The sequence below is a fragment of the Streptomyces sp. NPDC001604 genome (assembly GCF_042893475.1).
Taxonomy (GTDB): Bacteria; Actinomycetota; Actinomycetes; order Streptomycetales; family Streptomycetaceae; genus Streptomyces.
Map to the genome: position 1 here is coordinate 1 of NZ_JBIAUY010000028.1, position 56,099 is coordinate 56,099.

At 71.2% G+C, this 56,099-nt stretch carries 53 protein-coding genes and 1 riboswitch (1 of these 54 running past the window's edge); of the genes, 27 read left to right on the top strand and 26 right to left on the bottom strand.

All coding sequences use genetic code 11. The features are described 5' to 3' along the window. Positions 1-279 precede the first annotated feature (279 nt). Entirely contained in the window at positions 280-864 is a 585-nt protein-coding gene (locus tag ACFY1E_RS44560; protein WP_389087429.1) for a flavin reductase family protein, read from the bottom strand. 327 nt (positions 865-1,191) lie between these two features. Here ACFY1E_RS44560 and cdgB point away from each other — a divergent pair, with 327 nt between their 5' ends. Further along, positions 1,192-2,847: a diguanylate cyclase CdgB gene (cdgB, locus tag ACFY1E_RS44565; RefSeq protein WP_389087432.1), complete on the top strand. Its 1,656-nt coding sequence runs from the start codon at positions 1,192-1,194 to the stop codon at positions 2,845-2,847. A gap of 133 nt (positions 2,848-2,980) precedes the next feature. After that, on the top strand, positions 2,981-3,925 hold the full coding sequence (locus ACFY1E_RS44570; RefSeq protein ID WP_389087434.1) for a CBM35 domain-containing protein: 945 nt from the start codon (positions 2,981-2,983) through the stop codon (positions 3,923-3,925). A 10-nt stretch (positions 3,926-3,935) separates the two neighbouring features. Here the strand turns inward: ACFY1E_RS44570 and ACFY1E_RS44575 are convergent, their stop codons facing one another. From ACFY1E_RS44575 to ACFY1E_RS44585, 3 genes are all read right to left on the bottom strand, one after another. Further along, complete coding sequence (locus ACFY1E_RS44575; RefSeq protein ID WP_389087437.1) at positions 3,936-4,865, bottom strand: 1-phosphofructokinase family hexose kinase; 930 nt, start codon at positions 4,863-4,865, stop codon at positions 3,936-3,938. 101 nt (positions 4,866-4,966) lie between these two features. Continuing rightward, on the bottom strand, positions 4,967-6,178 hold the full coding sequence (gene nagA, locus ACFY1E_RS44580; RefSeq protein WP_389087439.1) for an N-acetylglucosamine-6-phosphate deacetylase: 1,212 nt from the start codon (positions 6,176-6,178) through the stop codon (positions 4,967-4,969). Beyond that, on the bottom strand, positions 6,178-7,119 hold the full coding sequence (locus ACFY1E_RS44585; protein WP_389087442.1) for an ROK family protein: 942 nt from the start codon (positions 7,117-7,119) through the stop codon (positions 6,178-6,180). Before ACFY1E_RS44585 ends, nagA begins: the two co-directional genes overlap by 1 nt. 161 nt (positions 7,120-7,280) lie before the next feature. On the opposite strand from ACFY1E_RS44585, the gene ACFY1E_RS44590 reads away from it, so the two are divergent. The 3 genes from ACFY1E_RS44590 to otsB are packed head-to-tail and all read left to right on the top strand — an operon-like array spanning position 7,281 to position 9,765. Beyond that, positions 7,281-8,501 carry an ABC transporter substrate-binding protein gene (locus ACFY1E_RS44590; RefSeq protein WP_389087673.1) on the top strand — a complete coding sequence of 407 codons (1,221 nt, stop codon included), beginning with the start codon at positions 7,281-7,283 and terminating at the stop codon, positions 8,499-8,501. 39 nt (positions 8,502-8,540) lie between these two features. Next, positions 8,541-8,801, top strand: a complete 261-nt coding sequence (locus ACFY1E_RS44595; protein ID WP_351480763.1) for a DUF3263 domain-containing protein — start codon at positions 8,541-8,543, stop codon at positions 8,799-8,801. 58 nt (positions 8,802-8,859) lie between these two features. Next, positions 8,860-9,765, top strand: coding sequence for a trehalose-phosphatase (gene otsB / locus ACFY1E_RS44600; RefSeq protein WP_389087444.1), 906 nt, complete (start codon positions 8,860-8,862; stop codon positions 9,763-9,765). A 42-nt stretch (positions 9,766-9,807) separates the two neighbouring features. Here otsB and ACFY1E_RS44605 read toward each other — a convergent pair whose 3' ends face one another. Together ACFY1E_RS44605 and ACFY1E_RS44610 are read right to left on the bottom strand one after the other, a co-directional pair. Further along, positions 9,808-11,199, bottom strand: a complete 1,392-nt coding sequence (locus ACFY1E_RS44605) for a trehalose-6-phosphate synthase (protein ID WP_389087447.1) — start codon at positions 11,197-11,199, stop codon at positions 9,808-9,810. A gap of 95 nt (positions 11,200-11,294) precedes the next feature. Then, on the bottom strand, positions 11,295-12,239 hold the full coding sequence (locus ACFY1E_RS44610; RefSeq protein WP_389087449.1) for a glucosyl-3-phosphoglycerate synthase: 945 nt from the start codon (positions 12,237-12,239) through the stop codon (positions 11,295-11,297). Positions 12,240-12,411: 172 nt separating this feature from the next. Further along, positions 12,412-12,568, top strand: a riboswitch (SAM riboswitch). Between the two features lie 18 nt (positions 12,569-12,586). On the opposite strand from ACFY1E_RS44610, the gene thrC reads away from it, so the two are divergent. The 7 genes from thrC (at position 12,587) to ACFY1E_RS44645 (ending at position 20,760) form a co-directional block, all read left to right on the top strand. Beyond that, complete coding sequence (thrC, locus tag ACFY1E_RS44615; protein WP_389087451.1) at positions 12,587-13,876, top strand: threonine synthase; 1,290 nt, start codon at positions 12,587-12,589, stop codon at positions 13,874-13,876. 71 nt (positions 13,877-13,947) lie between these two features. Then, entirely contained in the window at positions 13,948-14,223 is a 276-nt protein-coding gene (locus ACFY1E_RS44620; RefSeq protein ID WP_030941262.1) for a MoaD/ThiS family protein, read from the top strand. Between the two features lie 451 nt (positions 14,224-14,674). After that, positions 14,675-14,881, top strand: a complete 207-nt coding sequence (locus tag ACFY1E_RS44625) for a cold-shock protein (RefSeq protein ID WP_016436693.1) — start codon at positions 14,675-14,677, stop codon at positions 14,879-14,881. 428 nt (positions 14,882-15,309) lie between these two features. After that, positions 15,310-16,932, top strand: a complete 1,623-nt coding sequence (gene groL, locus ACFY1E_RS44630; RefSeq protein ID WP_389087455.1) for a chaperonin GroEL — start codon at positions 15,310-15,312, stop codon at positions 16,930-16,932. A 140-nt stretch (positions 16,933-17,072) separates the two neighbouring features. After that, a complete protein-coding gene (locus ACFY1E_RS44635) occupies positions 17,073-18,218 on the top strand; it encodes an NADH:flavin oxidoreductase (protein ID WP_389087457.1) in 1,146 nt (381 codons plus the stop codon). Positions 18,219-18,340: 122 nt separating this feature from the next. Continuing rightward, the gene (locus ACFY1E_RS44640) at positions 18,341-19,237 is read left to right on the top strand and encodes a metallophosphoesterase family protein (protein ID WP_389087460.1); all 897 of its coding nucleotides are present in this window, start codon (positions 18,341-18,343) and stop codon (positions 19,235-19,237) included. Positions 19,238-19,239: 2 nt separating this feature from the next. Further along, positions 19,240-20,760 (top strand): carboxylesterase/lipase family protein, encoded by a 1,521-nt coding sequence (locus ACFY1E_RS44645; protein WP_389087462.1) that lies wholly within the window; start codon positions 19,240-19,242, stop codon positions 20,758-20,760. 6 nt (positions 20,761-20,766) lie between these two features. Here ACFY1E_RS44645 and ACFY1E_RS44650 read toward each other — a convergent pair whose 3' ends face one another. Both ACFY1E_RS44650 and ACFY1E_RS44655 read right to left on the bottom strand, forming a co-directional pair. Continuing rightward, positions 20,767-21,336, bottom strand: a complete 570-nt coding sequence (locus tag ACFY1E_RS44650) for a hypothetical protein (protein WP_389087464.1) — start codon at positions 21,334-21,336, stop codon at positions 20,767-20,769. A 631-nt stretch (positions 21,337-21,967) separates the two neighbouring features. Further along, the gene (locus ACFY1E_RS44655; protein ID WP_389087466.1) at positions 21,968-22,321 is read right to left on the bottom strand and encodes a DUF397 domain-containing protein; all 354 of its coding nucleotides are present in this window, start codon (positions 22,319-22,321) and stop codon (positions 21,968-21,970) included. A 204-nt stretch (positions 22,322-22,525) separates the two neighbouring features. On the opposite strand from ACFY1E_RS44655, the gene ACFY1E_RS44660 reads away from it, so the two are divergent. Continuing rightward, the gene (locus ACFY1E_RS44660) at positions 22,526-23,029 is read left to right on the top strand and encodes a DUF1269 domain-containing protein (protein ID WP_389087469.1); all 504 of its coding nucleotides are present in this window, start codon (positions 22,526-22,528) and stop codon (positions 23,027-23,029) included. Here the strand turns inward: ACFY1E_RS44660 and ACFY1E_RS44665 are convergent. Beyond that, complete coding sequence (locus tag ACFY1E_RS44665) at positions 23,026-23,232, bottom strand: DUF397 domain-containing protein (RefSeq protein WP_389087471.1); 207 nt, start codon at positions 23,230-23,232, stop codon at positions 23,026-23,028. The two genes, ACFY1E_RS44660 and ACFY1E_RS44665, sit on opposite strands and share 4 nt — an antisense overlap. Continuing rightward, complete coding sequence (locus tag ACFY1E_RS44670) at positions 23,216-24,055, bottom strand: Scr1 family TA system antitoxin-like transcriptional regulator (RefSeq protein ID WP_389087474.1); 840 nt, start codon at positions 24,053-24,055, stop codon at positions 23,216-23,218. The genes ACFY1E_RS44665 and ACFY1E_RS44670 overlap by 17 nt, the downstream gene beginning before the upstream one ends. Positions 24,056-24,170: 115 nt before the next feature. Here ACFY1E_RS44670 and ACFY1E_RS44675 point away from each other — a divergent pair, with 115 nt between their 5' ends. Next, complete coding sequence (locus ACFY1E_RS44675) at positions 24,171-24,563, top strand: hypothetical protein (protein WP_389087476.1); 393 nt, start codon at positions 24,171-24,173, stop codon at positions 24,561-24,563. Between the two features lie 240 nt (positions 24,564-24,803). Here ACFY1E_RS44675 and murQ read toward each other — a convergent pair whose 3' ends face one another. Together murQ and ACFY1E_RS44685 are read right to left on the bottom strand one after the other, a co-directional pair. Further along, positions 24,804-25,739 (bottom strand): N-acetylmuramic acid 6-phosphate etherase, encoded by a 936-nt coding sequence (gene murQ / locus ACFY1E_RS44680; RefSeq protein WP_389087479.1) that lies wholly within the window; start codon positions 25,737-25,739, stop codon positions 24,804-24,806. A gap of 85 nt (positions 25,740-25,824) precedes the next feature. Next, on the bottom strand, positions 25,825-26,748 hold the full coding sequence (locus ACFY1E_RS44685; RefSeq protein WP_389087481.1) for a MurR/RpiR family transcriptional regulator: 924 nt from the start codon (positions 26,746-26,748) through the stop codon (positions 25,825-25,827). 55 nt (positions 26,749-26,803) lie between these two features. Between ACFY1E_RS44685 and ACFY1E_RS44690 the strand changes: the two genes are divergently transcribed. Both ACFY1E_RS44690 and ACFY1E_RS44695 read left to right on the top strand, forming a co-directional pair. Further along, positions 26,804-27,187 carry a hypothetical protein gene (locus tag ACFY1E_RS44690; protein ID WP_389087483.1) on the top strand — a complete coding sequence of 128 codons (384 nt, stop codon included), beginning with the start codon at positions 26,804-26,806 and terminating at the stop codon, positions 27,185-27,187. Beyond that, positions 27,184-27,462 (top strand): DUF4031 domain-containing protein, encoded by a 279-nt coding sequence (locus tag ACFY1E_RS44695; protein WP_389087486.1) that lies wholly within the window; start codon positions 27,184-27,186, stop codon positions 27,460-27,462. The genes ACFY1E_RS44690 and ACFY1E_RS44695 overlap by 4 nt, the downstream gene beginning before the upstream one ends. Here ACFY1E_RS44695 and ACFY1E_RS44700 read toward each other — a convergent pair. Together ACFY1E_RS44700 and ACFY1E_RS44705 are read right to left on the bottom strand one after the other, a co-directional pair. Continuing rightward, entirely contained in the window at positions 27,444-28,511 is a 1,068-nt protein-coding gene (locus ACFY1E_RS44700) for a GNAT family N-acetyltransferase (RefSeq protein WP_389087488.1), read from the bottom strand. The two genes, ACFY1E_RS44695 and ACFY1E_RS44700, sit on opposite strands and share 19 nt — an antisense overlap. 10 nt (positions 28,512-28,521) lie before the next feature. Further along, a complete protein-coding gene (locus tag ACFY1E_RS44705) occupies positions 28,522-29,199 on the bottom strand; it encodes a hypothetical protein (protein WP_389087491.1) in 678 nt (225 codons plus the stop codon). A gap of 73 nt (positions 29,200-29,272) precedes the next feature. Between ACFY1E_RS44705 and ACFY1E_RS44710 the strand changes: the two genes are divergently transcribed. Together ACFY1E_RS44710 and ACFY1E_RS44715 are read left to right on the top strand one after the other, a co-directional pair. Continuing rightward, the gene (locus ACFY1E_RS44710; protein WP_389087493.1) at positions 29,273-29,944 is read left to right on the top strand and encodes a maleylpyruvate isomerase family mycothiol-dependent enzyme; all 672 of its coding nucleotides are present in this window, start codon (positions 29,273-29,275) and stop codon (positions 29,942-29,944) included. Positions 29,945-30,264: 320 nt separating this feature from the next. Then, a complete protein-coding gene (locus ACFY1E_RS44715) occupies positions 30,265-30,966 on the top strand; it encodes a copper homeostasis protein CutC (RefSeq protein ID WP_389087496.1) in 702 nt (233 codons plus the stop codon). Here the strand turns inward: ACFY1E_RS44715 and ACFY1E_RS44720 are convergent. Together ACFY1E_RS44720 and ACFY1E_RS44725 are read right to left on the bottom strand one after the other, a co-directional pair. Continuing rightward, on the bottom strand, positions 30,963-31,613 hold the full coding sequence (locus ACFY1E_RS44720) for a hypothetical protein (RefSeq protein ID WP_389087498.1): 651 nt from the start codon (positions 31,611-31,613) through the stop codon (positions 30,963-30,965). The genes ACFY1E_RS44715 and ACFY1E_RS44720 overlap by 4 nt on opposite strands. A 296-nt stretch (positions 31,614-31,909) precedes the next feature. Next, positions 31,910-33,973, bottom strand: coding sequence for a HelD family protein (locus tag ACFY1E_RS44725; RefSeq protein ID WP_389087501.1), 2,064 nt, complete (start codon positions 33,971-33,973; stop codon positions 31,910-31,912). Between the two features lie 316 nt (positions 33,974-34,289). On the opposite strand from ACFY1E_RS44725, the gene ACFY1E_RS44730 reads away from it, so the two are divergent. Then, positions 34,290-34,475, top strand: a complete 186-nt coding sequence (locus ACFY1E_RS44730) for a hypothetical protein (RefSeq protein WP_181922421.1) — start codon at positions 34,290-34,292, stop codon at positions 34,473-34,475. A 43-nt stretch (positions 34,476-34,518) separates the two neighbouring features. On the opposite strand, the gene ACFY1E_RS44735 is transcribed toward ACFY1E_RS44730, so the two are convergent. Then, positions 34,519-36,162: a DNA repair helicase XPB gene (locus ACFY1E_RS44735; RefSeq protein ID WP_389087503.1), complete on the bottom strand. Its 1,644-nt coding sequence runs from the start codon at positions 36,160-36,162 to the stop codon at positions 34,519-34,521. Positions 36,163-36,272: 110 nt separating this feature from the next. Then, the gene (locus tag ACFY1E_RS44740) at positions 36,273-38,798 is read right to left on the bottom strand and encodes a helicase-associated domain-containing protein (RefSeq protein WP_389087506.1); all 2,526 of its coding nucleotides are present in this window, start codon (positions 38,796-38,798) and stop codon (positions 36,273-36,275) included. A gap of 271 nt (positions 38,799-39,069) precedes the next feature. Between ACFY1E_RS44740 and ACFY1E_RS44745 the strand changes: the two genes are divergently transcribed. The 3 genes from ACFY1E_RS44745 (at position 39,070) to ACFY1E_RS44755 (ending at position 42,527) form a co-directional block, all read left to right on the top strand. Continuing rightward, on the top strand, positions 39,070-40,674 hold the full coding sequence (locus ACFY1E_RS44745; RefSeq protein ID WP_389087508.1) for a PstS family phosphate ABC transporter substrate-binding protein: 1,605 nt from the start codon (positions 39,070-39,072) through the stop codon (positions 40,672-40,674). Between the two features lie 88 nt (positions 40,675-40,762). After that, positions 40,763-41,731 (top strand): hypothetical protein, encoded by a 969-nt coding sequence (locus tag ACFY1E_RS44750; RefSeq protein WP_389087510.1) that lies wholly within the window; start codon positions 40,763-40,765, stop codon positions 41,729-41,731. Positions 41,732-41,888: 157 nt separating this feature from the next. Further along, positions 41,889-42,527 (top strand): HAD family hydrolase, encoded by a 639-nt coding sequence (locus ACFY1E_RS44755; RefSeq protein ID WP_389087513.1) that lies wholly within the window; start codon positions 41,889-41,891, stop codon positions 42,525-42,527. Here ACFY1E_RS44755 and ACFY1E_RS44760 read toward each other — a convergent pair. Then, on the bottom strand, positions 42,506-42,754 hold the full coding sequence (locus tag ACFY1E_RS44760) for a hypothetical protein (protein ID WP_030941140.1): 249 nt from the start codon (positions 42,752-42,754) through the stop codon (positions 42,506-42,508). The genes ACFY1E_RS44755 and ACFY1E_RS44760 overlap by 22 nt on opposite strands. A gap of 164 nt (positions 42,755-42,918) precedes the next feature. Between ACFY1E_RS44760 and ACFY1E_RS44765 the strand changes: the two genes are divergently transcribed. After that, positions 42,919-43,302, top strand: a complete 384-nt coding sequence (locus ACFY1E_RS44765; protein WP_351478168.1) for a cold-shock protein — start codon at positions 42,919-42,921, stop codon at positions 43,300-43,302. Between the two features lie 159 nt (positions 43,303-43,461). On the opposite strand, the gene ACFY1E_RS44770 is transcribed toward ACFY1E_RS44765, so the two are convergent. The 4 genes from ACFY1E_RS44770 to ACFY1E_RS44785 all read right to left on the bottom strand — a co-directional run bounded on the left by ACFY1E_RS44770 (position 43,462) and on the right by ACFY1E_RS44785 (position 46,987). Next, complete coding sequence (locus ACFY1E_RS44770) at positions 43,462-44,325, bottom strand: 1,4-dihydroxy-6-naphthoate synthase (RefSeq protein ID WP_389087516.1); 864 nt, start codon at positions 44,323-44,325, stop codon at positions 43,462-43,464. Next, a complete protein-coding gene (locus tag ACFY1E_RS44775) occupies positions 44,315-44,983 on the bottom strand; it encodes a futalosine hydrolase (protein ID WP_389087519.1) in 669 nt (222 codons plus the stop codon). Before ACFY1E_RS44775 ends, ACFY1E_RS44770 begins: the two co-directional genes overlap by 11 nt. Before the next feature lie 29 nt (positions 44,984-45,012). Then, positions 45,013-45,501: a DUF2771 domain-containing protein gene (locus ACFY1E_RS44780; protein ID WP_389087521.1), complete on the bottom strand. Its 489-nt coding sequence runs from the start codon at positions 45,499-45,501 to the stop codon at positions 45,013-45,015. Between the two features lie 61 nt (positions 45,502-45,562). After that, positions 45,563-46,987 carry an MFS transporter gene (locus tag ACFY1E_RS44785; RefSeq protein WP_389087524.1) on the bottom strand — a complete coding sequence of 475 codons (1,425 nt, stop codon included), beginning with the start codon at positions 46,985-46,987 and terminating at the stop codon, positions 45,563-45,565. A 344-nt stretch (positions 46,988-47,331) separates the two neighbouring features. Between ACFY1E_RS44785 and ACFY1E_RS44790 the strand changes: the two genes are divergently transcribed. After that, positions 47,332-48,258: a DUF3027 domain-containing protein gene (locus ACFY1E_RS44790; protein ID WP_389087526.1), complete on the top strand. Its 927-nt coding sequence runs from the start codon at positions 47,332-47,334 to the stop codon at positions 48,256-48,258. A gap of 162 nt (positions 48,259-48,420) precedes the next feature. Then, positions 48,421-51,570 (top strand): sacsin N-terminal ATP-binding-like domain-containing protein, encoded by a 3,150-nt coding sequence (locus ACFY1E_RS44795; RefSeq protein ID WP_389087528.1) that lies wholly within the window; start codon positions 48,421-48,423, stop codon positions 51,568-51,570. Between the two features lie 13 nt (positions 51,571-51,583). On the opposite strand, the gene ACFY1E_RS44800 is transcribed toward ACFY1E_RS44795, so the two are convergent. Next, positions 51,584-51,814 carry a hypothetical protein gene (locus tag ACFY1E_RS44800; RefSeq protein ID WP_389087531.1) on the bottom strand — a complete coding sequence of 77 codons (231 nt, stop codon included), beginning with the start codon at positions 51,812-51,814 and terminating at the stop codon, positions 51,584-51,586. 181 nt (positions 51,815-51,995) lie between these two features. Between ACFY1E_RS44800 and ACFY1E_RS44805 the strand changes: the two genes are divergently transcribed. Continuing rightward, positions 51,996-52,925 carry a hypothetical protein gene (locus tag ACFY1E_RS44805; protein WP_389087533.1) on the top strand — a complete coding sequence of 310 codons (930 nt, stop codon included), beginning with the start codon at positions 51,996-51,998 and terminating at the stop codon, positions 52,923-52,925. 13 nt (positions 52,926-52,938) lie between these two features. Here ACFY1E_RS44805 and ACFY1E_RS44810 read toward each other — a convergent pair whose 3' ends face one another. Both ACFY1E_RS44810 and ACFY1E_RS44815 read right to left on the bottom strand, forming a co-directional pair. Next, positions 52,939-55,332, bottom strand: a complete 2,394-nt coding sequence (locus tag ACFY1E_RS44810) for an HAD-IC family P-type ATPase (RefSeq protein WP_389087536.1) — start codon at positions 55,330-55,332, stop codon at positions 52,939-52,941. A gap of 192 nt (positions 55,333-55,524) precedes the next feature. Further along, complete coding sequence (locus ACFY1E_RS44815) at positions 55,525-55,803, bottom strand: DUF2530 domain-containing protein (RefSeq protein WP_389087538.1); 279 nt, start codon at positions 55,801-55,803, stop codon at positions 55,525-55,527. Positions 55,804-55,920: 117 nt separating this feature from the next. Here ACFY1E_RS44815 and ACFY1E_RS44820 point away from each other — a divergent pair, with 117 nt between their 5' ends. Continuing rightward, positions 55,921-56,099, top strand: the 5' portion of a protein-coding gene (locus ACFY1E_RS44820; RefSeq protein WP_389087540.1) for an NCS2 family permease. The gene runs 1,273 nt beyond the window's last position; 179 of the gene's 1,452 nt are visible here — the first part of the coding sequence; it begins with the start codon at positions 55,921-55,923; its stop codon lies beyond the right edge, outside the window.

Here is a 56,099-nt window from a genome sequence, read left to right on the forward strand (position 1 = left end):
GCGGGGACTGCGTCCCCTGCACCCCGCTTCGGGGCTCCGCCCCGGACCCCGATCGGCCTGAACGGCCTCGTCCTCAAACGCCGGACGGGCTGAAACGTGCGGCCCGGAGCTCAGAAGTGGGCCCCTGCCTCTTCCTCGAACGCCGGACGGGCTGGAAGATGCGGCCCGGAGCTCAGAGGTGGGCCCCTGCCTCGTCCTCGAACGCCGGACGGGCTGAAAGATGCGGGCCGTGCCTCAGCCTCAAGCCGGACGGGCTGAGAATGCACGCCAAGCGCCAGCTCACCCCAACTGCCGATACCGCCCCCGGAAGTACGCCAGCGGCCCCCCGTCCGCGCTCGGGACCGCCGCTGTCAGTACCCGGCCGATCACCAGGGTGTGGTCGCCGGCCTGTACACGCTGCTCCGTGCGGCATTCCAGGGTGGCCAGGGCGCCGCCCACCAAGGGAGCGCCGGTTGCCTCTCCGCGGACGTACGGGATGTCCTCGAACAGCAGTCGGTCGCTGATGCGGCCCTTCATCGCGAAGCGGCCCGCGATGTGGCGCTGGCTCTCGGAGAGGACCGAGACCGCCCACAGGGGCTGCTCGTCGAGCAGGTCGTCCATGCGGGAGCCCTCGCGCAGGCTGACCAGGACCAGGGGCGGGTCCAGGGAGACGGACATGAACGCCGTCGCCGTCATGCCGACGTCCTCGCCGCCCGGTGCCGTCGGGTCGTCCGGGTCGAGCGGCGGCTCCTGCGCGGTCACCAGGACCACACCCGCGGCCAGCCGGGACATGGCGGCGCGGAACTCCTCGTTGCTCACCCCCTCAGCATGCCCGGAGGCGGGCGGGGCAGTGATCGGGAATGTGGCAGCGGGAGTGTTCGGCACGCCGGAGACGCTAGTGTCCGCCCCGCACGGACCGCATCGGGCCCCCGGCCGATACCGGACCTAGGACCATCGGCGGAGCCCCGACGTAACCTTGGGCGGCGCCTCCACATACCGACAAACTTTGCGTTCAGTAAACGCACAGGGAAAACGCAGAAACACCACTCAATTGTTCATCTTTAGCTGTGACTTGAGTCACAAGAGGCATGAATTGTTGACCCTGTGTACCGAGTGGGCAGCGCATTGTGATTCAGTGGCTGGGAAGCTGCCAATGACGATACGCCGATGAGAACCCTTGATTCGCTGCGAGGTCTCGGGGGGAGGGCGAGCATGGAGACCGAGTCGGAGCCGTACGTCCGTCTTGCGACCCTGCGGCAATTGCACCAGGTCATGGCTGACATGAACACGGCCCGAAGCCTGGCGGACACACTGCAGACCGTCGCCGACGGCGTGGTCAACGGTCTCGGTTACGAGCTGGCCTGTGTCAATCTCGTACGTCCGGACGGAGACCTCGTCGTCGCCGCCTTCGCCGGGAACCCGGCGGCCGAGGCGCTCATCACCGGCCGGGTCGGCTCCCGGGAGTCCTGGGAGCGCCGGCTGAGCATGGGCGAGCACTGGGGCGACCTGGTCTTCATACCGCACACCGAGGGCTGGGTCCTCGACGACGACGACGTGCCGCAGTGGTACACCGACGGCCCCGCGCCCCGCTTCGACGACGAGTGGCATCCCTCGGACCGGCTGTTCGCCCCCATGTTCACACCCCCCTCGCCCGGCGGCAGCTGCGGTGAGCTGATCGGCGTCCTGTCCGTGGACCGGCCCCGCAACGGTCGGCGGCCGGGCGCATGGGGTCGCGAAGCGCTCCAGATGTATGCGTTCCAGGCCGCCATCGCGATCAGCAACGCGCGTCTACGTGCGAATATGCAGCGGGCACTGGTCAGACTCGAAAGGGACCAGCAGGCCCTGCGGGCCAGTGAGGAAAGCTTCAGGCAGGCCTTCGAGTACGCCCCCTCCGGCATGGCGATCGCCGAGATGGGCGGCGACCAGCACGGCCGGATCCTGCGGACCAACGACGCGCTGTGCCGTCTGCTCGGCCGCCCCGCCTCCGCGATGCGCCGCTACGCCTTCTCCGACCTGGTCCACCCCGAGGACATCGGCACCCTGCTGCGGACGTCGGCCGAGGGCGGCCGGGCGGAGCTCCGGCTCGGTCGCCGGGACGGCACGTACGTCTGGGTCAGCCTGCGCAACTCCGTCGTCGCGGACGCCGCCGACGGGCCCCGCTTCCTGCTCACCCATGTCGAGGACATAGAGGACCGCAAGCGGCGCGAGCTGCAGCTCGCCCACCGCGCCTCCCACGACTCGCTCACCGGCCTGCCGAACTCCGCCGAGCTGCGCTCCCGCCTCTCCTCCCGCCTCTGTCAGCGCGCTGAACACCCCGGCGCCCTGGAGTCCCTGGACGCGGCGTACGGCCATCCCGTCTACGACGCGGGCGGCCACGGCTTCGACTTCCGGCCCGGCGGCGTCGAGGTGTACGACGGCTTCGACCACCATGTGCACACCGCCGCCCCGCAGAGCGATCACGACGACGGCACCAAGGGGCTCGCGGTCCTCTTCTGCGACCTCGACGGCTTCAAGTCGATCAACGACCGGTTCGGGCACAACGCGGGTGACGCAGTTCTCATCGAGGTCGCCCGGCGGCTGTCGCGGGCCGTGCGCGACGGTGACACGGTCGCGCGGCTCGGCGGCGACGAGTTCGTGATCCTGGCGGACGGGCTCGGCCGGGCCGACGCCCAGGACCTGGCCGTACGCCTGCGCAACGAGATCATCCAGCCGATCCGCGCCGAGGGGCGGGCCGTGCGCGTGGGCGCCAGCTTCGGCATCGGGTGGGCGCACTGCGGCATGACCGCGGACGAAGTGTTGAAGTCTGCCGACGAGCGGATGTACGTAGAGAAACGATCTCGTCCCAAACAGCACAGACGCGCGGGCTGATCTCCAGGTCAGGGGCCAGGTCTGCGGAACGATGCGATCCGAGTCACCCGTTTGGGGCAGCCGGAGCGGGTAGGCTCGCCATTCTGACCCCACGTATCGCGTTCGACCCGCACCGCTGAGGAGTACCACGGAGATGACGTCCGGCAACAACGGCGCCAGCACGCCCGAGGACGACGACCCGTTCGGCTACCTCTACGCCGACGGGCAGGCCAACGGCGCGCAGCCCCCGTCCGGTGGCGGCGGCTACGGCTACCCGGGCTCCGTCAACCGGAACCGCGCGGTCGGCCAGCGCCAGTACGGCCAGCCGGCCCAGGTCCAGCAGACGGCCGCCTACGGCCAGGTCCCGCAGCAGCAGGGCGTGTACGGCCAGCCGAACGCCCACTACGCGGCGCCGGAGACGCTCCCTGGCGGCAGCGCTCCCACGGCCCCGCAGCAGCCGGCGTACAGCGGCGGCGGTCGCCGCGGCCCCAACACCAAGGGTCTGCTGATCGGCGCGATCGCGGTGGTCGCCGCGGTGGTGATCGGCATTGGCGTGGCGATGATGAACGGCGACTCCAAGGACGACAAGGCGGGCGGCTCCTCCAGCACGCCGTCCACCTCGCAGAGCTCCGAGCCGAGCCCGTCGGCGAGCAGCAGTGCGTCGGCTGAGCTGCCGAAGACCGATGCCAAGGATCTTCAGCTCGGCGGTACGGCCGCCAAGGCGTCGGATGTCCAGGGTGCCAAGGCGGCGGACGGCACATATGTGGGCAATCTCAACAACGTCGGGTCCTCGGTGACCTGGACCATCGACAACATTGCCGAGGCCGGCGACTACACGGTCTTCGCGACCTACAGCGTCCCCGGCCAGGACCAGTCGATGACGCTCCTCGTCAACGGCACGCCGTCGGGCCGGAAGTTCAACCTGAGCAACTTCGCGCATGGCCCGGACGGCGACTTCACCAAGGGCTGGACCAAGACCTTCGCCTGGACCACCCTCAAGAAGGGCCCGAACACGCTCACCCTGACCTGCCAGGCGGGCGACAAGTGCAACGTCCTGCTGGACCAGTTGTGGGTGAAGAAGGGTCAGGTCAAGAACTAGGGGCCCGGTTTCAAGCCGCGCTGACCTCCCCGGTCACCGCGACCCGCCCCAGCAGTTCCTCGTAGGCCCCCCGGTCGAACTCCCCCGCCACCGGCGCCAGCACGGTCGCTGCCGACAGGGCCACCGCCCGGGCCAGCCGTTGCGGCCATGGGAGTTGCTCCGTCAGTCCCGACAGCAGGCCCGCGGCGGCCGAGTCGCCCGCGCCTGTCGGGTTGCCGTGGAGGCGGGCCGGTGGGGTGGCGTGCCAGCGGCCTTCCGGGGTGACCGCCAGCAGGCCGTTCGTGCCAAGGGAGGCGACCACCGACCGGGCGCCCCGGCGGCGGGCGTCCTGGGCGCCGCGCAGGGGGTCGTGGGAGCCGGTGAGTTCGGCCAGTTCTTCGGTGTTGGGTTTGACGAGGTCCGGGCGGGCTGCCACACCGCGGCGCAGGGGTTCGCCACTTGTGTCGAGGAGTACGGGGACGCCGGCCGCCTTCGCGAGCCGTATCAGGCCCGCGTACGCGCCCACCGGCACCCCGGGCGGCAGGCTGCCGCACAGGGCTACCGCGGACGCCGGTGCGAGCAGGTCCTCGTAGGCCTCCTGGAAGGCGGACCACTCGGCGGGGGTGATGGTGGGGCCCGGTTCGTTGAGCTGCGTGGTGTCGCCGGTCCGGTCGTCCACCAGCGCGATCGTGCGCCTTGTCGGACCCGCGACCGGGACGAGGGCGTCCACCAGGCCGGGGGTGGCGGTCAGCAGGTCCTGGACCGTGCGGCCCGTGGCGCCGCCCGTGAAGCCGGTGACCGTCACCTCGTGGCCGAGGGCCGCGAGCACGCGCGCCACGTTCACGCCCTTGCCGCCGGGCCGTTCGGTCACCTCGGTGATCCTGTGCGAGGCGTGCGGTGTGAGCGCCGGTACGCGGTACGTGAGGTCGAGAGCGGTGTTCAGCGTGACCGTGAGGATCACCTGGGCCGACCTCCCCCGAAGACGCATGCCGAACGCACGCCGAACGGACGGCGGCCCTCCCATTTTCGCAGGACGACCGCCGTCCTCAACAGCCGGACAGATCAGCCCAGTTGGGGATCGACCACCCATTCACCGCGCCGCATCACGCCCTTGAGGGCGAATTGATGGTCAAGAACGACCAGGTCGGCGTCCTTTCCGGGCTCCAGGGAGCCGATCCGGTCATACAGGCCGAGCAGTTTGGCGGGATTGGCCGAGATGGCGGTGACGACGTCCTCCACCGGCAGCCCGTCCACGGTCACCGCCCGCTGGAACGCCCGGTCCAGCGTGAGCGTCGACCCCGCGATCGAGCCGCCCTCCACCAGACGGGCCACGCCGTCCGTGACCTCCACCTCCAAGGGGCCCAGGAGATAGCGGCCGTCGCCGAAACCGGCCGCGTCCATCGCATCCGTGATGAGGGCCACCCGGTCCGCGCCGGCGTGATGGAAGGCGAGCTGGAGGGCGGCCGGGTGCAGATGCGTGCCGTCGTCGATGAGCTCGACGGTGACGCGTTCGTCCTCCAGCAGGGCGGTGATCGGGCCGGGGGCCCGGTGGCCGATCTGCGGCATCGCGTTGAACAGGTGCGTCGCGACCGTCGCGCCTGCGTCGATCGCCGCCACCGTCTGCTCGTACGTCGCGTCGGTGTGCCCGATCGCCGCGATGACGCCGAGTTCGGCGAGGAGGCGTACGGAGTCGAGGCCGCCGGGGAGTTCGGCGGCGAGCGTGACCATCTTGGCCCTGCCCCGGGCCGCGTCGATCAGTTTGCGCACCGCCGCCGGGTCCGGGTCGCGCAGCAGCTTCTCGGAGTGGGCGCCCTTGCGGCACGGGGAGATGAACGGGCCCTCGAAGTGGATGCCGGCGATGTCGCCCTGCTCGGCGAGCTCGCTCAGCAGGCCCGCCCGCTGGGCGAGGAGATCCATGTCGTCGGTGACCGTCGAGGCGACCAGGGTGGTCGTGCCGTGCACGCGATGGGTGTGGATGCCGGTGAGGACGTCCTCGACGGTGCCCGAGGTGAAGGAGGCTCCGCCGCCGCCGTGGTTGTGGAGGTCCACGAAGCCGGGCACCACGTGGTGGCCGGTGAGGTCGATCACCTGGGCGTCAGGTGATGCCGTACCGGCGATGCGAGTGCCCTCGACGAACACCCTGCCGTTCTCGACGGTTCCGGTGGGGAGGACCACGTGGGCGCCGGAGAGCACCAGGGGGGTGCCGGTCGCTGCGGGCTGCGGGTGGTGTGTGGCTGGTCGCGCAGTTCCCCGCGCCCCTGAGGGGGGTGTCATCAGGGCGTTACCTCCGTGCGGTCAGTCGTGGCTAGGAGATCCCAGGCCATGAGCCCTGCGCCCAGGCATCCGGCGCTGTCGCCCAGCGCCGCGGGGACGATCGTCGGCAGTTTCTGGAACGTGACCCGCCGCCGGACGGCCTCCCGGAGCGGTGTGAACAAGGTGTCGCCCGCCTCCGCGAGGCCGCCGCCGATGATCAGGGTGCGGGGGTCCAGCAGGGTGAGGGCGGTGACCAGGCCGTCGGCCAGGGCGTCGACCGCGTGCTGCCAGACTCGTACGGCGTTCGGGTCGCCGGACGCGACGGCCTTCGCGCAGTCGGCGGCGTCCGCATCCGGATCTCCGCAGGCCTGCGCCCAGGCCTCGCTGACCGCCGCCGCGGAGGCGTAGCGCTCCAGACAGCCCCGCTGGCCGCAGGGACAGGGGCTGCCCCCGGGCCGTACGACGATGTGGCCGATCTCGCCCGCGAATCCGTGTGCGCCCGCCTCCACCCGACCCGCAATGCCGATCGCACCCGCGATGCCGGTGCCGAGGGGGACGAAGAGGAAGCGGTCGGCGCCCTGACCGGCGCCGATGCGGCCCTCCGCGAGACCACCGGTGCGTACGTCGTGGCCGAGGGCGACCGGGATGCCGAGTCGCTTCGCGAGCAGATCGCGCAGGGGTACGTCGCGCCAGCCGAGGTTGGCCGCGTAGGAGGCGATGCCCCGGTCGGCGTCGACGATGCCGGGGACGGCGACGCCGGCGGCGGACGCGGGCTCGCCGAAGTGCTCGACGCCGTGCGCGCTGAGCTCGGCGGCGAAGTCGAGGATGCCCTCGACGACCGCTTCCGGCCCCCGCTCGCGGCCGGTCGCCCGGCGCGCCTGGTGGAGGAGGCCGCCGTCCTGCGCGACCAGCGCGGCCTTCATCCCGGTGCCGCCCACATCCAGGGCGATGACATGTCTCACGGGGGACAGTGTGGCCCGAGGACCCGCAAGAGGTCTAGTCCACTTACGTGGTGTAGACCTATCGTGTCCACATGTTGAACAGCGAGACAGTAGGGTTGGGGTCAACAGCAGTGCAGCGGCGGGGTAGGACAGGAACGATCGCGGCGGTGTCCGCACTGGGCATGACGGCGGTCCTCGGCGGCTGCGGCCTGACCGGCGGCGGCTCGGGGGACGTCACTCTGAAGCTGATCGCCGCGGACTACGGAGACTCCGCCGCCAACAGCTCCCAGAAGTACTGGGACGGGCTGGTCAGGGAGTACGAGAGCAAGCACTCCGGTGTGAAGATCGACGTCACCGTGTACTCCTGGAACGACGTGGACCGCAAGGTCAAGGAGCTGGTCGACGCGGGCGAGGCGCCCGACATGGCGCAGATAGGCGCGTACGCCGACTACGCCGACAAGGGCCTGCTCTACTCGGCCGACGACATGCTCTCCATCAGCACCCAGGCCGACTTCGCCTCCCAGCTGGCCACCGCCGGACAGGTGAAGGGCGTGCAGTACGGGCTGCCGTTCGCGGCCTCCACGCGGCTGCTCTTCTACAACAAGACCCTCTTCAAGAACGCCGGGCTCACCCCGCCGAAGACCTGGAACGAGCTCGCCGCCGACGCCAAGGTGCTCAAGGCGCGCGGGGTGAAATACCCCTACGCCCTGCCGCTCGGCCCGGAGGAGGCGCAGGCCGAGACGATGCAGTGGCTGCTGAGCGGCGGCGGCGGTTACACCGACACCGTCGGCACCTACGGCATCGACTCCGCGCAGAACATCGACACCTTCAACTGGCTCAAGGACGACCTGGTCGACAAGGGCCTGACCGGTCCCGTCCCGCCCGGCAGCCTCAACCGCGCCACCGCCTTCGCCGCCTTCGCCAAGGGCGAGGTCGGCATGCTCAACGGGCACCCCTCGCTGATGAAGATCGCCGCGCAGAAGGGCGTGAAGTTCGGCATGGTGCCGATGCCCGGCAAGGACGGCGCGAGCAAGAACGCCATGGGTGTCGCCGACTGGATGATGGCCTTCAAGAAGAACGGCCACGCCGAGCAGGTCGGCAAGTTCCTCGACTTCGTCTACAGCGAGAAGAACGTGCTCGCCTTCTCCCGCGAGTACGACCTGCTGCCGGTCACCACCTCCGCCTCCGACGTGATGAGCACGGGCAGGCAGGACGCCGCCCTGGCGCCGTTCCTCAAGCAGCTGCCGCTGTCCGAGCTCTACCCGGTCGACAAGACCTCCTGGGCCTCGGTCGCCGTGGCCGTCAAGAAGCACATAGGCAACGCGGTGGCCCCCGGCGGCAACCCGGCGGCCACCCTCGCGCAGCTGGAGTCGACGGCGTCCATGGCGGAGAACGCGCACTAGGCGCGGGCGCTGTCAGCGGCGGGGGTTACGGTTCAGGACATGGACCAGGAGCAGTCGGCAGGCCGCGAGCCGCGTGAGCCTCTGGGCGAGCGCGAGCAGGCCGTCCTCGCGCTCGAACGCCGGGGCTTTCCGGGCCCCGGCGCCAAGGAGCGCGCCATACGCGAGGAGCTGGGCCTGGCCCCCGTCCGCTACTACCAGCTGCTCAACGCCCTGCTGGACGACGAGCGGGCCCTCGCCCACGACCCGGTGACGGTGAACAGGTTGCGCAGGGTGCGCGAGACCCGCCGAGCGGAGCGCTGACGGCCGGCGCTCCCCTGAGCCATGGGTGCGCCCTGCCCTGCGCGGTTATGGTCACCGTATGGGCACCCATACGGACACGGACTCGACGCACTCCATGGACCCCCTGCCGACGCCCGCCACACAGGCGGGCCGGGACGGGCTCGCCGCGATCCTCGCGAACCCCGCGAAAGCGGTGGTCGGCCTGGACTTCGACGGCACCCTCGCCCCGATCGTCGCGGACCCCGAGCAGGCCCGCGCCCACCCGGAGGCGCTGCCCGCGCTGGCCGCCCTCGCCCCGCGGATCGCCTCCGTCGCGGTGGTCACCGGCCGCCCGGCCGGCGTCGCCGTGCGGAACGGCGGCTTCGGGGGCGTCCCCGGCCTGGAGCACCTGGTCGTCCTCGGCCACTACGGCGCCGAACGCTGGGACGCGGTCAGCGGCAACGTCAGCGCACCCGCCCCCCACCCCGGCGTCGCCGCGGTCCGCGCCGAACTCCCCGGCTTCCTCGACCGCATCGGCGCCTGGCAGGGCACCTGGATCGAGGAGAAGGGCCGCGCCGTAGCGGTCCACACCCGCCGCGCCTCGGACCCCCAGGCCGCCTTCGAGGCCCTGCGCGCCCCCCTCACCGACCTCGCCACCCGCCACGGCCTGATCGTCGAACCCGGCCGCCTGGTCCTCGAACTGCGCCCGCCGGGCGTGGACAAGGGAGTGGCCCTCCTGGAGTACGTCCGCGAGATCGACGCCTCGGCGGTCCTCTACGCAGGCGACGACCTCGGCGACCTCCCCGCCTTCGCCGCCGTCGAGAAACTCCGCTCCGACGGCACCCCCGGCCTCCTCGTCTGCAGCGGCAGCGACGAGGTGACGGAACTGCGCGAGCGCGCGGACCTGGTGGTGGACGGCCCAGAGGGCGTCGTACGCCTGCTGCGAGCCCTGGCGGCGCAGCTCGGCCTTTCAGCCCGTCCGGCGTCTGAGGACAAGGCCCCTTAAGGGCCGAGAAGGCGGGGGTCTGGGGGCGGCAGCCCCCAGACCTCACCCCCGCAAAGCCTCCAGCTGCTCAAGAAACCACTGCGCCGGCGGCAACGCCGTGGCTGCTGCGGCGAGCCGCTTGCTGCGCTCCGCCCGCTCAGCCGCCGACAGGCACAACGCGGCGTGCAGCGCCTGCGCCGTCCCGATCACGTCGTACGGGTTCACCGTGATCGCGTCCTCGCCCAGCTCGGCGTGCGCGCCCGCCTCGCGCGACAGCACCAGCGCGCAGCCCTCGTCGGAGACGACCGGCACCTCCTTCGCGACCAGGTTCATGCCGTCCCGGATCGGGTTGACGAGGGCCACGTCGGCCAGCCGGTAGGCGGCCAGCGAACGCGCGAAGTCGTCCTTGACGTGCAGCACGACCGGCGTCCAACCGGGCGTCCCGAAGTGGGAGTTGATCTCCTGAGCCACCCGCTGCACCTCGGCCGTGTAGTCGCGGTACACGGCGAGGTCCTGCCGGGAGGGATAGGCGAACGCCACGTGCACGACCCGCTCACGCCACTCGGGGTGGTCCTCCAGCAGCTGCCGGTACGCCAGCAGCCCGCGCACGATGTTCTTCGACAGCTCGGTGCGGTCGACCCGCACGACGGTCCTGCGCCCGGCGCCGATCTCCTCCTTCAGCGCGGCCATCCGCTCGGCCACATCGGCCTCGTGCGAGCGCTTGCGCAGGAAGTCCGCGTCGGCGCCCAGGCCGTGCACGCCGATCTCCGTGCCCCCGAGGCCGCCCACCACCGCCGTGGCGCACGCCGTGAACGCGTCCGCCCAGCGCCGGGTCAGAAAGCCCAGCCGGTCGGCGCCCAGCATGCCGTGCAGAAGCTGCTCGGCGATGTCGTCCGGCAGCATCCGGAAGTAGTCCACCGGCGCCCACGGCGTGTGCGAGAAGTGCCCGATCCTGAGGTCCGGCCGCAGCTCCCGCAGCATCCCCGGCACCAGGCACAGGTGGTAGTCCTGCACCAGCACCGCCGCGCCCTCGGCCGCCTCCTGGGCCAGCGCCTCGGCGAAGGCCCGGTTGTAGGTCTCGTAGGACGCCCACTGCCGCCGGAACTCCGCGTCGAAGTCCGGCTCCAGGGGCGTCTGGTACAGCATGTGGTGCACGAACCACAGCACCGAGTTCGCGATGCCGTTGTACGCGTCGGCGTGCACGTCGGCCGGGATGGCCAGCATCCTCACCCCGTCCTCGCCGACCCCGCGCCGTACCGCCTCGCGGTCGCCGTCGGACAGTGCCGAGCACACCCACAGGGCGTCCGCGTCGGGCCCGATCGCGGAGAGGCCGGAGACCAGCCCGCCGCCGCCGCGCCTGGCGGCCAGCGAGCCGTCCTCCTGTACTTCGTACGAGACCGGGCCGCGGTTGGACGCGACCAGCACCTGATGACCAGCGCCGTTCGTGGAAGCCATACGCCTCAACCTAGCCCGGCCCGTAAACGCTCAAACGTATGTCTGGGCTCTGCGGGTGGACCGTATACACCGCCCAGGCCGCGTAACGCGCCGCCTCAGGCGACCTTGCGCGACGCGTACTCCGCGATCTCCACCATCGGCGGCCGCTCCTCCGTGTCCACGGAGTAGGTGCGCGGCTCGAAGCCGTCCTCGCCCCGTTCGAACTGGGTGAGGGAGGGACGGATGAGGTGGCCGCGGGCCAGCCTCAGCTGTGCCGTGCGGTAGATCGCGGCGGACATCCGGCCCAGCGCCTGCCCGTCCTGGTGACGGTGCTTGCGCACCCCGACGTCCACCTGGGCGAGCGCGTCGAGGCCCACCAGGTGCAGGGCGTCCACCAGCATGCCCAGCTCGACGCCGTACCCGACGGGGAACGGCAGCTGTTCCAGCAGGCTGCGGCGGGCCGCGTACTCGCCGCCGAGCGGCTGCACGAAGCCCGCCAGCTGCGGCCAGTGCATGTTCAGCAGCGGACGCGCCATCAGCTCGGTGACCCGGCCGCCCTGGCCCTGGGCGCCGGCCAGCGGACGGTCGTACATGCCCTTGACCAGGTCGACCCCCGGCTCGGTGAGCAGCGGGCCGACGATCCCGGAGACGAAGTCGGAGGAGAACTCCTTCAGGTCGGCGTCGATGAAGCAGACGATGTCCCCGCTCGTGACCAGGAGCGAGCGCCACAGCACCTCGCCCTTGCCGGGGACGGTCGGGATGCTGGGCAGGATGTCGTCACGGTGGACGACCCTGGCCCCGGCCGCCGCGGCGACCTCGGACGTGCGGTCGGTGGACCCGGAGTCGACGACGACGATCTCGTCGACGAGCGGGACCTGCTGCATCAGGTCGTGACGGATGATCGCGACGATGTCGCCAACCGTCTCCTCCTCGTTGAGCGCGGGCAGCACGACGCTGACCGACTGCCCGGTGCGCTGCTTGGCGGCCAGGATCTGGTGGAGAGGGCGATCGGTCAGGGACCAGGAGCGGGTGCTCAGCCAGCGCTCGACTTCTTCCAGCACGTAGGCGGCTCCTCTGCGTTCTCTCGGCGAAAGCCGGATCATCATGTGATCCATCTCGCGGTTCGGACGACTATCTCAACTGTCCTGGCCTTCGGTTACAGTCTTGAACAACGCTGGTGACCATCGCATGTCGGGGGTCGTCCAGCGTTGAACGAGTTGAACAACCGAATACCGCTCATCCAGAGGGGCAGAGGGATACGGCCCGATGAAGCCCCGGCAACCCTCCAGCCGGTCTCGTACCGATCGATGCCGATCGTTCCGCGAGGCTCCCGGCTAGGGAAGGTGCCAAATCCGTCTCACGGCGAGATGCGTCGTGAGGAAGATGAGGAGAAAGGGCCTCGCCTCACATGGCTGCGCAGACTGTTGCAAGCACCACCGACTCCACGACCGTCGACCTCGGTCCCGCCGCGGCGCTTTCCTGCCGCGAGTGCGGTCACCAGGTGCCTCTCGGCCCGGTCTTCGCCTGCGAGGAGTGTTTCGGCCCGCTCGAGATCGCGTACGACTTCTCGGCCTACGACGCCGAGGAACTCCGCAAGCAGATCGAGGCGGGTCCCGCGAACATCTGGCGTTATGCGCCCCTGCTGCCCGTCCCGGCGGACGTGGCGGACAAGCCCAACATCAACCCCGGTTGGACCAAGCTCGTCCAGGCCGACAACCTCGCCCGCGAACTGGGCGTCGACGCCGGCAAGCTGTTCGTGAAGGACGATTCCGGCAACCCGACGCACTCCTTCAAGGACCGGGTCGTCGCCCAGGCCATCGAGGCCGCGCGCGCCTTCGACTTCACCACCCTGTCCTGCTCGTCCACCGGCAACCTGGCCGGTGCGGTGGGTGCCGCGGCCGCCCGCGCCGGCTTCCGTTCCTGCGTGTTCATCCCGCACGACCTGGAGCAGGGCAAGGTCGTCATGGCCGCGGTCTACGGCGGCGAGCTCGTCGGCATCGAGGGCAACTACGACGACGTGAACCGCTTCTGCTCCGAGCTGATCGGCGACCCGGCCGGCGAGGGCTGGGGCTTCGTCAACGTCAACCTGCGGCCGTACTACGCCGAGGGCTCCAAGACCCTGGCGTACGAGATCTGCGAGCAGCTCGGCTGGCGGCTGCCGGACCAGCTGGTCGTGCCGATCGCCTCCGGCTCGCAGCTCACGAAGATCGACAAGGGGCTGCAGGAGCTGATCAAGCTCGGGCTCGTCGAGGACAGGCCGTACAAGATCTTCGGGGCGCAGGCCGAGGGGTGCAGCCCTGTCTCCGTCGCGTACAAGGCGGGGCACGACGTCGTGAGGCCGCAGAAGCCGAACACGATCGCCAAGTCGCTGGCCATCGGCAACCCGGCGGACGGTCCCTATGTGCTGGACATCGCCCGCCGTACCGGTGGGGCGGTGGAGGACGTGAACGACGAGCAGATCGTGGACGCGATTCGGCTGCTCGCCCGGACCGAGGGGATCTTCGCGGAGACCGCCGGTGGGGTGACCGTGGGCGTGACGCGCAAGCTCATCGAGAACGGCGTGCTCGACCCGACCCTGACGACGGTCGTCCTCAACACCGGTGATGGTCTGAAGACGCTGGATGCGGTGGCCGACACCGGGCTCACCGCGACGATTCGGCCGAGCCTCGAGTCGTTCCGCGAGGCTGGACTCGCGTAGTCGCGCCCCGCGGCGGAGCCGCAATCGGACACAGCCCCGCGCGCCCCTAAATCCCTGACCGGAGGTTCATCGTGAGCGTCAACGTTCGTATCCCCACCATCCTGCGTACCTACACCGGCGGGCAGGCCGAGGTCACCGCCGAAGGCGGCACCCTCGGCGAGGTCATCGCCGATCTCGAGAAGAACCACACCGGGATCGCCGCTCGCGTTCTCGACGACCAGGGCAAGCTGCGCCGCTTCGTCAACGTCTACGTGAACGACGACGACGTGCGGTTCGAGCAGGGGCTGGAGACGGCGACTCCGGACGGGGCGGGCGTCTCGATCATTCCGGCCGTCGCCGGAGGCTGACCGGAAACAGGTCGAACGACCGATTATTACCGTAGGTAACGTCGGTTACGAAGTGTTCATCGAATTGCCCCCTCCGTGAGAGAAGCGGAGGGGGCAATTCTGCATGGTTGAGCACGGTACAGTTGGGGAACCGCTCGACTCCGCTTGCCGCATGCATATGAGTTCTCGCTTCTCGGGCAGCGAGAAGTAGCCAAAGTGTGCAGGTTTTTTGCGTCTTATGCTCCATTTATGGGGCCCGACTTGCCCTGAATCCGGGTGAATTCTCCCTAAAGTCCCGACCGGTCGTGCCCGGAATTCTCGTCCGATTGACCTGTTGCAGACGGCAGTTGGACAGATACATTCAGCCGCGGTCGACGCGTTCCGGCGCACGCCCCCAACCGTGGGGGGTGAGGTCTGACCCGGATCCGCGAAGTGTGGATCTGTGCAAGGGCCAGTAATAGGGGAGTTAGGCATGGCTCAGGGCACCGTCAAGTGGTTCAACGCGGAGAAGGGGTACGGCTTCATCGCGGTCGACGGTGGTGCGGATGTTTTCGTCCACTACAGTGCGATTCAGATGGACGGCTACCGCACCCTGGAAGAGGGTCAGCGGGTCGATTTCGAGATCTCGCAGGGCCAGAAGGGGCCGCAGGCGGACATGGTCCGTCTGGCGGCCGGCTGAAGCACGCGCCGGGTTAATCGCAGCGACGTTCTTCTGTTCTTGATCGAAGGGTCCGCACCTCACGGGGCGGGCCCTTCGGCATGTCCGGGACGGGGCGGGCGCGGCCCAGCCTCCGAGAGCCGCTTGCGCCCGCCCGTCGCCCGACCACCACCCCTCAACGAGCCCGCTCCGCGGGCGCACCTTGCGCCCACCCGTCGCCCGACCACCACCCCTCAACGAGCCCGCTCCGCGGGCGCACCTTGCACTCGGTGGGGTCGAGTGCTAATCATTGGCGTTAGCACTCTGAAGGTGAGAGTGACAAAGATGGACCGGGTCGGTGAGGCCCGCAGGCCGGGTGGGGCAAGGAACCCACGGGTCGGCGAGCCGTCCGTCGCGGGCGCGGGCGCGGTCCGAAGGAATCACCCCCAGTCCTGGAGGGACCACTTCACATGGCCAAGATCATCGCGTTCGACGAGGAGGCGCGGCGCGGCCTCGAGCGCGGCATGAACCAGCTCGCGGACGCCGTGAAGGTGACGCTCGGCCCCAAGGGCCGCAACGTCGTCCTCGAGAAGAAGTGGGGCGCCCCCACGATCACCAACGATGGTGTCTCCATCGCCAAGGAGATCGAACTCGAGGACCCGTACGAGAAGATCGGCGCCGAGCTGGTCAAGGAAGTCGCCAAGAAGACGGACGACGTCGCCGGTGACGGTACGACCACCGCGACCGTCCTCGCCCAGGCGCTCGTCAAGGAAGGCCTGCGCAACGTAGCCGCCGGCGCCAACCCGATGGCCCTCAAGCGCGGTATCGAGAAGGCCGTCGAGGCCGTCTCCGGTGCCCTCCTCGAGCAGGCCAAGGATGTCGAGACCAAGGAGCAGATCGCTTCCACGGCCTCCATCTCCGCCGCCGACACCCAGATCGGCGAGCTCATCGCCGAGGCCATGGACAAGGTCGGCAAGGAAGGCGTCATCACCGTCGAGGAGTCCCAGACCTTCGGTCTGGAGCTGGAGCTCACCGAGGGTATGCGCTTCGACAAGGGCTACATCTCGGCGTACTTCGCCACCGACATGGAGCGGATGGAGGCGTCGCTCGACGACCCGTACATCCTGATCGCCAACTCCAAGATCAGCTCCGTCAAGGACCTGCTCCCGCTCCTGGAGAAGGTCATGCAGTCGGGCAAGCCGCTGCTGATCATCGCCGAGGACGTCGAGGGCGAGGCCCTGTCGACCCTGGTCGTCAACAAGATCCGCGGCACCTTCAAGTCCGTCGCGGTCAAGGCCCCCGGCTTCGGTGACCGCCGCAAGGCGATGCTGAACGACATCGCCATCCTCACGGGCGGCGAGGTCATCTCCGAGGAGGTCGGTCTCAAGCTCGAGAACACCTCCCTCGACCTGCTGGGCCGCGCCCGCAAGGTGGTCATCACCAAGGACGAGACCACCATCGTCGACGGCGCCGGCTCCACGGAGCAGGTGCAGGGCCGGGTCAACCAGATCCGCGCCGAGATCGAGAACAGCGACTCGGACTACGACCGCGAGAAGCTGCAGGAGCGCCTGGCGAAGCTCGCCGGCGGTGTCGCGGTCATCAAGGCCGGTGCCGCCACCGAGGTGGAGCTCAAGGAGCGCAAGCACCGCATCGAGGACGCCGTCCGCAACGCGAAGGCCGCCGTCGAGGAGGGCATCGTCGCCGGTGGTGGCGTCGCGCTCATCCAGGCGTCCACCGTCTTCGAGAAGCTGGACCTGGAGGGTGACGAGGCGACCGGCGCCCAGGCCGTGAAGCTCGCGCTCGAGGCCCCGCTGAAGCAGATCGCCGTCAACGCCGGCCTCGAGGGCGGTGTCGTGGTGGAGAAGGTGCGCAACCTGACCCCGGGCCACGGCCTGAACGCCGCGACCGGCGAGTACGTCGACCTGGTCAAGGAAGGCATCATCGACCCGGCGAAGGTCACGCGCTCTGCCCTGCAGAACGCCGCCTCCATCGCCGCGCTCTTCCTCACCACCGAGGCCGTCATCGCCGACAAGCCGGAGAAGGCCGCCGCGCCCGCCGGTGGCGGTATGCCGGGCGGTGACATGGACTTCTGATCGGCCTCCGGCTGATCCGGGTTCCCACCGAGGGCGGCACTCCCTGGAAACAGGGGGTGCCGCCCTCGGGCGTGTCAGAGGTCATAGGAGAATTGCTTCAGCGGGTGCAACAATGCGTGTGCACATACCAGTCTGGGTCAATGCAGCCATCGCACGAGGAGCCCACCCACGTGACCACCGCCCCCTCCCGCGCCGCCGAGGTCCTCTCCCGGCCCACCGCGATCAACGGCCTGACCGTCCCCAACCGCATCGTCATGGCACCCATGACGCGCATGTTCTCCCCGGGCGGCATCCCCGGTGAGGACGTGGTGTCGTACTACGCCCGCCGGGCCGCCGCCGGCGTCGGGCTGATCGTCACCGAGGGCACCTACGTCGGCCACGAGTCGGCCGGCAACAGCGACCGCGTCCCCCGGTTCCACGGCGAGGAGCAGCTCGCCGGCTGGCAGAAGGTCGCCGAGGCGGTGCATGCGGCGGGCGGCACGATCGTTCCGCAGCTGTGGCACATCGGCACGGTCCGCAACCAGGGCGACGCTCCCTACCCGGACGCCCCCTCGCACGGCCCCTCCGGTCTGCGCGTCACCGGCGTCGAGGACGCGACGCCCATGACGCAGGCCGACATCGACGCCGTCATCGGTGCGTTCGTCGAGTCCGCGGTCGCCGCCGAGCGCATCGGCTTCGACGGCATAGAACTGCATGGCGCGCACGGCTACCTCCTCGACCAGTTCCTGTGGGCCGGCACCAACCGTCGTACGGACGCGTACGGCGGCGACCCCGTGGCCCGTACGAAGTTCGCGGCGGAGATCGTGGCGGCCGTACGGGAGGCCGTGTCGCCGGAGTTCCCGATTCTGTTCCGGTACTCGCAGTGGAAGCAGGAGGCGTACGACGCCCGTCTTGCCGAGACGCCGGAGGAGCTGGAGGCGATCCTCGCGCCGTTGGCCGCGGCCGGTGTGGATGCGTTCCACGCCTCCACGCGGCGGTACTGGCTGCCGGAGTTCGAGGGCTCCGACCTCAACCTCGCGGGCTGGACGAAGAAGCTGACGGGGCGGCCGACCATCACCGTCGGGTCGGTCGGGCTCGACGGGGACTTCATCCGCGGGTTCGCCGGGGAGGGGTCGCCCGTCCGGGGGATCGACGACCTTCTGGACCGGCTGGAGCGGGAGGAGTACGACTTCGTCGCTGTCGGGCGGGCGTTGCTGCAGGATCCCGAGTGGGCGGCGAAGGTGCTGGCCGGGCGGAGCGACGAGCTTGAGCCGTACTCGGCCGGTGCGCTGAAGACGCTGAGCTGAACTGAGCAGTGCGGGTCGGTGGGGGTGCGCGGCCCTGGGGGCTGCGCCCCCGGACCCCCATCGGCCTTCGGCCTCGTCGACGTTCTGGTTGCCGAGGTCAACTACGGCTAGCGTTCGGGGGCATGAGGATCCTGCACCTCTCCGACACTCACATCGAGCGTGCCGACGCCCCCAACAGGCACGGCGTCAACGCCACCGACTCCCTCCGTCTCATGCTCGCCGAACTGCGCCACCAGCGGGGCGTGGACGCGATCGTCGTCACCGGTGACCTCGCCGACGACGGGGCAGTGGAGGCGTACACGATCGTACGAGAGCTGGTGACCGGGTTCGCGCTGCCGCTGAACGCGCCCGTGTTCTGCACGACGGGCAACCACGACGAGCGCCGGGCCTTCGGGAAGGTGCTGGGCAGCGGGCATCTGGCTGCGGACGGGACCGAGCGGGCCGAGACCGTTCTCGAGTCCGCGGCGGGGGAGCGGGCGGCGGTCAGTGCGGTGGACGGGTGGCGTTTCGTCACCCTGGACTCGCTCGTGCCGGGCAAGGTGCACGGGTGGGTCGGTGCGGAGCAACTTGCCTGGCTACGGGATGTCTTGGCCACGCCCGCGCCCCATGGGACCGTCCTCGCGCTGCATCACCCGCCGATCGCCTTGGACATCGAGACCCAGCGCGTCTTCGGGCTGCGCAATCCTTCGGCCCTGGCGGAGGCGATTCGTGGCACCGACGTCCGGGTCGTGCTCACCGGGCACTTCCACCTCCAGCTCTTCGGGCTGCTCGCGGCGATCCCGGTGTGGGTCACACCGGGCGTGGTCAACCGCATCGACCTGACGACACCTCCCGGCACCGAACGCGCGGTGCGCGGGGCGTCGGCCTCGTTGGTGGAGCTGGGCGACGGTGCATCGGGCCCGATGTTCCACACCTTCCACGCGCGTGATCCGCGGGCCCACGAGACCGTGTACGAGATCGACGAGCAGCAGACGCGCGCATTGATCGAACGGCTCGGCAAGTTCCCAACCAGGAGTTGATGATGACGACCACTGTCGTGCGTACCGTCGGCGGAGCGGTGCGTGGGCGCCGTGAGGACGGGCTGACGGTGTTCCGCGGCATTCCGTTCGCCGAACCGCCCGTCGGGAAGGAGCGGTTCGGGGCGCCCCGGCCGGTGCGGGCCTGGGAGGGGACCCGGGAGGCGTACGAGTTCGGGCCGCCGCCTCCGCAGGAGTCCGGCTTCCAGGGGCGCAGGGCCGTGCTGAACGTTCCCGAGGGCGACGACTGGCTGACCGTCAATGTCTGGACCCCGGAGGCGGATCCGGGCGGTCTTCGGCCGGTGATGGTGTGGATCTACGGCGGCGCCTACAAGCTCGGGCACTCCGGCAGTCCCGGTTACGACGCCCAGCGCATCGCCCGTGACGGTGACGTGGTCGTCGTGACGCTCAACTACCGGGTGGGGATCGAGGGCTTCGCGCTCATCGAGGGGGCGCCTGCCAATCGGGGGCTGCTCGACCAGGTGGCTGCGCTGGAGTGGGTGCGGGACAACATTGAAGGGTTCGGCGGGGATCCCGGGCAGGTGACCGTCTTCGGTGAGTCCGCGGGGGCCGGGTCGGTGGCCTCGTTGCTGGCGATGCCGAGCGCGCGGGGGCTGTTCCGGCGGGCCGTCGCGCAGAGTGTGCCGGGGACCTACTTCTCCGGCGAGCTGGCCCGTGACATCGCTTCCGCCATCGCGGAGGAGACGGGCCTGCGGCCGACGGCGGCCGATCTCGCCACCGTCGATCCCCGGCAACTGACCTCGGTGGGCGAGGCGTTGAGCGCGCGGATGATGTCGTACGCGGACCGGTGGGGGCAGGTGGCCCCGACGGCGACCCCCTTCTCGCCGGTGGTCGACGGCGAGGTGCTGCCGTGCACGCCCTGGCAGGCGCTGAGGGCGGGTGCGGGGAAGGACGTCGACCTGCTCGTCGGGCACAACCGGGACGAGTTCCGGCTGTTCCTCGCCCTCGGAGGGATGCTGGGCAAGATCGGGGAGGAGCAGGCGGGCTGGGCGCTGCGGACGTTCGGGCCGGGCCCGGACGGGGAGCGGGCGTACCGCGCGGCCTTCCCGGAGGCCACGCCGGGTGAGCTGTTCGAGCGCGTGCAGACGGACTGGTTGTTCAACATGCCCTCCCTGCACCTGGCCGAGGCACAGCTCACGGGCGGCGGGCGTGCCCATGTCTACGAGCTGACCTGGGCGGCTCCCGGCGGCGGGGGCGGCCTCGGCGCCTGCCACGGGCTGGACATCCCGCTGCTGTTCGGCACGTTCCAGGCGGACCTGGGGCAACTGCTGTTCGCGGGTACGGGGGCCACCGCGGAGGGGGAGGCGCTGTCGTCGCGTTTCCGGGAGTCCTGGACGGCGTTCGCGCGGACGGGGGATCCGGGCTGGCCGGCGTTCGAGGCGGGGGAGCGCCTGGTCCAGGTGCTGGACGCCGGGCCGAAGGCGCAGGTCGGGCCGTATCCGGAGGAGATCTCGCGGCGGCTGTGGGAGGGGTACGAGTTCGCACCGCTCCCGCTGCTCAAGTAGGCGGCGCTAGAGGTTTCCGAGCGGCTCGATGTCGACCTTCACCGGTGTGCCCCAGACGCGCAGCACCTCGTAGTCGGTGAACTCGTGCACCAGCCGGTACGCCATTGCGGGGCGCGGGCCGCGGCGTTGAGCAGCGAGGTACAGCTCGGTCTCGCGGCGGTCCCGCCTCGGCGTGCCGCACAGGTGCCAGGTCTGGCCGTTCCACGCCTCCGCCAGCCAGCGCTGCTGGGGCTGCGGGCGGTCGGCGCTGACGCCGTATCGGGAAGGGACGGTCTCGGTGGTGTGCGCGGGTACGGGGCCGCCGTTGAACTCGGCGCGGCGGGCCGCCCGGCGCCGGGTCTCGCAGAGCAGGCAGAGGTCGTGGGCGTTCTCGTCGACCGGGCCGTTCGGGTGCTCGCGGCAGCGGGTGGCGGGCGCGGCGGACGTGACGCTCTCGTCCAGCAGGTCCAGGGCGCGGCGGAGGTCGGCCTTGACCTCGTGGAGCCTGGAGTCGGGGGTGTCGGCGGTGAGGGCCTCGCCGTGCTCGCCGAGGAGGCGGAGGGCGCGGCCCAGGGCGGTCAGTTGGGCGTGGTTCATGGTCGGTCGGCCCGGTCCTTCCGTTGCTCGGGGGCTCAGGGTGGGCAACATGCCTCAAGAACACGGGGAGGCGTCATGGGCAAGGGTAAGCGGGAGCGTGACAGAGCGCTGGCCATGGGGGCGGACGCCGGCTACGGCCGCTATGTGCGGTTCGCCTGCCCCGCCTATTCGCATGCTTGGATCTTCTTCGGGCCCTTTACCGTGGCCTCCGGATGGGCCACCGCACTCGATCTGGTGCACATCGTCAGAGGAGAGGGCGGCATGTTGCACGGCTGGTTCGTTCCCCTCGGTGTGACGGGGACCCTGCTCATGGGCTACGGCCTCTTCACGGACGTCATCGAGCGGCGCGTGGGTGGCCCCACCCCCCGGCTGTACTGCTTCCAGCACGGTGTCGTGGTGGCCACCCGAGGTGTCCTGCGGGCCTATCGCTGGACCGAGCTCACCATTGACCACCAGAAATGGTGGAGGGGGACCGGGGACGGCCTCGACACGGGAACCAGAAGCACCGTGAAGGCACAGGACGGACGCGTGGTCGTCGTGTTCGAAGGCAACGAGCCGGGGCGCGCCGGCGGCTGGGAGATGGAACAGCTTCACAAGGCAGCGACGCGCGGACGCGGTACCCCCGCGCCGGTCACGTCATCGACGCCACACCCTCGACGAACGCCGCCCAGGCCGCCGTACCGAAAGCCAGCTTCGGGCCGTCAGGGTTCTTTGAATCGCGCGCGGGCACGACGCCGGCGTAAGCGTCGGTGACGGACAGGCAGTCGTTGCCGCCTTGGCTGTAGCCCGACTTGTGGGCGGATGCCACGAGGCCCCTCGAAGTGGACCAGCGGAGGGTGTCGGGTGGTCGAGCACGCGGGTCCGCTCCATACGGCCTTCCACCCAGGCGTCGATGGTTTCCTCCGGCGCCCCACCTCTCCGTATCGGCACCCGCGGCGAGGCGCCCCGCCATGTCCTCGTGGTCCCGCCAGCCCCGGTAGTGCATTCCCGCCCGGTCGCCACACCCTCGCAGGCGCCTGACGACGGGCGGTGCACGGCTCGGCAACTCTTCTCAGTAATTCGACTTTGTCACTTGACTAAGACGATCGACAAACTCCAGGATGGGGTCATCGCAAGGCGCTGTGGATCGAGGGCCGGGAACACTCTCAAGGCCGTCGGCCGGCGTCCCGTCGTACCAGGAGGAATTCCGATGACCGACATGATCGCCGTCGCGTACCCCAGTGAGACCGTCGCCGAGCAGGCGCTCACGGAACTGCGCGCCCTGCACACCGAACACACCGTGCATGTGGCCGACGCGGTACTGCTCATCCGTGACCACGACGGTGAGGTGAAGATCCCCGGCAGGCCCCACCCCGCCGCCTCCGGCGCCCTGGGCGGTGCACTGTGGGGAGGTCTGATCGGGCTGCTGCTCCTTCAGCCGCTGCTCGGCGCCGCCATCGGCGCGGCCGCGGGCGGAGCGGTCGGCGCGACCGCCGAGGACGACGAACGGACCCAGTTCATCAAGAGCCTCGGCGAGCGCCTGGCACCCGGGCACGCCGCGGTGATCGCGGTGATCTACGACGCCACCGCGGACAAGGCGCTGCCGCGTATAGCCCGGTTCGGCGGCGAGGTCCTGCACACCTCGCTCAGCCAGGCGGACGAGCAGGAGATCCGCTCCGCCCTGAACGCCCACCAGGCGGCAACGGTTGCTTAGTGGGCCCGCACGTCCTCGACGAACGCGGTCCATGCCTCGGCCTGGAACACGAGCTTCGGGCCGAGGGGGTTCTTGGAGTCGCGGACGGGGACCATCGAGGGATCGCCGTCGGCTACTTCGAGGCAGTTGTTGCCGCCGCCGCCGCTGTAGCTCGACCTGCGCCAGGTGGATGTGCTCGGGTCGTAGTCAGGGGTGTTCCTCATGGGCGTAATCCTGCGCCAACGCCTCGATGAGAGCCAGGGACTTCTGCTGCGGGAGCGCAGAGGCCACGAGGAGATCGAATCTGAACCTCAGTCGGGCGACCGTGGCTGGGTCGTCTTCCAGGCGTCCGGTGCCCGGCCCCTCGTAGTAGACGAGCGGAGGGGCGTCCTCGAACTCCATCAGCTTCAGGGCACCCTCCATCGCCGTGTGTGCTCCCGCGCTGAACGGCAGCATCTGCACGATGACCCGCCTTCGCCGGGCCAGACCGGCGATGTGGCGCAGGGCTTCTGCCATCACCGCCCGGCCGCCTGTCTCCCGGCGTAGTGCCGCCTCGTCAAGTACCACCCACAACACCGGCCTTGTTGGGTGGTCGAGCAGGCGGATCCGCTCCAACCGGCCGTCCACCCACTCATCGATCGTCTCCTCCGATGCCGTCGGGTCGTATGCACGGTTCACGGCCCGTGCGTACGCGGGTGTCTGTAGCAGCCCGGGGATCAGGAGCGGCGCGTACTCTCGGATCGCCGTGGCCTGCGCCTCGGCCTCCGCCGCCTCCGCGAAATCCTCCAGGTACTTCGACTTGGCCGCCGCCCGGCAGTTCCGCGCGAAGAAGCCCCCCGTCTCCAAGACTTCGTCCAGCATCCGCGCATACTCCGGCTGCATCCGCCGCGTCCCCGCCTCCAGCTGCCCGATGAACGAGCCGCTCACAAACAGCCGTAACCCCAGTTCGTCCTGGCTCAGTCCGGCCTGCTCGCGTGCGTGCCGCAACTCCGCGCCCAGCAGAGCCCGCGGCGATGACGACGGATCGAGGTCCTTCGGTCCCGGCATGTGCAACTCCCTGTCGGACGGAGGGGGTTGTTGGAACTTTGCGTATGGCCAGGTTAGGGGTGTTGCGGCCACGCTGTGTTGCGAACAGCGAACTCAGCGTGGAGGTACGAGCGACGTGCGGTCGACCGAAGAAGTCGTCGAAAACCTGCGTGAGGCCCTCACGGGCGTCGGGGTGGCTCTGCCGTCCCTCTGCGTCGATCCCGTGACCGCGGCGAGCGAGGAGCCGTTCGCGCTCGTCGACCTCGGGCGCTGCAATGTCCGTACGGCGGAGAAGCTGGCGTCGGTACTGCGCGGGGAGCGGCCGGCGGTCGGTGCGTACGCAACCGATGTGCGGGACGGGCGGGTCGGTGAGGTCATGGGGCATGTGGGCGGCCGGGTGCAGTTGCGTCCGGTCGGCGGCGGCCGGGAGTGGGAGTGCCCGCCGGAGGCGGTGGGGGTGGCGCCGCCGGAGGCGGTGTTGCGGGCTCGGGTGCGCAGGGCCAACAACGAAGGCCGGCTGCCTTGCTGAGGGGTGATTACACCGCAGCCCTCGGTGTCAGGCAGCCGAATGTGCGATGAAAGTGACCTCCTCGGCCAGCTTCTTGTCGCGGGCCGGCCTCCAGTGGGTGTGGTGCATCGCGGGGCTCCTTCCTCGCCGCGGCTGTACGTCCTGTGAGCCGGTCCGTGCCCGTCGGCGCACACCTTACGGGTGACCGCCGCACGGGCAACCTGTGCCGCCTCGTGCATCCGGGTCTTGCAGCCCTGACGATCAGCGGGCCGCAGCCGCCAGTGCCGCCCGCAGATGCCCGTCCGAGTCCTCCAGCAGACGTGCCGCCGTGGGGCCGTCCACCTCCGCCAGGATGGTGAGGATCGCGTTCTTCACCTCGCCGTCGGTGGCCGCGAGGGCGCGTTCGATCTCGTCGTCCGAGGCGCCCGTGGCGAGGGCGACGATCCTTCGTGAGCGGGCGCGCAGCTTCTCGTTGGAGGCGCGTACGTCGACCATCAGGTTCCCGTACGTCTTGCCGAGCCGGATCATCGTGATCGTGGAGAGCATGTTGAGGACGAGCTTCTGCGCCGTGCCCGCCTTCAGGCGGGTGGAGCCGGTGAGCAGCTCCGGGCCGACCACGACCTCGATGCCGTGCTCGGCGGCCGCCGCGAGCGCGCTGTCCGCGTTGCAGGCGAGGCCGATGGTCAGCGCCCCCAGTTCGCGGGCGTGCCGCACGGCGGCGATCGCGTACGGGGTGCGGCCGGAGGCGGAGACGCCGACCACGGTGTCGGCGGCGAGCAGGCGCAGGGCGTCGAGGTCGCCGCGGGCGAGCTCCGCGGAGTCCTCGGCGCCCTCGACGGAGGTGACCATGGCGTCGGGGCCGCCCGCGATCAGGCCCACGACCTGCTCGGGGTCGGTGTTGAAGGTGGGCGGGCACTCGGAGGCGTCCAGCACGCCGAGCCGGCCGGCGGTGCCCGCACCGGCGTAGATCAGCCGCCCGCCCCGCGCCATCCGTTCGGCGACGGCGTCGATGGCGGCGGCGATGGACGGAAGCTGCCGGGCCACGGCTGCCGGCACGGTGGCGTCCTCGCCGTTCATGAGCCGGGCGATGTCGAGCGTGGGCAGCCGGTCGATCTCGGCGAGCTCGGGCCGGAAGGCCTCGGTGGTCAGCGATTCCAACTCGGCGCGGAGATCACGGGGGTTGGAGGTGGAGGTCATGGGGGCGGCTCTTTCAGATGTGCGGTCCGGTCTCGTGTCTGCGACTGCCTGCACTGCCTGCGACGTCTGCTGTGACTGCCTGTGACTACCTGCGGTGCCGGTGCGCCAGTGCCTCGTACGAAGCGGCCAGCGCGGGCGCAGCCGTCTCGTACGTCTTCTGCGCCACCCCCACGAACAGGCAGTCCACCACGAGGAGTTGACTGGTCCGGGAGGACATGGCCGCGGGCCTCAGCTCGCTCTCCCGCGCGGTCGACGTCGTCAGCACATGGTCGGCGTACTGGGCGACCGCCCCGTCCGGCCGCCCCGTGATCGCCACCGTCGTGGCCCCGCGCTCGAAGGCGACCCGCAACGGCTCGATGACGTCCCCGGTGGACCCGGAGTGCGTGATCGCGATGGCGACGTCCCCCGACCGCAACTGCACCGCGTTCGTCACGGCCAGATGCGGGTCACTGTGCGCCTGGGCTATCAGCCCTATCCGCAGCAGCTTCTGGGTGAGGTCCTGGGCGACGAGGCCGGACGCCCCGACGCCGTACACATCGATGCGCCGCGCGACCGCCGCCGCGGCGACCGCCGCCCCCAGCTGGACCGTGTCCAGCCCGGCCGCCGTGTCGGCCAGCGTCTGCTGCTCGTCGTAGGCGAGTTTCGCCACGACGTCGGCGATCGGATCGTCGACCGCGATGTCGGTGGTGATGGCGGGCGCCCGCCCGGACTGCTGCTGCGCCGCCAGGCCGGCGAGGGCGAGCCGCAGATCCCGGTATCCCGGATACCCGAGCAGCCGGGCCGTCCGTACGACCGTCGCCTCGCTGGTGCCGGTGAGCTCGGCGAGGCCGGTGACCGTGAGGGCCGCGCAGCCGGCCGGGTCGCCCGCGACGGCCTCGGCGACGCGCTGCATGGAGCGGGTCATGGAGGGCGCGAGCGTGCGCACCTTCGCGGCGAGGGCGGCGGGAGCGGGAGGCGCGCTCGCCCGGCCCGCCGAACCGGCGAAAATTTCCTTCACGTCCTGGGTCACGAGTGAAAGATATTTTCGGCTCGGCGTCCCGGTCAAGAGTGCGCACAATGGGGGCATGCACCCCATCAGCCCTCTGGAGCAGGCGCTGCACGCTGCACGCGCCCTTGTACTCGCCGATCTGGCCGCGGGCGAGGTCGCCGCGGCGGACGTGGTGTCCATGGTCGAGGAGTCCGTCGTCCAGCGGCGATGGTGGGTGGAGCAGTGGCCGGAGGGCGTCGGGTACGTCGCCGGGCTGGTCGCACAGGACGTCCAGGACGCCCTGCTGGAGAAATACGGCCGCTGGCCCCTGTGCCCGGTCTGCGGCGGCGGTGACCCGCACGCCCTCGACGTCGAGCCCGAACTCGGCCCCGACCCGCACTGGGTCTGCCACAAGGCGGGCGTGAAGGTCGCCGCGGTCGGCACGCTGGCCTCGGCCACGGGCGGGGCGTCGTCCTCGTGACGGTGTACATCGACCCACCGACCTGGCCCGGCCACGGCCGCATGTGGTCCCACCTGATCAGCGACGTCTCCTTCGACGAACTGCACGCGTTCGCCGAGAAGCTGGGCGTCCCCCCGCGTGCCTTCGAGAGGGACCACTACGACATCCCGTCGCACCGGTATGCGGAGGTGGTTGCGGCGGGCGCGGTGGAGGTCAGCAGCCGGGAGGTGGTGCGGCTGCTGACGGGGGCGGGGTTGCGGCGGGCGAAGGGCAGGCCTCAGCGCCCCAGTTCGTAGACCAGCCCCTCCTCGTCCTCGCCCGTCTTCCTGAAGCCGGCGCGGGTGACCACCGCATGGGAGGGGACGTTGTCCCGTTCGATCGTGGCGAAGAGGGTGTGGACGTCGTCCCTTGCCAGGGCCCAGTCGGACAGGGCGCGCAGGGCCTCGGTCGCGTAGCCGTGGCCGCGGGCCGGTTCGGTGAGGTCGTAGCCGATCTCGGTGCGGCCCTCCTCGTCGGGGACGCCGTGGAAGCCGATGCCGCCGATGGCGCGGCCGTCCTCACGGCGGACGAGGGCGAAGACGCCGAACTCCGGGCGGTGCGCGCCCTCTTCGTACGCCTTCAGCATGAAGCCGGCGGCCTCCCGGGTGCCCTCGAAGGGGCCGCCGTCGAGCCAGTCGAAGCCGCCGTCGCCGCCCGACGCCAGGTCGCGTGCGGCCGCGGGGGTGATGCCCTGGAGGGTGAGGCGGTCGGTGGGGAGGACGAGGTTGTTGTTCCAGCGCCACTCGGTGAGGCGAGCGCGGCCTGGGAGTTCGCCCCGGCCGGTGGCCCACAGGAAGGTGCGCCAGGGGTCGGGGCTCGGCTGGACGTGCGGGAAGATGCGGGTGAGGACGGACTCGGCCAGTGCGGCCGGAGGTTCGTACTCCAGGCCCAGGCCGCCCGCGATGTCGTACGTGTGGGCGAGGACCTCGGCGACGCCCATCGCCGCGAAGCCCTCGCGGTTGGCGCTGCGGAACGGGTACGGGTGGAAGCCGCGGGCCTCGCGCGGCGCGGTGCGGACGGCCGCGGCGAGCAGGGCGCCCATCGACTCGATCAGGTGCAGCAGGCCGGTGTTGTCGGTGCCGTCGTCGAGGGTGATCTCGAAGGGGACGTAGCCGTCCTTGGCGCCTCCGGCCAGGTTGGCGGCGTACCCGATGAGGTCCTCGGCGATGTGGAACGCCGTCTCGTGGCAGTTCCACTCCAGCCCGGAAGCCTTCACCTCCGACCAGTCCCGGTCCACCGCAGGCCGCAGCGCTGCCACGCAGCCCGCCACGGCCTCTTCCACCTGATCCCCGCCCCATGCATGCATGGGGCGCAGACTATGCGGCCGGGCCGGTCGGAAGCGACAGCATTTCCAGCTCGGAGGTGAGGTTGTACCGGGCCGTGGCCTCCCACTCCGTCCGGCCGTACGGCGTCCTGAACAGCCTCGGCAGGTCGAGGAGTTGGCGCAGGATCGCGGCGCGGCCCGTGCGGAAGGCGTCGCTCGGGACGAAGTGGTACTCCTCGCGTACGGCGGCCGTGTAGGCGGCGTACGCCGACGGGGGCGAGGCCAGGATCGCGAGGTCCGCGTCACACAGGACCTGGCCGTTCCGGTCGTCGTCGGCCGGGTCGTGGGTGACCGTGAGGCGGACCAGGCGGGCCACCTCGGCGGTCTTCGCCTCCGAGACACCCGCCTCGGGGAGGGCGCGCTCGGCGAGGCGGGCCGAGCGTTCCTCGTTCTCGGAGCGGTCGGGGAAGTAGACCGCGTCGTGGAACCAGGCGGCGAGGCGCACGACGTCCGGGTCGGCCGCGTACTTCTCCAGTACGTCGACGTGGTCGAGGACCGCCGTGAGGTGCGCGAGGGTGTGGTAGTGGCGCTGCGGTTCCTGCCAGCGGGCGATGAGGTTGTCCGCGTACGGGGCCGGGTCGGGGCCGGCGGCGGGGGCCCGGGCGCCTTCCAGGGCGCGGGTCCAGCGGGTGCGCAGGGCGTCGACATCGGGGCGGGCGTGATCGGCCATGCGCTCATTCTCCCGCCTCTCCGGCGGCTGCGGCCTCTCCCGTCGATCACCCGGTGCCCCTAGCGTGGCCCCCATGACGACAACTGACGACGTACGCGACCCCGAACTGCCCGGACGCCTCCTGACCGTCGAGCGCGACGCCCTGATCCCGCTGCTCCGCGCCCGCCCGGACGCGGACTTCGCCCTTCCGACCACCGCGTGTCCGGGGTGGACGGTGCGGGACGTGCTCGCGCACTGTTCCTCCGCCCTGCTGCGGGTGGTGGAGAGCCGTTTCGAGGAGGGTGTCTTCTCGCCCGCCTCCAACGACCGGGACATCGCCGAGCGCGCCGACTGGACGAACCAGCAGGTCGTGGACGAGCTGGAGCGCGGGATGACCGAGGCGGGACCGGCGATCGCCAAGGCGGGCGGTGTGCTGGACCGGGTCGCGCTGGGCGAGTGGGTGCACGCGGGCGACGTACGGGACGTCTGGGGTGAGCCGAACGCTTACGGAGGCCCCGGCCTCCCGGACGCCCTCGCCCTCCTCGCTCGGATCACCCGCGAGCGGGGCCGCCTGCCGCTGCACGCCGACCTCGACGACGTGGACGAGCCGCTGCTGCTGGGGGAGGCGAGCGGGGAGCGGAACCCGGCGCGGTTCATGGGCCACTCCGCAACCCTGGTACGGCTCTACGCGGGCCGTTCCGTGCCGGAGGGCACGTCGTACGAGCTGGTGGGAGCGGAGGCGGCGGAGCTGAACATGTTCGGCTGACGGGCCGCGGCTGCGGCAGGTACCGGGGCGATCTCGCCCCGGCCGACCCCTCGGCATGCGCAGGGGCGCGGGCCCCCGGTCACCGGCCGCAGGAGGTCGTTCCGAACACGCTGGGTCGCCCCCGCCGCCCCTACCCGTCCCGTACCGGGGGTGGGCCCCCGGACCCCCGCTCCTCAAACTCCCCCACTGCCTCAAGGGCGTGGGGGGACCCCCAGGGGGCTGAATTGGGGGTGATCTCGCGGGTGTCCGGTCCGTCGTCGTACCCTGAGATTGGACTAGACCTGTAGCCGCTCCAGGGGAACACCGACGGAAGGGGTCCTATGAGCATGCGTGCAGTCCTGGAGGTGATCGCCCTCGACGCCGAGGACGCGGTCGCCGCCCAGGCCGGAGGCGCGGACCGGCTGGAGCTGGTCGCCGACATGGCGGCCGACGGGCTGACCCCGCCGGTCGAGACCTTCGCCGGGATCCGTGCCGCCGTCGACATCGACCTGCGCGTGATGCTGCGGCCGGCGGACGGGTTCGCGGCGGGAGACGCCGAAGGAGTCGCGCGGCTGGTCCGGGTGGCACGGGAGATGCGGGCGGCCGGGGCCGACCAGTTCGTGCTCGGGTTCCTCGACGCGGACGGGCAGGTCGACCTGGACGCCGTGGAGCGGCTCGTGGCCGAACTCGACGGCTGCCGGTGGACCTTCCACCGCGCGATCGACCGGGCCGCGGACCGGGACGCCCTGCGCAAGCAGCTGGACGGCCTGCCGGGGCACGACACCTACCTCACGGCCGGTTCGGCCGCCGGGGTGGACGAAGGCCTCCCCACACTGCTCGCCGAGGCGGCTCGGTGCGGGGAGCCCGGCTACGAGCCGCGGATCATGGTCGGCGGCGGACTGCGGCTGGAGCATGTGCCACAGCTCAGGGCCGCCGGGATCGACGCCTTTCACATCGGCGGGGCCGCCCGGCCGGGGGGCTGGGACGGGCCCGTGTCGGCGGCGGCGGTTGCCGAGTGGCGGGCGGTGCTGGACGGGGTCTAGCGCTTCAGGGGGCGCAGGCACAGCGGCCTGTCGTGGTTCTTGCTGTACATCGGGCCGGCGGAGTGTTCCCCGGCCGGGCAGTCGGGGTTCGTCCAGGGGTGGACGCTGTACTGCGCGGCGGCGGAGTCACAGGGCTCGGGCTTGAGATCGTCCATGGGCCAGGCGGCGTCGTTGCGGGCGCACGAGCCGACCGTGAGGGTCGGGTAGTCGTGGGTCGGGTAGGCGTCGGTGCTTCCGGTGCTGTCGGTGCTGTCGGTGCTGTGACTCGGTCCGACCACCAGGCCGATGATCAAAAGCACCGGAATCGCGGCCACCACGAGGCCGACCAGGCTCAGCGGGATCAGGGCGAGGATGCCCGCCGGCCGCCGGAACACCGGCTTGCCCGGATGCAGTGGCGGCCGCCAGCCCGGCGCCACCGGCTCGGGAATGCGCTTGATGCCGGACAACGCCCCGAGGTTGGCCAGCAGCGTGAAGGGCGTGATGAACACCGACAGCGGTCCCCACCAGCCCATCACCATGGTGTCGGCCTGCATGTCCCGGAAGCTCGCCAGCGCGCAGGTACGGCAGAACACCCCCTCCCGCCGCAGGAACCGCATCATCACCACCATGCCCTGGTGCCCGCGCACGGTCACCGGCGCGGCGGGCATCGCCCCGCACACCTGACAGGCCGCCGCCGGCTCGCCCACCGGTCCCCGGGCTCCGCCGCCGTGCTGCTGCGGCCAGGAGGGAGCGGGCGGGTACGCCCCCGAGGGCTGCGCGTACGGGCCTGGGACCGGCGCCTGCTGATACGGCCCGGAGGAGTGCTGGTACGGCCCGGAAGGATGCTGGTACGGCTCGGAAGGATGCTGATACGGCCCCGGAAGCGGCTGGTGGGCAGGGTGCGAGGGTGGCGGCGTGCTCAACGGGGGCCTTTCCGGGGGGACATGACACAGCGGGCAGCACCCTACCCGGCCAGCTGCGGCGGCAGCGGGGCCGCATGCGTCACGATCAGTCCGGACACCGCGCGGGTCAGCGCCACGTACAGGCGGCGCAGGCCGGTCCGTTCGTCGGGCTCGCCGTCGACCACCGCCTGCGGCTCGTCCAGGACCACGTAGTCGTACTCCAGGCCCTTCGCGAGGGACGCCGGGACCAGGGTGAGGCGGGTCTCGGCCGTCGTCTCCTCACCGGGGGCCAGGTAGCCGATCCCGGCCGCCGTCAGAGCCTCCGCCAGCGCCGGGACGCGGGCGTCTGCCGCGATCAGGCCGGTCGAGCCCTCGTTGCGGAGCAACTCCTCGCAGGCGGCGACCACTTCGGAGGTGTTCTCGATCGGGCGGAGGGCGAAGAAGCCCGGGTTCTCGCGGACCGAGGCGACCGGTGTGAGACCGGGGGCGATGTGCGGCAGCAGCCGGGAGGCGTAGGTGATGACGTCCGTCGGGACACGGAAACCGGCCGTCAGCTCCTCGATCACGCCGTCCGGCTTGCCGAGGTGGGCGAGCGCCTCCTCCCAACTCCGCGTCGCCCAGGGCGTGGTGCCCTGCGCCAGGTCGCCGAGGACGGTCGCCGATCCGGTGGTGCAGCGGCGGCCGACCGCGCGGTACTGCATGGGGGAGAGGTCCTGCGCCTCGTCCAGGACCACATGCCCGAGCGAGTGCGTGCGCTGCACGAGATCCGTGGTCTCGTCGATCAACACGGCGTCCGCCGCGGACCACTTGGCGGACTTCACACTGCGGACCGGCTTCGACCAGAGGATCGTCTTCTGCTCGTCCTCGTCCAGGACTCCGTCCGCGTGTACGGCGAGGAAGTCCGCGTCCGTGAGCAGGCGCAGCACCAGTTTCGCCGGGTCCACCGGCGGCCACATCTGTTTGACGGCCGCCTTGACCGCCGCGTTGCGGGCCACCGCGTCCTGCACCCGGTCGTCCGGCGCCTCGCCCGACCGCTCCATCTGCACCAGGACGGCGTGCGCGATGCGCTGCGGGAGGGCCTCGCGGGCGGCGCCGTAGCGGATGCCGCGGTCGCGCAACTCCCGGACGATGTCCTCCAGTTCGTATGCCGGCACCCGCCAGCGGCGTGAGCCGCGCACGACGACGAGCGGCTCGGTCGGCATGGTGACGTGGGAGTGGACGGCCCGCCGCAGCACCTCCGCCATCCTCGCGTCGCCCTTGATGACCGCGGCCGTCGCGTCGTCGGTGCCCCGGATCTCGATGCCGCCCGCCACCAGGTCGTCCACGGTGGCCTGCTGGACCGTCAACTCGCCGAGCGCGGGCAGGACCTGCTCGATGTAGTGCAGGAAGGACCGGTTCGGCCCGATGACGAGCGTGCCGGTGCGGGCGAGCCGCTCACGGTGGGCGTAGAGCAGATACGCGACGCGGTGCAGGCCGACGGCTGTCTTCCCGGTCCCGGGACCTCCCTGCACGCACACCGTGCCGCCCAGCCCGGACCTGACGATCTCGTCCTGCTCGGGCTGGATGGTCGCCACGATGTCCCGCATCGGGCCCACACGCGGGCGCTCGATCTCCTGCTGGAGCAGCTTGCTCGTGCGGGCAGCCTCGGCCGGGTCGGAGAGATGCTCGTCCTCGTAAGCGGTGATGTCGCCGCGGGTGTACCCGAAGCGGCGGCGCAGCGCGATGTCCAGCGGATCCTTCTTGGATGCCCGGTAGAACGGCTGGGAGACCGGCGCCCGCCAGTCGATGACCATGGGGTCGCCGTCGTGGTCGTGCACGTGGCGGCGCCCGATGTAGAACCGCTCGCCCTCCGCGCCCTCGGCCTGGTCTGCGCCCGGGGAGTGCAGGTAGTCGAGGCGGCCGAAGAACAGCGGGGTGTCGCTGAGGTCGGCCAGCGCCTTGATGCGCTCGTCGATCTGGCGGGCCAGGACCTCGGCGTTCACCCAGTTCGCGGTGACGTCGCTGATGTCGAGCGACTCGACGTCCTCGCGCATGGCGCGCAGGGCGGCACGGGACTCGGCGAGGTGGGCACGCTCGCGGGAGAGGGGGTCGTCGAGAGGGGCGGGGTCGTCGACGGGCGTGGACAAGGCGGTGCCTCCGAAGGTGCTGCGGGCTGGGGCTGCGAGGTGCCGGCCGGTTTCCGTCCGGACGGCGGCGCTCCGTGGAGGGAGGCGGGCAAGAGCGGAGATTCTAGGTGAACGGGGGAGATGGCGGCCAACGGTTTTTCCACGCCCTGCCCACCCGTCAGCCCTCCCTCTCAGGGGCCCCTGCCTCAGGGCCCCCTAGGGGATGTCCCCGTCATACCAGGGAGGGAGGGCCCCGACCGGAGTCGTACGCGGCGGCGAAGGAGGTTCGGTCCGCAGGCCGATGCTCCCTTTATGGCTGCCGATCCACCATGGATACATGAGCGCAGCAACCATCACCCCAGGCCCCGGCCGACCGGGCCCGCCCGGCGCCACTCCCGTCCTCGGCAGCCACCGCCACCGCCTCGGCGACGCCCTGCGCGCCCTGAAGGTGTTCGCGGGCGCCGCCTTCGACGTGGTCATCCTCGGCGAGTACGGCGAGGAAGCGGGCGTACGCCGTAAGTGACGGCGCCGCCCACTGACCCGGCGGTGCGGGGGACTTGCTGTGCTCAGCCCTCCGCCAGGAGTTCGTCCGCGTCCACGATCCGGTACGCGTAGCCCTGTTCCGCCAGGAAGCGCTGGCGGTGGGCGGCGAAGTCCTGGTCGATGGTGTCGCGGGCGACGACCGAGTAGAAGTGCGCCTGGTGGCCGTCGGACTTGGGGCGCAGCACCCGTCCGAGCCGCTGGGCCTCCTCCTGGCGTGAGCCGAAGGTGCCCGACACCTGGATGGCGACCGTCGCCTCCGGCAGGTCGATGGAGAAGTTCGCGACCTTGGAGACGACGAGGACGCTGATCTCGCCCTCCCGGAAGGCGTCGAAGAGCTTCTCCCGCTGGGCGTTGGAGGTCTCGCCCTTGATGACGGGCGCGTTCAAGTGCTCGCCCAGCTCGTCGAGCTGGTCGATGTACTGGCCGATGACGAGGATCTGCTGGCCCGCGAAACGGCGGACGATCGCCTCGGTGACCTTGCGCTTGGTCTCCGTCGTCGCGCAGTAGCGGTACTTCTCCTCCTGCTCGGCGGTGGCGTAGGCGAGCCGCTCGGAGTCGGTGAGGTTGACCCGGACCTCCACGCAGTCGGCGGGCGCGATGTAGCCCTGCGCCTCGATCTCCTTCCACGGGGCGTCGAACCGCTTGGGCCCGATCAGCGAGAACACGTCCGACTCACGGCCGTCCTCGCGTACGAGGGTCGCGGTCAGCCCCAGCCGCCGCCGCGCCTGCAGGTCCGCCGTGAACTTGAAGACCGGCGCGGGCAGCAGGTGCACCTCGTCGTAGACGATCAGCCCCCAGTCACGGGAGTCGAAGAGCTCCAGGTGCGGGTAGACGCCCTTCCGCCTGGTGGTCAGCACCTGGTACGTGGCGATGGTGACCGGCCGGATCTCCTTGCGCGTACCGCTGTACTCACCGATCTCGTCCTCGGTGAGACTCGTGCGCTTCACCAGCTCGTGCTTCCACTGCCGCGCCGAGACCGTGTTGGTGACGAGGATCAGGGTCGTCGACTTCGCCTGCGCCATGGACCCGGCGCCGACCAGCGTCTTCCCGGCCCCGCACGGCAGCACGACGACACCGCTCCCGCCGTGCCAGAAGTTCTCCACGGCCTGCTTCTGGTACGGGCGCAGCGCCCAGCCGTCCTCGTTCAGCTCGATCGGGTGCGCCTCGCCGTCGACGTATCCCGCGAGGTCCTCGGCGGGCCAGCCCAGCTTCAGCAGCGTCTGCTTGATCTGCCCTCGCTCGGAGGGATGCACGGCCACGGTGTCCGGGTCGATCCGTGCCCCGACCAGCGGAGCGATCCGCTTCGAGCGCAGGATCTCCTCCAGCACCGGCCGGTCGGTGGTGGTGAGCACCAGCCCGTGCGCGGGGTGCTTGCTGAGGGTCAGCCGCCCGTACCGGTCCATGGTGTCCGCGACGTCCACGAGCAGCGCGTGCGGCACGGGATACCGGCTGTACTGCACGAGCGCGTCCACGACCTGCTCGGCGTCGTGCCCGGCCGCCCGCGCGTTCCACAGCCCCAGCGGCGTCACCCGGTAGGTGTGGATGTGCTCGGGCGCCCGCTCCAGCTCCGCGAACGCCGCGATGGCCCGACGGCACTCGTCGGCCTGCTCGTGGTCGACCTCGAGGAGCAGGGTCTTGTCGGACTGGACGATCAGCGGTCCGTTCACCTACACACTTCCCTTCCACTGCCAAACGTCCAGTGTGCCGCATCCGCGAATGATCACGGGTGGTCGTGAAACGGCAGTAACGGACTGCGGCCGGCCGAGTCCGGTCGTGGTCAGTCGTCCGCGAGTTCGGCGACGCCCGTGATCCGGTGCAGCGGATATGTCCGTACCTCGTCCGCCGTGTGGTCGTAGGCCGTCACGAAGCCGCCCTCGACGCGGATCGGGGCGATGACGCGCTGGCTGGCGGCGCCCTCGGCGTTGACGTAGCCGATCCACAGGGCCTCGCCGGTGAGGACGGCGGCCTGCATGGTGGCGAGGGTCTCGGCGGAGGTGGTGCGGGGGAGGTCGCCGGTCGGAGACGTCGACGGGGTCTGCTTGCGAGGGGTCGTGGAGGCCAGGTCGCCGGCCCGGATCGCGCGGATCGCCGCCGCCAGGAGCGTGGCGTCGGGGGTCGGCGGGCCGTCCGGGACCGGCTCGGGGGCGGTGCGCGGCGGGGTGCGGTGGGCATCGGCGCGGGTGATCAGGACGTCGCCCTCCGCCGACTCGGCGGCCGGTGCGAAGCCCATCGCGCGCAGCCCCTCCAGGAGGGCCGCCGGGTCGGCCTGGGTGGCGAGGACGGTGGGCGCGAGGCGGCGCAGCCGCAGGGCCGCGGCGCGCTTGTCGGCCATGATCTCGTTGAGCATCGTGTCGTCGTCGCAGCGGACGTAGGCCGAGGCCGCGCCCACCCGCAGATGCCCGTGTTTGCGGGCCACGTCGTCGATCAGATACGTCAGCGGCTGCGGTACCGGCGTACGCGAGTGGGCGCTCAGGAAGGCGTGCAGGTCGGTGGCCGTGCGGCCGGCGTCCAGGGCGCGCCGTACCGAACCCGGTGTGAAGCGGTAGACCGTGGCCCCGCCCTTCGACTCCACGTCCGCCAGTGCGTCCAGCATGTCGGCCAGCGGCCGCTTCAGCGGGCCGGGGGCGACCGCCGTCAGGTCCGCCTGGAGCAGCACGTGGTCCAGGGGCTCGGGGAGGAGAGGTGCGAGGAGACGGCCGGCCGCCGCGGAGGCGGTGGCCTGTTCGGCGGGGGAGAGGGGTTCCACGACGAGCGGCACGTGGTGGACGGGGAGCTTGTCGCCGGGGCCCTCCTGCGCGGGCTCGGCGTCCTTCGGCGCGGGTGAAGGCGCGGGCGCCCCGAGCAGTGCCCTGCCGTGTGCCGACAGCGCGCCCCGGCCCGTCACGCCCAGCATCTCCGCCTCCGACAGCGCCCAGGTCGCCAGCCGTCCGCGCAGGTCGTCGCTCTGCTGGGGGCCGCGCAGGGGCCGCTCCCAGCGCAGCCGGGCCAGGACGGACTCGGCGGACGGGGAGGCGCCCTCCGGCAGTCCGGCCAGCAGGCTCAGCACCCGGTGCCGTACCTCCGGGGCCGCGGAGCGGTCGAGGCCCGGTCCCAGCGCCGACAGGGTGCGTTCCTTCGCGTCCCGCCCCCCGACGACGCCCGCCGTCCGCGTCGCCGTCAGCCACGCCTGCGCCAGCTGCGTCCAGCGCTCGGCGGCCGGCAGCTCCAGCCACTCGTCGTAGGCCGGGGTCGCCGCGTACCGCTCGTCGGCCTCCCCGTCGGAGGCCAGCAGCCCGGCCGCGTACGCGAGCTCGACCCAGAAGGCGGCGACGGGCTCGGACACGTCGAGGGCGACCGCGGTGCGCTTGAGGTCGCGCACGCTGAGACCGCCCGCCCGCAGCACCGTGGGTCCGCCCTCGTCCCAGTCCTTCAGCAGCTCCTCCACGGTCGCCAGCGCCGTGTACGCCTGCCCGGCCGCCGTCGCGTCCACAACCTGTGGACGGTGCGTCGCCGTCACCTCCAGCGCGGGCGGCAGCGGCTCGACGGCACGGTGCGCACGGCCGCCGCGCAGATGCAGGGCCACTTCACGGGGGAGTACGACGGTCCCGGGCGCCGTCGGCAGCAGCAGCCCGCGGTCCAGGAGCCAGCGCAGCCGGGGCGCCGGATCGGCCGTGACCTGCCCGTACGGCGGCCCCCACACCAGGCGGTCCAGCACCTCCCGCGACTCCGGCGGCGCCTCGGCCAGCAGCGCGGTCATCCGTGCGCGGTCGCCGAACAGGGCGGTCAGCGAGGCCACGGCGGAAACGGAGTCGTGCGTCGAGGGCAGCCCGACCGCGGTGACGATCTCCTGGATCCGGCCCGGCGACATACCCGCCGTCGCCTCCTGCACCGTGGGCCCGAGCCCCGTCGGCGACGGGTGCTGCGGCGACGGTGCGAGCAGCTCACGGGCCGTCCGCACCAGCCGCAGCCGGTCGTCCTCGCCCCACACCAGGGCCTGCTCACGCAGGGTGCCCAGAGCACGCGGGAGCGCCGCCACGACCGTCGGGTCGCCCCCGTCACCGCTCATCAGCCCGAGCAGTTCCTCGTACCCGGCCGGATCCGCGGCCACCGCCAGCGCCTCGGCGGTCTGCAGCGCGAAACGGTCCAGCCGCTCCAGCGCCCGCACGACCGACGCACGGGTGCCGGCCCGGGTCGCCAGCTGGGTGAGGTCGGTGGGGACGGGCGTGATGAGGTCGGGGCGGGCGCGCAGCAGTGCCGCCAGGGAGGCGTCGTCCCTGTTGCGCAGTGCCTCTGCGAGCGAACGCGGAGCGGCCGGGGTGCTCATCCGACCCACGGTAGCGGGTGGGCCCGCCTCCCTGGGGGCTCCGCCCCCAGACCCCCGTCGGCCCTTGAGGGGCCTCGTCCTCAAACGCCGGACGGGCTGAGTCGGCTAACGGAACGTTTCGCAGTTGGCCTCCGGATGAACTTCAGCAGGACGATTGCGGCAACCCTGGCCCCACCCGGCACCCACTGGTCACCCTGGGCTCCCTGTCAACTGCACGGTGGCTGCGGGCGATTGGGCGTTCGGCGGAACACGGGGGAACTGGGGGCCCGGGGTGAACCTCGACTTCGACAAGTGGGTTGCTCTCATCAGCGTCGGCTTCCCGTTCGCCGCGTTCCTGTGGGAGTTCGCCGTCGTCGGCCGCAAGCGGCTCGGCTACCGCGTACAGATGGACACGCTCGCCGCGGACGCCACCCAGTCGCCGTACGCCGGAGTGCTGCGGGACATGCAGCAGGACGGCCACCACCTGAAGGATCCTTCCTTCGTCCTGCTGCGGATCGAGAACGCCGGCACCGCCCCGATCGAGGAGGGCGACTACCTCACCCCCGACAGCGACCCGTGCGGCATACGCGTCACCTTCCGGGAGCGCCAGGTCGTGGCGCTCGTGGTCACCGAACTGAGCCAGGACGAACTGCGCGACGCCTTCATCCGGGACAACCAGGCCGTCCCGGGCTTCGGCCACGACAACCACCTGCCCGAACGGCAGGGCGTCATCCGGCTGCCGAAGGTGAAGCTCCCGGTGCGGGCCGAGTACAAGGTGCTCGTGGTGCTGGAGCGCTGGCCCGACGACCAGAGCCGCGAGCCCTTCCCGAAGCCCGTCTTCCGCGGGGCCGTCGGTGGCCGCCGCCGCTGGTCCGACCCGCTGCTCCGGTTCTTCCGGTTCAAGGTCGCCAGGACCGAGAGCCATGTCTTCGCGTCCCGCCCGGCCTGGTTCGGCATCGTCCTGCTGGCCCTCGCCGTCATGGTCCAGGCGGGCCTGACCCTGTTCGTACGGGACGAGCCCGCCCCGCTGGACTGCGTCGGCGGCACCCTCCGCCTCGGCGGCTCCACCGCCTTCGCACCCGCGGTGAAGGCCGCCGCCGACGAGTACGTGAAGCTGTGCGCGGCCAAGGGCGCGAAGATCCCCGTCGACGGTGGCACCTTCCAGGGCAGCGGGAACGGCGTCGCCGCCCTGGAGAAGACCGGCGCGGACGCCGGGGTCTCGGGCGACGAGGGGCTCCGCGACCACATCGCCTTCACCGACGGCCCGGCGGAAGGCAACCATCCGCAGATCCTGCCGCGCCCGATCGCGTACACGCTGTTCACGCTCGTCGTCAACGAGGACGCCAAGGTCCGCAACCTCTCCCTGCAGCAGGTCCGCGACATCTACGCCAGGAAGATCACGAACTGGTCCGAGGTGGGCGGTGCCGACCTCCCTGTCCACCTCGTCGACCGCTACCGCAACTCCGGCACCCGCAACGCCCTCGAGAAGCGCGTCCTCAAGGGCAGGCCCGTCCCCGAGGCCGACGTCAACGACTGCACCGCCCTGGACCGGAACAAGCCCGGGGTCTGCGAGGCCGACAGCACCGACAACCTGCTCGACCGCACGGCCACCATCCCGGGCGCCCTCGGCTACAGCGAGGTCAGCAGCGTGACCTCCGGCCGTCTCGTCAAACTCCGCATCGACGACATGCCGCCCACCCTCGACGGCGTCGAGAAGGGCACCTACCCGTACTGGCAGACCGAATACGCCTACACCTACGGCGAACCGCCCGCCGACTCCATCGCCGCCGCCTTCCTGCGCTACCTCACCGACCAGGGCGGCAAGGACGTCCTGCGCCAGTACGGCAACCGCCCCTGCTCGGAGACCCGATACCCGCTGGTGTGCCGACCGACGTGACCCGCGGCCTGCGCTACCGTCGTCACCACGGGAAGCGCCACGGGAAGCATCTCGGGAAAACCAACACACCCACCCCAAAGGGGACTTCGTGGGTATCGAGAGCGACAAGGTCGTCTACGAGTATCTGAGCCGCGTCGGCGACGTGGCGCAGCAGCGGCAACTGCCGTCCGCCGCACGCATGCGCCTGGTCTCGGAGCTGCGGGGCGAGATCGACCGCCGCCGGGCGAAGGCCACCGTCGACAGCCCCGCCGCGGTCCGCCGCATCCTCTCCCGGCTCGGCACCCCCGACGAGGTCGTCGCCGCGGCGGGAGGCACCGCCTCGGCACCCGAGTCGCCCCCCGCCCAGGTGCCGGTACAGCGCGACGACGAACCGGACGACAGCAGGCGCCTGCCGAAGAGCCTGCGCCGGGCCGTACCACGCCCGCGCCCCGCGGAGCCGGCGCGGCCCGAGACGACCGCCCCCTCCCCGCCGCACATGGCGAGCGCCGAGGAACTCGGCAACAGCGCCACCCAGCCCGACTGGTGGCGGGTCGACAGCACCCCCTTCGGTGAAAGCGTCCCCGGATTCACCGGCGGCGTGGAGATCCCGGACCTGCTCAGGCCACCACGCCCGAAGGAACTCGAGAAGGAGCCGCCACCGGCCGTGGAGCAGGCCCCGGAAGCCGAGGAGGCCGCACCCGAGGCCCCCGCCCGGCGGCGCCGTCTCACGCTTCCCGCCGGCGGCTGGAGCAACCCGCTTCTCCTGATCGCCGCCGGCCTGCTCGTCGTCGGCGCGATCCTCGGCAACTGGTTCGCCCTGCTGCTCGGCTGGCTCATCGCCTACGCCTCCCGCCGCCTCACCCGCAACGAGTCCAAGTGGGCGGTCATCGGCATGCCCGGCCTCGCCGTCACCGCCGGCCTCATCTGGCTCTGGGGCAGAAACACCGGCCGCTGGGGCACCCCCATCCCGCAGGGCCACATGAACGAGGCGCTCCAGGAGACCTGGCCGTGGGTGGTGAGGGGCGCGGCCGTCCTGTCGGCCCTCTTCATCACCTGGCGCTCACAGAGGCGGCTTTGAGCGGCGTCGGCACGGTGCGGTTCATCGCTCGACGCTCGCAGAAGCGGCTTTCAGGGGCGCGGGGCTGTATCGATTTGCGGCTCCGCCGCGTGGGCGCGACAAGCCCCCACGAACCCGCGCCCGCCACACAACGAGTAGGACCGAGCTACTGGGCACAATGACCCACATGGCCCAAACAACCCCGCCGCCCACCGTCGGCTTCGACCTGGACATGACCCTCATCGACTCCCGCCCAGGCATCCACGCCTGCTACCTCGCCCTCTCCGAGCGAACGGGAACGTACATCGACGCCGACCTGGCCATCACCCGCCTGGGCCCGCCCCTCGCCGAGGAGCTCATCAACTGGTTCCCGCAGGAGCAGCTGGCGGAGATGGCCGACCTGTACCGCTCGATGTACCCCAGCATCGCCATCGCCGCGACCCCCGCGCTGCCCGGCGCCCGTGAGGCCATCGCCGCCGTACAGGCGGCCGGCGGACGCGCCGTCGTAGTGACGGCCAAGTACGAGCCGAACGCCAAGCTGCACCTGGAACACCTCGGCATCCACCCCGACGAGGTCGTCGGCGACCTGTGGGCCGAGCAGAAGGCGGAGGCGCTGCGCGAGCACGGGGCCGGGATCTACGTCGGCGACCACATCGGCGACGTACGCGGAGCGCGCAAGGCCGACGCGCTGTCGGTGGCCGTGGCGACCGGGCCGTGCAGCCCGGAGGAACTGAGCACGGCCGGGGCGGACGTCGTCCTCGCGGACCTCACGGAGTTCCCCGGCTGGCTCGCGGACTACCGTCCGGCGCGCGCCTGACGGCGGCCCGCCGCGATCGACCGCAGCACTCCGGCGCCGGCGATCAGGAAGCCGACCCCCATGAGCATGCTCAGTCCGAACATGTATGTCGGAAATGGCTTCGCGTGGAGGAACAGCGGAGCCACAGTGACGAGTGTGGCCAGGGCACCGAGGAAGAACACGATGGCACCGGCACGGATCAGTCGGTCACCGGGCTCGGCGGAATTCGTTTGGGTTTTGTCACGCACCGGACCAGGGTAGTTCCCTGCGCGAAGGAACAACCCGGCGACGTCTTGTCACCGGCCTGAAGACCATTAGCCTTGGTACCGGCGGGTCCGCGACGACCCGCCCGAGTGCTATCAAGAGCCGTTTCCGAAGCAGTTTTCCGACGAGTACGAGGACGAGGACAGACGTGCCTACCGGCAAGGTCAAGTGGTTCAACAGCGAGAAGGGCTTCGGCTTTCTCTCCCGCGACGACGGCGGCGACGTCTTCGTCCATTCCTCGGTCCTCCCCGCCGGAGTCGAGAGCCTCAAGCCGGGCCAGCGGGTGGAGTTCGGTGTGGTCGCCGGCCAGCGCGGCGACCAGGCACTTTCGGTCACCGTCCTGGACCCGACCCCCTCGGTGGCGGCCGCCACCCGCAAGAAGCCGGACGAACTGGCCTCCATCGTGCAGGATCTGACGACCCTCCTGGAGAACATCACCCCGATGCTCGAGAAGGGCCGCTACCCCGACAGGGCTTCCGGCAAGAAGATCGCGGGCCTGCTGCGCGCGGTCGCCGACCAACTGGACGTATAACCCTCAACAATTCCCGTATCCCTACGGGAATTCGAGCGCATCCGGGCCGAGGGGCGGCACCAGCCCCTCGGCCGCCGCACGTGGCCCCTCTTTCTGCCGCCCTTGCACCGCTTCGCGGGCTGCGGGCGGCTGCGCCGGCCTCCGGCCGTCGGTCGCTGCTCAGGGAAACGACAGGGCTTCGGGCCCGAGTGCCGGCAGGAGGCCTTCGGCCGCCGCACGTGTGAGCAGTCCGCGTACGGCTGCGTAGCCGTCCACGCCGAGGTCGTGGGTGAACTCGTTGACGTACAGGCCGATGTGCTGGTCGGCGACGGCCGGGTCCATCTCCTGGGCGTGTTCCATGACGTACGGGCGGGAGACCTCGGGCTCGTCCCAGGCGGCGCGTACGGACGAGCGGATCGACTCGGCGAGCCCCGTCAGCACCTCCGCCCCCAGCGACCGCTTCGCGATGATCGCGCCCAGCGGGATGGGCAGCCCGGTGGTGTCCTCCCAGTGCTCGCCCATGTCGGCGAGCTTGTGCAGGCCGTAGTTCTGGTACGTGAAGCGCGCCTCGTGGATGACGAGCCCCGCGTCGACCTTCCCGTCCCGCACGGCCGGCATGATCTCGTGGAACGGCATGACCACGATCTCGCCGACCCCGCCGGGCACCGTGTCGGCCGCCCACAGCCGGAACAGCAGATACGCCGTCGACTTCTCGCTCGGCACGGCGACGGTACGGCCCGCCAGGTCCCCGGGCTCACGGGTGAGCACCAGCGGCCCGCAGCCCCGGCCCAGCGCACCCCCGCACGGCAGCAGCGCGTACTCGTCGAGGACGTACGGCAGCACGGCGTACGACACCTTCAGGACGTCGAACTCGCCGCGCTCGGCCATGCCGTTGGTGACGTCGATGTCCGCGAAGGTCACATCCAGCACGGGCGCGCCGGGGACGCGGCCGTGGGCGAGGGCGTCGAAGACGAAGGTGTCGTTCGGGCAGGGGGAGTACGCGATCTGCAGGGGCTGTGCGGGGTGTACGGGCTCAGTGGTCATGCTGGTTCCAACTCTCCAGTACGGGCGCAAGCTTCCCGAAGGCCTCCGTCAGGGCCGTGAGGGCATCGCCGATGCGCCAGGCGGCGCGGTCGCGCGGGCCGACCGGGTTGGAGACCGTGCGTATCTCCAGCACCGGCACACCGTGCGCGGCGGCCGCCTCGGCCACCCCGAAGCCCTCCATGGCCTCGGCGAGGGCGCGGGGGTGGCGGGCGCGCAGGGCGGCGGCGCGCTCGGCGGTGCCGGTCACGGTGGAGACGGTGAGTACGGTGCCGGTGGGCGCCCCGGTCGCGGCCGCGAGGTCTCGTACGAGTGCTTCCGGCGGACGATGGGTGACGGTCCCGAAGCCGAGCTCCGTCACCGGGACGAAGCCGTCGGGGGTCTCGGCGCCCAGGTCGGCCGCGGTGATCTCGTCGGCGATCACGAGGGAGCCGAGCGGGGCCTCGGGCTGGAAACCGCCGGCGATTCCGGCGGAGACCACCAGGTGATAGGGGCTGCCGCTCAGGGCGGCGGTGGTGAGGGCGGTCGCGGTGGAGGCCGCGGCGAGCGCCGGGCCCACACCGGCGGCGATCACCAGGTGGCCCTCGCCCGTGAACGCCCGGGCCACCGCGTCCCGTTCGACGGGTACCGCGGTGGCCACGAGGACACGTACCAAAGACACGAAGGACCCGGTGGGCTCGGCAGGCGGGGTCAGTCGTTCTTCTTGAGCTTGAAGGACCACAGGCCGGTGACCGTGCTGCCGGCCTTCTTGCCGTCGCCCGCCTTGATGGTGACCAGGGTGGAGTTGCCCTGGGCGCCGTACTGGGCGTTGAAGAAGACGCTGCCCGGGATGGTGCGGTAGGTCTTGTCGCTGTCCTCGGTCAGGGGCTGACCGTTCATCAGGATCGTCCACCGCTTGTCGGCGATCTTGGGGTCGACGCCGAAGCGGACGGTGTCGTCGGGGTCGACCTTGATGGACTTGATGTCCTTGTCCTTCAGGCACTTCGCCAGGTCCGCGGTCTGCAGGGACTTGCCCTCGCCGCCGCAGGTGGCCTCCGAGCTGACGGAGGAGCGGCCGACCGTGATGGTGGACAGCGGCGTCGGCTTGTCGCACGCCGACAGGACGAGCAGTCCGGCGGAAACGGCGCCGGCGGCGGCGACGGCGCGGCGGCGTCGCACAGCGGATTGCATCGAGGTCATGGCGGAAGGCTATAGGGCGGGTCCGACGCTCCCTTTACCTGGGGTGCGGCGTGCCTGTGTGTTACGCCACGCGAGGCTTCGCCGCGCCCCCGTGCCGGGCCGAGCCGAGCAGCCCGCGGACCGTGGTGAGCCAGCCCAGGGCGATCACCGCGGCCGCCAGGGAGAGCCCCGCCGGGCCGTTGAGCGGCATCACGATGCCGATCGCGCCGCCCAGCACCCAGGCCATCTGCAGCATGGTCTCGGAACGCGCGAACGCCGACGGACGCACCGTCTCAGGCACGTCCCGCTGGATCAGCGCGTCCAGCGCCAGCTTGGCCAGCGCCTGCGAGAACCCGGCGAACGCGGCGAGACACGCCACCAGGAACGCGCCGAAGAAGATCGCGGCCGTGATCGCCACGCCGAGCACGATCGGCAGCACCGTCACGACGATGATCTCCGGCGCCCGCTGCCGCAGCCACGCCCCGACCGCCGTACCGAGCGCGTTGCCCGCGCCCGCCGAGACCGCCACCAGGCCCAGCGACACCGCCGCGCTCTCGCCGGTCAGCGGATGCTCGCGCAGCAGGAAGGCCAGGAAGAAGGTCAGGAACCCGGACAGCCAGCGCAGGGCCGCGTTGGCGCCGAGGGCGTGGGTGACCGCGATACCGACGGTCCTCAGGCCCGGCTTCTTCACCGGTTTGATGTGCGGCCCGTGCAGATGCTGCTCGTCCGCCGCGAGCAGCGCCGTGTCCTCGCCCTTGGCCGAGTCCACCTTCGGCGCCAGGGAGAAGGACAGGAACATGCCCCAGATGTAGATCACGAAGGCGCCGTACAGCGGCCAGCGCGGACCGATGGCATGCAGCCCCGCCCCGATCGGCGCCGCGACACCGGTGGCGAGCAGACCGCCGAGCGTCACCCGGGAGTTCGCCTTCACCAGGGAGAACTTGGGCGGCAGCAGCCGGGGCACGACCGCGCTTCTGACCACTCCGTACGCCTTCGACGCGACCAGCACGCCCAGCGCGGCCGGATACAGCTCCAGGCCGCCGCCGGCCACGGCCCCCGCGATGATCAGCGCCAGCAGCGCCCGGGCGAGCATCGAGCCCGCCATCGCGGCGCGGCGGCCGTGCGGCAGCCGGTCCAGGAGCGGGCCGACGACGGGGGCGAGGACGGTGAAGGGCGCCATGGTGATGGCGAGGTAGAGCGCGACACGCCCCCGCGCCTCGTCGGTCGGCACGGAGAAGAAGACGGTGGAGGCGAGGGCGACGGTGACCATGACGTCACCGGCACCGTTGACCGCGTGCAGTTCGATCAGCTTGCCGAGGCCCGACTCACCGGCGCCGTGCGCATGCGTGGCTCTCCTGATCCCGCGGGCCGTTCCGGTCACCGGGAAGTGCAGCGCACGGCCGACCGCGCGGACGGACCCGGCGAACCGGCCCGAACCGCCACCACGACTGCTGCCCCTTGTCCCACCGACCCTGGTGGTTCCTTGGGGCGTCCTTGCGGCTGCCACTCCGTCATAGTGCCCCGAGAAACCTGTGCGTAGTGCGGTTACCGCGCGTATGGGCGCGTAGTTCCTCTGCTTTTCCCAGGTGCATGCCAGATAGTTGCCGGGCCGGCGGGGGGAAACCTCCCGTCGGTGTAGGCCGAGCGGTCCGGAGAAGGTAGCGTGCGTAGCGCGTCGTGGCGAACGTTCTCGGCCGCGCGCCTCTCGGACATCCCGCAGAATGGATGCATGAGGTGCGCCCGAGTGCGATCGGGCGCGGACGTCGACGCGGTCCCCCGGTCCGCTCCGTCCGCACCCACCGCCTTCAGGCCGGCGCACCCGAGTGACGGCGTAGGAGAGAAGCGATACCTGTGAGCGCAGCGACAACGCGAAGCCGCACCCCCGACCGCCTGTGCGCCGAGGCCGTCGACCTCGCCCGCGCCGCCGCCGAGGAGGCCGCCGCACCAGGCGTGGTCGGCGAGCATGTGGGGCTGGAGTCCGAGGGCGACCGCGTTGTCACGCACTTCTTCGAGTGCAAGGAACTCGGGTACCGCGGCTGGCGCTGGGCCGTGACGGTCGCCAGGGCCTCCCGCGCCAAAATCGTCACGCTCGACGAGGTGGTCCTCCTCCCCGGCCCGGACGCGCTGCTCGCCCCGGAGTGGGTGCCGTGGAGCGAACGCCTGCGGCCCGGCGACCTGGGCCCCGGCGATCTGCTCCCGACCGACGCCGAGGACCTGCGCCTGGAGCCCGGCTACTCCGGCGAGGAGGAGCCCGTGCCGAGCGCGGCCGTCTCCGAGGAGATGGCGGAGCTGGTGGAGGCGGAGGACGCCGAGGTCACCGCGGGCGCCCCGGCGAACCTGCCCGTCGTCCCCTCCCGCGGCTCCATCGCCTCGGTCGCCGAGGAACTCGGCATGCGCCGTGCGCGGGTCCTGTCCCGCTACGGCCTGCATGTGGCCGCGGACCGCTGGGAGGAGTCGTACGGCGCCAAGACGCCGATGGCGCAGGCGGCACCGGCGTCCTGTGTGAGCTGCGGCTTCCTGCAGCCGATCGGCGGTTCACTGGGGCAGGCCTTCGGAGTCTGCGCCAACGAGTTCTCCCCGGCCGACGGCCACGTGGTGTCTTTGGCCTACGGCTGCGGGGGCCACTCGGAGGCCGCGGTCATGCCGAAGCCGCCCCAGCCGGCCCCACCGGTGATCGACGAGACCCGGGTGGACCCGTTCCCTCTCCGCCCGGCGGCGGACTCCGGGTCCGTACCGGCTGTCTCCGACGGCGAAGCGGCGGACCTGGGTCACTCGTAACCCGGCGGGCACCTGCTGAGCCGAATCCAGCCCCTCCGGCGTTTGAGGAGCGGGGGTCCGGGGGCCGGCCCCCGGTACGGGACGGGTAGGGGCGGCGGGGGCGTAGAACAACTCGCGGTACCTTCGAGCTCACGCCGATGAGGGCCGATGAGGAGAGCCAACGTGAGCAAGTTCGTGCGGCCTGCACCCGAGGGCGCGGACCCCTTCGGAACCGCCCGCCTCAGGCGAGGCGTACTCGACGCCTGGGCCACCAGCCCCGCCCGCTTCCGCGAGGACGCCAACGCCGAGGAGGACCTCGTCCTCGGCGGCTACCGCGACCGCCTCGTCGTCGAGCTCGCCCAGAACGCCGCCGACGCCGCAGCCCGCGCAGCCGTCCCCGGCCGCCTCCGCCTCACCCTCCGCGACGGCGTCCTCGTCGCCGCCAACACCGGCGCCCCCCTGGACGCAACGGGTGTCGAGTCGCTCTCCACCCTCCGCGCCTCCGCGAAACGCGACGCCCACGACACGGCGGTCGGCCGCTTCGGCGTCGGCTTCGCCGCCGTACTCGCCGTCACCGACGAACCCGCCCTGGTCGGCCGCCACGGCGGCGTCCGCTGGTCCCTCGCCGAGGCCCGGGAACTCGCCGCCGACACGGCACGGCACAGCCCCGGCCTGGGCGACGAGATCCGCCGCCGGGACGGCCACGTCCCGCTCCTGCGGCTCCCCTTCGCCGCCGAGGGCACCGCCCCGGACCCGTACGACACCGCCGTCATCCTCCCGCTGCGCGACGCCGCCGCCACCGACCTCGCCGAACGCCTCCTGAGCGCCGTGGACGACGCCCTCCTCCTCGCCCTCCCGGGCCTCGAAGAGGTCGTCGTCGAGATCAACGGCGACAGCCCCCGCACCCTCAGCCGCCGCACCAACGGCTCCTTCACCGTCGTCGATGACTCCCGGGGCGGCACCACCCACTGGCGTACGTCCTCCGCGCACGGCCCCCTCACCCCCGACCTCCTTGCCGACCGCCCCGTCGAGGAACGCCTCCGTCCGCACTGGTCCCTCACCTGGGCCGTGCCCGTGAACGCCACCGACAGCTCCCCCGCCAGCCCGCGCACCAGCGCCGTCGTCCACGCCCCCACCCCCAGCGACGAGCCCCTCGGCGTCCCCGCCCTGCTCATCGCCTCCTTCCCCCTCGACACCACCCGCCGGCACGCGGCACCCGGCCCCCTCACCGACTTCCTCGTGCAGCGCGCGGCGGACGCGTACGCCGAACTCCTCGCCGACTGGCGCCCGGTGACCGGGGGCATCATCGACCTCGTCCCCGGCCCGCTGGGCAAGGGCGAGCTGGACGGCGCACTGCGCCAGGCGATCCTCGAACGCCTCCCGCGGACTGAGTTTCTCCCGCCCGCAGCCGAACCCGGCAAGGATCAGGACCACGACCACGACCACGACTCCGACCTCCCGGAGTCCCTGCGCCCCCGCGACGCCGAGATCGTCGAGGGCGCGGGCCACGACACGGTGCAGGTCCTCGCCGAGGTGCTCCCGACCCTGCTGCCCGCCGGGCTCGAACGGCGCGTGGAACTGCGGACCCTGGGCGTCGCCCGCGTCCCGCTCACCGACGCGATCGACCGCCTCGCCGGTCTTGAGAAGGAGCCCGGCTGGTGGCGGCGGCTCTACGACAGCCTCGCCGGCGTGGACCCGGACCGTCTCTCCGGGCTGCCCGTGCCGCTCGCCGACGGCCGTACCACCATCGGCCCGCGCCAGGTGCTCCTGCCCACCGCCGACGCCGCCCGCATCGACCCCGAGGTGCTCGCCCGGCTCGGCCTGAAGGTCGCCCACCCGGACGCGGCCCACCCCCTCCTGGAGAAGCTCGGCGCCCTCCCGGCGACACCCCGCGCCGTCCTCACCACCCCGCAGGTACGGGCCGCCGTGGCCGCCTCCCTCGACGACGATGGCGGCCTCGACTGGGAGCAGGACGTGCCCGACGCGGAGGAACTGGCCGACACGGTGCTCGCGCTCGTACGGGACGCCGGTCTGGAACCGGGCGACGAACCGTGGCTCGGCGCCCTCGCCCTCCCCGACGAGGACGGCGAACTCGCCCCCGCCGGTGAACTCGTCCTCCCCGGCAGCCCCTTCCACCAGGTCATGCGGGCGGACGAACTCGCCGGCGTGGACGCCGAACTGGCCGAGAAGTGGGGCGAACAACCGCTGGCCGCCTGCGGTGTCCTCGCCAACTTCGCCCTCGTACGGGCCACCGACGTCGTCCTCGACCCCGACGAACTGGAGCCGCGCGAAGGCGACTACGCCGAACCCGACGACGCGGGGCTGCTGGACGCCGTGGACGTGTGGAGCGAGGACGTCCTCGACCGCTTCCCGGACACCCCCGTACCGCCGGTCGCCACCGAACTGGTCGCCGTACGGGACCTGGACCTGGTCGACGACGACAAGTGGCCGCAGGCCCTCGCCCTGCTCGCCCAGCCGCCCCTGCGCGACGCCCTCACCCAGCCGGTGCGGATCCTGCTGCCCGACGGCACGCACGAGGTCGTACGGCCCTACACGGCCTGGTGGCTGCGCGGCCACCCGGTCCTCGACGGCCGCCGCCCCGCCGGCCTGCTGGCCTCCGGCGGCGACCCCCTCCTGCGGGGCCTGTACGACGAGGCCGACGCGACCGGCTTCGACGACGAGCAGGTGCTGCGGGCGCTCGGCGTACGGACGTCGGTGTCGGCCCTGCTCGACGAGCCGGGCGGCGCCGCGGAACTCCTGGACCGCCTCGCCGACCCGGAGCGTGCGGTCACGGCGGCCCAACTGCACGCCCTCTACGGTGCGTTGGCCGACCTCGACCCGGAGCAGGTGACCCTGCCGGACGAGCTGCGGGCCGTGGTCGACGGCCGGGTGGAGGTCGTGGACGCCGCCGGCGCCGTGGTCGTCGACTCCCCGGACCTGCTGCCCTTCACCGAGGGCGTGCCCCTCCTGCCGGTACGCCCGGCCCGGGCCGCCGAACTGGCCGAACTGTTCCAGGTGCGGCGCCTGAGCGAATCCGTGACGGGGTCGGTCGACTCCGAGGGCACGGAGCACGACGTACCGGACTCGGTACGGGTCCTGCTGGGCGCCGGTACGCCCGACACGTACGTCGAACACGAGGAACTCGTCGTCGACGGCGTGGAGCTGGACTGGCGCCTCACGACGGACGGGATCCTGCACGCAGCCACCCTGGAGGGCGTCGCCGCCGGCCTCGCCTGGGCGGCAGGCCAGTGGCCGCGGCGCTTCGAGGTGGCGGCCCTGCTGGAGGACCCTTCGCGGACGGAGGAGCTGGCGCGGGACCGGTGGTTCGACTGACGGGCACGACCCGTCAGTCCGCTTCCACCTCGAGGAAGTACGCGAAGCTCTCCAGGTCGAGGGTGACGCCGGTCAGCCGTTGGAACCCGTCCGCGTGCTGCCGCTGAAGCGGATACACGTCGGTGAGCCGAGCCGCGGGAACCTCCAGCAGCCTCGCGAAGGCTTCGGCGCCCACCGACGAGACGTCGGTGACCGACTGCGGTGTGTCCTCGTCCCGGGCGTAGCGGGTGACGAGGAACCTCATGGCGGCACCTTTCGGTATCCCGCCCCGGAGGGAACTCCGGGGCGGCCGGTTTCCGATCTTGGCAAGGGATTTGCAATATCCGCCGAAAATCGCCTTCGTCCGTACAACTTTTCACAACCGCCACGGATCTGATCACGCGAGCCAACAGGCTCCACGATCACTTTCTCCACTTGGGGAACACATGCGCATACGTGCCACCGTGGCCGCCGTCTCCGGCGCCCTGGCCATCTCCGCCTTCGCTCTGCCGGCCGCGCACGCCGCAGACTCCGCGGGCTCGTTCCGGGCGGACGTCGCGAAGGTTCTGCAGGCCGCCCACGCGGCCTCCGGCAAGACCGCGTTCAGCTCGTCCGCGGACGCTGAGCCCCAGCCGTACCCGCTGGACGCCACCTTCTCCAACTTCAAGATCGCCAAGGCGATCAAGGTGGGCACGACCGCCGACGTCTCCACCAAGGTCACCTACACCATGACCCACGGCGCAGATGTCGACATCACAGCCGACGACTTCCTGACCGCCCCCTTCATCTACCGGGGCGACTTCGACAACCTGGACACGCCCGCCCTGTTCGGCGACGACCCGGCCACCTGCACCGCCACCTCGGCCACCACCGCCACCTGCACGGGCCTCATCACCGCCCACCCGAGCGAGGGCGAACTGAGCAACTCGGAAGCGGGCACGTGGAAGGGCGCTGCCTTGGCCGTCGCCTTCAACGGGCAGGACCCGACCAGCGACACCTTCGACATCACCAAGGTCGGATACGCCGAGCAGGGCGACCTCGGCAGCACTCTCGTCCAGCGCAACTCCAGGCTGACGGTCAACGCCTCACCGGAGCCGGTGAAGAAGGGCAAGACCATCACCGTGGTCGGCAAGCTCTCCCGCGCCAACTGGGAGGACAACAAGTACCACGGCTACAGCACCCAGCCGGTGAAGCTGCAGTTCCGCAAGAAGGGCTCCAGCACCTACACCACGCTGAAGACCATCAAGACGAGCACCACGGGTGACCTGAAGACGACGACCACCGCCACGGTCGACGGCTACTACCGCTACTCCTTCGCGGGCACCTCGACCACCCCGGCGGTCAACGCCACGGGCGACTTCGTCGACGTGCAGTAAGCATCCTCACCCGCTAGGCGGGAAAGCGGCGGTCGACCACCCTCCACAGCAACTCCAGGGCGACCGCCGCCACCGCCGCGATGCCGACCGCGACCCACGGCATCGTCTCGCCGACCAGCTTCAGCGCGAAGAAGTGCTGGAGCTGCGGCACGATCAGCACGAAGAGGAACGCCACGCCCATCGAGGCCACCAGGGCGATCCGCCACCAGGTGTAGGGGCGGGCGATGATCGCCAGGACCCACATGGAGATCAGGAACAGGGTCAGCGTGGCGGCACTGGTCTCCGCGTCCAACTGGCCTGGCCCGGTGTAGTGGTGACGGGCGATCAGGTACGTCACGAAGGTGGCCACCGCGGCCACCACCCCGCCCGGGATCGAGTACCGCATCACCCGCCGTACGAAGTGGGGTTTCGCCCGTTCCTTGTTGGGGGCCAGGGCGAGGAAGAAGGCCGGGATGCCGATCGTCAAGGTCGACAGGAGCGTCAGGTGGCGCGGCAGGAACGGGTATTCCACCTGCCAGCACACCACCAGCACCGCCAGCAGCACCGAGTAGACCGTCTTCACCAGGAACAGGGTCGCCACCCGCGTGATGTTGCCGATGACCCGCCGGCCCTCCGCGACCACCGACGGCAGTGTGGCGAAGCTGTTGTTCAGCAGCACGATCTGGGCCACGGCCCGGGTGGCCTCGGACCCGGAGCCCATGGACACGCCGATGTCGGCGTCCTTCAACGCCAGTACGTCGTTCACGCCGTCGCCGGTCATCGCGACCGTGTGGCCGCGGGACTGCAGGGCGCCCACCATGTCCCGCTTCTGCTGCGGGGTGACCCGTCCGAACACCGTGCCCTTGTCGAGCGACTTCGCCATCTCCTCCTGCTCGGAGGGCAGGTGGCGGGCGTCCACGGTCGTGCCGGTCAGGCCCAGCTTGGCGGCGACCGCGCCGACCGACACGGCGTTGTCGCCGGAGATGACCTTGGCGTGGACGTCCTGGTCGGCGAAGTAGCGCAGGGTGTCCGCCGCGTCGGGGCGCAGGCGCTGTTCGAGGACGACGAGGGCGGCGGGCCTCGCCCCGTTCGCGGGCTCGGGATCGTCCAGGTCGCGGCCGGCCCGGGCGAGCAGCAGTACCCGTAGGCCCTGCTCGTTGAGCCGCCCGGTCTCCTTGAGGGCCGGATCGTCCGCGGCCAGCAGCACGTCGGGCGCCCCCAGCAGCCACGTGCTCGACTCGCCGTTGCCCTCGCTGAAGGTGGCGCCGCTGTACTTGCGGGCGGAGGAAAAAGGCAGCGCCTCGGTGCAGCGCCAGTCGTCGACGTCCGGGTAGGCGTCGATGATCGCCTGCAGGGAGGCGTTGGGGCGCGGGTCGGACTCGCCTAGGGCGCCGAGGACCTTGCGTACGTACGACTCGTCGGCGCCCTGCAGCGGCCTGAGCTCCGTGACGTCCATGCCGCCCTCGGTGAGGGTGCCGGTCTTGTCGAGGCAGACGGTGTCGATGCGGGCGAGGCCCTCGATGGCGGGGAGCTCCTGGACGAGGCACTGTTTTCGGCCAAGTCGTATGACGCCTATGGCGAAGGCGACCGAGGTCAGCAGCACCAGCCCTTCCGGAACCATCGGGACGATGCCGCCCACCGTCCGCGCGACCGAGTCCTTGAAGCCGTGCTGCTTCACCACCAGCTGGCTGATGACCAGGCCGAGCGCGGTCGGGATCATCATCCAGGTCACGTACTTGAGGATCGTCGAGATACCGGTGCGCAGCTCGGAGTGGACCAGGGTGAAGCGGGAGGCCTCCTCGGCGAGCTGCGCGGCGTAGGCCTCGCGGCCCACCTTGGTGGCCTTGAAGGCGCCGCCGCCGGCCACCACGAAGCTGCCCGACATGACCTGGTCCCCGGGTTTCTTGACCACCGGGTCGGCCTCACCGGTGAGCAGCGACTCGTCGATCTCCAGCCCGTCGGCCTCGACGCACACCCCGTCGACCACGGCCTTGTCCCCCGGCCCGATCTCGATCAGGTCGTCAAGGACGATCTCCGACGTACTGATCGCGGCGGCCACCCCGTCCCGCCGCACCGTGGGCCGCGCCTCCCCGATCACCGCGAGCGAGTCCAGGGTCTTCTTCGCCCGCCACTCCTGGATGATGCCGATGCCGGTGTTGGCGATGATCACGTACCCGAACAGGCTGTCCTGGAACGGCGCGACGAACAGCATGATCAGCCAGAGCACACCGATGATCGCGTTGAACCGGGTGAAGACGTTCGCCCGGACGATCTCGCCCATCGACCGGCTGCTGCGCACCGGAACGTCGTTGACCTGCCCCCGCGAGACCCGCTCGGCCACCTCGGCCGCGGTCAGCCCCCGCGCGGGCACCGGAACAGGAACGGGGTGCACAGGGTCGAGCTCCGCGCCCGCGTCGATGTGCGTCATGCATTCGACGGTACGTGCGGATTTACGCCTTCACCCGCCGAGTGCCCGGAAGATCCGACCTGGGGAGGAGCCAACTCGTGCGGTGGTAGTAGCTCCCCTCAGTCCGTCCGGCGTTTGAGGACGAGGCCCTTCAGGCCGAAAAGCGGGGTCTGGGGGCGCAGCCCCCAGCAGGGCCCGCACCACCGCCGGGTGCTATTCGGCCGCCGTCGCCCGTTCCGCCGCCCCCGTTGCGGCCGCCCGCTTGATCGCGGCGTCCCGCTTCCGGACGAACCAGACGCCGTACAGCCCGAGCACGCCACCCGTCAGGCATGTCCACAGCCACCACAGGTGCCCGTGGTCGTCGAACCAGCCGTAGAACGGAAGCTGCACCAGGAAGAGGACGAACCAGAGGATCGTGCCGCCGGTGATGGTGGCGACCACGGGGCCCTCAAGGGGCTCCGGCGCCTCGTGCTTGGGGGTCCACTTCGCCATGCGCACAGCTTACGAGGCGGACGTGTCTACGCGCGGAGATAGCGCCACCGAAGTCGTATGTTCATACTGAAACCGTTTGTGCACGGCGCTGTCTGCTTCTACTCGTAGGAACCTCCAATGTCCACCTCGGCCCCCGCCAAGGTCCCCACCCCCGAACACCCGGGGAAGGCGCCCGTCTCCGGCGCCCTCGACCGCTACTTCAAGATCTCCGAGCGGGGCAGCACCCTGCCGCGCGAGATCCGCGGCGGTTTCGCCACCTTCTTCGCGATGGCCTACATCATCGTGCTGAACCCGAT

Coding starts and splice junctions, on each gene's coding strand:
- ACFY1E_RS44635 (WP_389087457.1), top strand. CDS start 17,073: ATGCAGCCATCGCACGAGGAGCCCACCCACGTGACCACCGCCCCCTCC.
- ACFY1E_RS44770 (WP_389087516.1), bottom strand. CDS start 44,325: ATGACCACTGAGCCCGTACACCCCGCACAGCCCCTGCAGATCGCGTAC.
- ACFY1E_RS44705 (WP_389087491.1), bottom strand. CDS start 29,199: ATGGCCGATCACGCCCGCCCCGATGTCGACGCCCTGCGCACCCGCTGG.
- groL (WP_389087455.1), top strand. CDS start 15,310: ATGGCCAAGATCATCGCGTTCGACGAGGAGGCGCGGCGCGGCCTCGAG.
- ACFY1E_RS44655 (WP_389087466.1), bottom strand. CDS start 22,321: ATGCACTACCGGGGCTGGCGGGACCACGAGGACATGGCGGGGCGCCTC.
- ACFY1E_RS44815 (WP_389087538.1), bottom strand. CDS start 55,803: ATGGCGAAGTGGACCCCCAAGCACGAGGCGCCGGAGCCCCTTGAGGGC.
- ACFY1E_RS44570 (WP_389087434.1), top strand. CDS start 2,981: ATGACGTCCGGCAACAACGGCGCCAGCACGCCCGAGGACGACGACCCG.
- ACFY1E_RS44625 (WP_016436693.1), top strand. CDS start 14,675: ATGGCTCAGGGCACCGTCAAGTGGTTCAACGCGGAGAAGGGGTACGGC.
- ACFY1E_RS44665 (WP_389087471.1), bottom strand. CDS start 23,232: ATGAGGAACACCCCTGACTACGACCCGAGCACATCCACCTGGCGCAGG.
- ACFY1E_RS44780 (WP_389087521.1), bottom strand. CDS start 45,501: ATGACCTCGATGCAATCCGCTGTGCGACGCCGCCGCGCCGTCGCCGCC.
- thrC (WP_389087451.1), top strand. CDS start 12,587: ATGGCTGCGCAGACTGTTGCAAGCACCACCGACTCCACGACCGTCGAC.
- ACFY1E_RS44800 (WP_389087531.1), bottom strand. CDS start 51,814: ATGAGGTTCCTCGTCACCCGCTACGCCCGGGACGAGGACACACCGCAG.
- ACFY1E_RS44700 (WP_389087488.1), bottom strand. CDS start 28,511: ATGCATGCATGGGGCGGGGATCAGGTGGAAGAGGCCGTGGCGGGCTGC.
- otsB (WP_389087444.1), top strand. CDS start 8,860: ATGGGCACCCATACGGACACGGACTCGACGCACTCCATGGACCCCCTG.
- ACFY1E_RS44740 (WP_389087506.1), bottom strand. CDS start 38,798: ATGAGCACCCCGGCCGCTCCGCGTTCGCTCGCAGAGGCACTGCGCAAC.
- ACFY1E_RS44810 (WP_389087536.1), bottom strand. CDS start 55,332: ATGACGCACATCGACGCGGGCGCGGAGCTCGACCCTGTGCACCCCGTT.
- ACFY1E_RS44755 (WP_389087513.1), top strand. CDS start 41,889: ATGACCCACATGGCCCAAACAACCCCGCCGCCCACCGTCGGCTTCGAC.
- ACFY1E_RS44660 (WP_389087469.1), top strand. CDS start 22,526: ATGACCGACATGATCGCCGTCGCGTACCCCAGTGAGACCGTCGCCGAG.
- ACFY1E_RS44710 (WP_389087493.1), top strand. CDS start 29,273: ATGACGACAACTGACGACGTACGCGACCCCGAACTGCCCGGACGCCTC.
- ACFY1E_RS44715 (WP_389087496.1), top strand. CDS start 30,265: ATGAGCATGCGTGCAGTCCTGGAGGTGATCGCCCTCGACGCCGAGGAC.
- ACFY1E_RS44605 (WP_389087447.1), bottom strand. CDS start 11,199: ATGGCTTCCACGAACGGCGCTGGTCATCAGGTGCTGGTCGCGTCCAAC.
- ACFY1E_RS44670 (WP_389087474.1), bottom strand. CDS start 24,055: ATGCCGGGACCGAAGGACCTCGATCCGTCGTCATCGCCGCGGGCTCTG.
- nagA (WP_389087439.1), bottom strand. CDS start 6,178: ATGACACCCCCCTCAGGGGCGCGGGGAACTGCGCGACCAGCCACACAC.
- murQ (WP_389087479.1), bottom strand. CDS start 25,739: ATGACCTCCACCTCCAACCCCCGTGATCTCCGCGCCGAGTTGGAATCG.
- ACFY1E_RS44805 (WP_389087533.1), top strand. CDS start 51,996: ATGCGCATACGTGCCACCGTGGCCGCCGTCTCCGGCGCCCTGGCCATC.
- ACFY1E_RS44645 (WP_389087462.1), top strand. CDS start 19,240: ATGACGACCACTGTCGTGCGTACCGTCGGCGGAGCGGTGCGTGGGCGC.
- ACFY1E_RS44590 (WP_389087673.1), top strand. CDS start 7,281: ATGACGGCGGTCCTCGGCGGCTGCGGCCTGACCGGCGGCGGCTCGGGG.
- ACFY1E_RS44640 (WP_389087460.1), top strand. CDS start 18,341: ATGAGGATCCTGCACCTCTCCGACACTCACATCGAGCGTGCCGACGCC.
- cdgB (WP_389087432.1), top strand. CDS start 1,192: ATGGAGACCGAGTCGGAGCCGTACGTCCGTCTTGCGACCCTGCGGCAA.
- ACFY1E_RS44730 (WP_181922421.1), top strand. CDS start 34,290: ATGAGCGCAGCAACCATCACCCCAGGCCCCGGCCGACCGGGCCCGCCC.
- ACFY1E_RS44595 (WP_351480763.1), top strand. CDS start 8,541: ATGGACCAGGAGCAGTCGGCAGGCCGCGAGCCGCGTGAGCCTCTGGGC.
- ACFY1E_RS44690 (WP_389087483.1), top strand. CDS start 26,804: ATGCACCCCATCAGCCCTCTGGAGCAGGCGCTGCACGCTGCACGCGCC.
- ACFY1E_RS44650 (WP_389087464.1), bottom strand. CDS start 21,336: ATGAACCACGCCCAACTGACCGCCCTGGGCCGCGCCCTCCGCCTCCTC.
- ACFY1E_RS44720 (WP_389087498.1), bottom strand. CDS start 31,613: ATGCCCGCCGCGCCGGTGACCGTGCGCGGGCACCAGGGCATGGTGGTG.